We start from the raw sequence: 57,671 nt of genomic DNA, 5'->3' as shown, positions 1-57,671 counted from the left end.
GATCCAAGGGATGGTGGCGGGCTTGGACTTGGCGACCAGGGTGTTGACCACCTGGTCGGTGGCTCCGGTGTCCATGAGGACCTTGCCGATCATGGCTCCCAGGCCGATCAGAATGCCCACGGAGCCCATGGTGGAGCCGAACTCGCCGGTGAAGCTGGTCAGGGTGGCCACGGGACCATAGCCGGAACCGATGCCGACCACCAGGGCGGCACCCAGCAGGGAGACAAAGGGATGAAGCTTAACGACGGTGACCAGGAAAATGAGCACCGCCAGGCTGAGCACCAGACTGATGCCCAATTGGGTGGTGTTCAGGGAAACGGCCTGACTCGCCGCCAGGGTCAGGTACCCGCCGGCTGTCGGCTGCGACGCTAAAAGCATGGCTGCCTCTTCTCTGAGGATGCGAACCGTTCGGCCTGAGCAGCTTTCCGGCCCTTATTTTTGCATTACGTAATATCGACAGCGTGATATTACGTATGCCTTAACAGACCATATCATACACGCACCTGGGACGGTTTGGAAGTTGAGATGCCAAGAGTTGGATTCAATTTCGGCTGGCTCGCTCATCCTTCTGAACCGTTTGAAAATGAGCCCGGTTGCTAGAGTGGCGTTTGTGGAAAGATCAAGGACACCTGATGACGGAACGGCTGCAGAAGGCACCCTGCATGACCGGCTCCTGGACCAGTGGGGGGCGGCCATCGTCGATGGCGCCATCGCTCCGGGCGACCGATTGCCTGCCCCTAATCTGGATAGCCAGAGGCCTTCGCGCACGGTGACCAGGGAGGTCACCAGGGTTCTTGAAGCCATGGGTCTGGTCACCGTCAAACGCAAGGTCGGTGCCACGGTCAACCCCCGTCGGCTCTGGAATATCTATGATCCGCGGGTGATCGAGTGGAGGCTGCGCGGACCTGGCCGGGGGCGGACCCTGCATGAGCTGTCCGAGCTCAGGGCATGCGTGGAGCCCATGGCTGCCCAGCTGGCGGCCAGCCACGCTGATCAGGATCACTGGGCGAAGCTGACGCGGGCCGCCATTGACATGGTGGCCAACGCTGACCGGGCCGACGGGCCGGACTATCTTCGGGCTGACGAAACCTTCCATCGAACCCTGCTTGAGGCATCGGGCAACGCTATGTTCGCGGCCCTGGGCGATGTGATTGCTTCAGTGCTGTCTGGGCGGACCCGGCATGAGCTTATGCCCAGGAAGGCTGATGAGAAGGCGCTGCGGCTGCACGGGGACGTGGCTGCGCTGATACGGCGGGGCGATGCAGAGGGTGCCCGCCACGCCATGGATTGGATCGTCGACGAATCCGATCGGGCTATCGAACAAATGACTAGAAAAGACTCCGAAAGCTCCGTCCCTGCTGCGGATGAGGAGTCTTCGGAGTCCTGAAATCTGGAGAGGCTCTTGTTGCTGAAGGCTCAGCGCAGTTTCGAGGCGGCATCAGCGTCCAGGAGCCAGAGGGTCTCCAGGGTGCCCCTGGCATACGAGGAGGGGACATGGGGGTCGTCTGTGGTTCCCAGGGCTGCAGCCACGGCCGAAGCCTTTTCAGCGGTTGAGGTGAAGAGCCAGACCTTGGGGGTCCGGCGGATGAATGGCGTGGTCATGGTGACCCTGAGCGGCGGCAGCTTGGGGGAGTTGCTGACGCCCGTCACCAGCAAATCATCATCCTGTAGCTTGACCTCGGAGCGGTCGGGGAAGAGGGAGGCATAGTGGCCGTCGGGGCCCACGCCGAAGACGGCTAGATCCATGTGTCCATCAGGGCCGAGCTGGTCGATGATCTCCTGCTGATAGGTGGCTGCCGCCTGGGTCAGAGCCCGTTCGTTCTCCTCCTGGTCGGCGGCTTCAACTTGAGCTGGGCTGCGGGTGTCCACGGGCATGGGATGCACGTTGGCCTGGGGCAGCAGCCCCTGGTCGATCAGCGAGCCATACCAGGCCCGCCGTGCCTGTTCGTCGTTGCGGTCCGGGTCTTCCAGTCCCACGAACCGCTCATCACTCCACCAGAGGTGGACCCGGCTCCAGTCCACGCTCTGGCTCAGGGGATCAGCGCCCATCAGGGCATAGACATCCGCCGCGTCCCGGCCGCCGGTCAGCGCCAGGTCGGCCCGATCCTGACGGGCCAGGAGGTCACCCAGCTCCAGCAGGATCCGGGCTGCGGTGGCTTGATTGAGCAGCTTGGTTGTGGCATAAGTCACGACACGACGATCGGTCATCTGATCCTCCTTGCATGCAGGTGAAGCTGGCCTCAGCCTACACCCAGACGTTTGCATATGAATTGAGTCACTGCAGAGGTCTACTGGTGGTCAACCATTCCCCAGCCGGTGTGGATGACATCCTGATAGACCTCGTCAGGATCCAACCGACCCAGTTCCTCGCTCATGCAGTCCACGGCAGAGCGCAGGGGCATGGAGATGGTCTGCGAGGCCTGACCGGGCTGGTTGATCCGGGCCTGGTCGTCATGGTGGCGCTCCATGCTCATGACCCCGTCCGGACGTTCGAAATAGACGCCGGTGACCGCCTGAGCCTGCGGGTCGCGTTCGACTGTGACCGGCACCTTTAGCTTCAGGGCCAGCCAGGAGGCCAGCAGCTCCAACGGCAGGTAGTGGGCTTGGCCGGTTACCCTGACCGAACGGATGGGCAGGTGGGGCGGCTGTTGCACCATGGAGGTCAGCAGCGCTCGCCAGATGGTGATCCTGGTCCAGGACAGGTCCACGTCCTCAGCGTGCGAATGGGCCAGCAGTCCGGCGAAGGTGGCCTGGCGATCGTCGGCCTCCATGGCATCGGTGATTCTGCTGGCGGCCATGGTCCCGATGGGATCCTGCGAGGGATCCAGGGGCGGATTGGTGGGCCACCAGACTACCAGAGGCGCATCCGGCACCAGGAGGGGAATGACCAGAGCGTCGGAATGGTCCAGCAGGGCTGCCACTGGTCGCAGGACCACCACTTCGCCGGCACCAGCATCCGAGCCGAAGCGTATTTCGGCATCCAGCGTGCGATCCCCGTTGTGGTCGGTGTTCTTGTAGGAGACGCAGTCATCAGAGGTCTGTGCTGCAGCAATCCTCTGGTCCGCATCCTGCCCGGCCTGATGGTCTTCGGCATCGGTCACTATGGCGATGACCCGGCAGGGATGTTCGCGGCTTGCGGCGTTTATGGTCTCCAGGGCTGTCTCCAGATGGGCCTGCTCGGTGATGATGACCAGGGTCAGCACCCGTCCCTGGGCGGCCTCCCCGCGTTCAACGTGGAGTTCGTCGATCTCCCGGGCGATGGCGGAGGTAGTGGTGTTGTTCAGTCTGACGATCATGGCATCCTCCAGTGGTATCCGTCGCGGGCCAGCATCAGATCAGCCTCCCGCGGACCCCAGGTGCCGGCGCGGTAGGGCTGGGGCTGGCCCTGTCCGGCCCAGAACTCCTCGATGGGGTCCAGGATCTTCCAGGAGAGATTGACCTCCTCGGTGGTGGGGAAGAGGGGCGGGTCTCCCAGGAGCACGTCCAGGATCAGCCGCTCGTAGGCCTCGGGGGAGGCCTCGGTGAAGGAACGCCCGTAGGAGAAGTCCATGTTGACGTCGCGCACCTCCATGGCCGAGCCAGGGGTCTTGGCCCCGAAACGCATGGTCACGCCCTCGTCGGGCTGTACGCGGATGACTACGGCGTTGGCGCCCAGTTCCCGGGTGGCTGTGGCCTCGAAGGGCAGGTGGGGGGCACGCTTGAAGACGATGGCGATCTCGCTGACCCGCTTGCCCAGGCGCTTGCCCGTGCGCAGGTAGAAGGGGACGCCGGCCCAGCGGCGGGTGTCCACATCCAGCCTGATGGCCGCATAGGTTTCAGTGGTGGAGGAGGGGTCGATCCCGTCCTCATCCAGGTAGCCGACCACGTGCTGGGACCCCTGCCAGCCGGCCGTGTACTGGCCTCGAGCAGTGTGGGCAGCCAGGTCCTTGGGAAGACGGACAGCAGAAAGGATCTTGGTCTTCTCAGCCGTCAGATCCGACGCCGAGAAGGAGACCGGCTCCTCCATGGCCGTCAGGGCCATCAGCTGCAGGAGGTGGTTCTGGATGACGTCCCGGGCTGCTCCGATTCCGTCGTAGTAGCCGGCCCTGCCGCCGATGCCCATGTCCTCGGCCATGGTGATCTGCACGTGTGAGACGTAGTTGGAGTTCCAGACCGGCTCGAACATCATGTTGGCGAAGCGCAGGGCCAGGATGTTCTGCACGGTCTCCTTGCCCAGGTAGTGGTCGATGCGGAAGACCGAATCCGGCTCAAAGACCTCGGAGACCACCCGGTCAAGCTCCTTGGCCGAGGCCAGGTCGTGGCCGAAGGGCTTCTCGATGATGACGCGGCGCCAGGCCCCTTCCTTGGAGTGGGAAAGCCCCGACTCGGCCAGCTGGCGGGCCACCTGGGGGAAGGCCTTGGGCGGCACCGACATGTAGAAGGCATGGTTGCCGCGTGTGCCCCGGACCCGATCCAGCTCCGAAACGGTGGCCGACAGGCGGCGGAAGGCCTCGGCATCGTCGAAGCTGCCCTTGACGAAGCGCATGCCCTGGCTCAGATGTCGCCAGGTGGATTCGTTGAAGGGGGTGCGGCAGTGGGCGCGGACGTTCTCCTCCGCAAAGGCGACGAACTGCTGGTCGCTCCAGTCGCGCCGTCCGAAGCCGATCAGCCCGAAGCTGGCTGGAAGCAGCCCCCGGTTGGCCAGGTCATAAACAGCCGGCAAGAGCTTTTTCTTGGCCAGATCTCCGGTGACGCCGAAAATGACCAATGAGCTGGGGCCCGCGATGCGCGGCATGCGCAGATCGCGCGGGTCCAGCAGGGGGTTGTGCCAGGGCGCCTGTCGGCCGCCGTCCTCGTCTGGAGGAGCGGGCTGGTCGGCGGAGCGCACAAGTGGTGAAGTGTCCATAGTGCTCCTCGTGAAATACTGTGGCTCCTAGTGTACTGTCGGCGGCAGAAGGGCAGGGCCGATTATCCGCTGAAGTGTGCATAAGCGTCGCAAAGGTCACATTTGCGGCAGGAATCCCTAGAATGGTCGGTATGATTCCCAATGTTCCCATGGCCGAGGCCCTGCACCGTCAGTATGCGCCCTCCCAAGCCGCCTATGAACTGATACACACCCACTGCCAGATCATTGCCGCCCTCGCGGTGCGTATGGCCGACCAGGTCAACGAACGCCTGCTGCGTGATGATGATCCTGACGGGGTTCTGCCCGAGCGGCCTCTGGACCGTGACCTGGTCCGCACGGGCGCCTTGCTGCACGACATCGGTACCTACCGGATCCTCAAGGACGATGGTTCCCAGGGCCGCCCCCTGACCTTCCAGGGCGAGCGGTACATCGAACATGGGCTGGAGGGTTACCACTTGCTGCTGGACGCTGGGGTGGACGAGTCGGTGGCCCAGTTCGCCCGCAACCATACCGGGGTGGGGCTGACCCGCCGCCAGGTTGAGGAGGAGCATCTGAACCTGCCGCCTGACGACTACCTGCCGGTCAACCCTGAGCAGGAGGTGGTCATGTATGCGGACAAGTTCCACAGCAAGCACCAGCCGCCCATCTTCGTCTCCGAGCCCACTGCCGCCAAGCGCACAGCCAAGTATGGTCCTGACAACCTGGCCCGCTGGAGGCAGCTGGTGGCCCGGTATGGGGTGCCGGATCTGCAGCCCCTGGCCAAGCACTACGGCATGACCATCGTCTGATCCGGCCGGCCCGGCCCCCAGGAGCTGCGGAAGCGGCCGCCGAATTCGCGCAGCATCCACGGGTCTGGTTGATAGGGATCGACTGGATCGGTCCGGCAGGTCGCTACGGCTTTCAAGAACGAGACCATGCCCTGCGGCCCGTAAGCGTAAGGGGCCGCGCACCAGACCGGGTTTCCCTCCAGGACGAGAGGCCGATCCGATCCACGGAGGAAGGCCAGATCCACGCTGATCGGAGCAGGAGATCGACCTTTGGCTGCCTGGAGGGCGCAGTTCTCGGCGATCGTTCGATGCCTGGGATCGAAGATGGCGCCGTCGAAGACCGTGGTAATGGCTCGAGAGCCCTCGTCCTCATGCAGGCAGTATCCGCTGGAGGCCGCGATTCGATCCCTGTCGAGGATGACCCGCCACTCCTCATGGATATTGGGCAGGTGGGTCTGGATTCGAATCAGCGATTGCGCAGGGGCTGTCCGCAGATCGCTCTGCAGGCCTTCAAGGGTCCGTCGGGCCGCAGGCAGGCCCGATACCCGGCCGGCGGCCAGCTGCGACCAGGGACGTTGTCCCAACCCCGATGGCAGCCGACGCCAGGTCAGGATGGTTTCTGCCGTCACAGTCAGAATCCTGCGTTCGGTCAGGGACTGGTCCAGTTCATCCAGCCACAAAGTCGGTGGGGCTGACAGGGCCCATGAGGGACGGCCTTGGGATGCCAGCCAGGCGTTCTGAGCGATCAGCAGCCCTGGGGTAATCCATATGGCTTCCTTGACGCCGACCTCCCGAACGGGTCCGAATCCATGGTGATGGTGCAGGATGACCCTCCCTTGCCGGCGTGGGTCATTGTTGCATGAACCGATTTGTTCGGTCATGACCCGGGGTATCCACTCCTCATGGGTGATGACCGAACAAATCAGTGCAGTGCTGTCCGTCCCCGGCCGGGAAGGCTGGGGCTCAATCGACGATGAATCGGTCGTCGTAAGTGCCCTCGTCCACGGTGTCAGAACCGCTGGAGGTCAGGATGATCACTGCGCAGTCATGACGGCGGGAGACCCGCTTCAGGGTGGCCAGCAGGGTGTCCCAGTCGCTCGGCTCCAGCCCCTCGGTGGGTTCGTCGGCGATGAGCGCGTCGCACTCGCAGCACAGGGCACGGGCCACGGAGGCCAAGCGGAAGTCCAAGTGGCCCAGATCAGCCGTCAGCTTGTCCTGCAGGCGCTCCGGGAAGCCCACCTCGTCCAGCAGCTGACGGGCCAGATTGTCCTTGGGGCCCAGGAAGGTGCGTCCGCTGGCCTCCATGGTGTAGACAAGATTCTGTACGGCGGTCAGATCGCGCCTCAGGGCATCGGTGCCGAAGATGGCTCCGATCTGATGGCCGCGATAGTCGGAAGCCAGCAATTGGCGCAGGTCCGTGCCCCGGAAGAGCACGCTGCCCTGGGTAGGAGCGCGCAGACCGGTCATCAGGGCCATCAGAGCGGCCCGTCCGGAAGGCGTAGTGGTCTCCACCGAATAGATGCGGCGGCGCTGGAATTCCAGATCGACATCGTCCAGGATCTGTTCGGGGCGACCCTGGACCTTGCGCGTGTAATCCACATGCTTCAGGGAGAGCACCGGGTAGCCGCCAGGAACCAGAATCCGCTGTTCATCGGTCTCCAGCAGCGGGTCCTCCTCCCGATCGCCGTCGGGATCTTCGGCATTTTCCTGCTCGATGACCACCTTGAAGGCAGCCATCGACACGTCCTCTTCAGAGGAATCATCCTCCTCGGACTTTTCGCCCGTCTGAGTGGCTGCTTCTTCCCCGGATTCGGGCAGCGGTTCGGTGCTGGTGTTCTCGTCGGCTTTTTGCTCGGCATCAGCCCTTGCTTGAGCGGCTTGCTTCTGATCGGCGGCCTTGGTCTCGGCCTTTTCCTGGGAGTTTTCGTCCGGCTGCTGGTCCGATGTCTTTTTGCTCATGCCTCGTCCTCCAGGTCGTTGGTGTATAGCTGGGCGGTTCTGAAGGCCGCTACCCTGGCGGCTGCTGCCAGAGCGAGGATCAGGCAGACGGCCAGGCCAATCAGGATCATCTTCCAGATAAGACCAGCATGCGGCATGCTGGCCAGGCTCCCCAGCCGGAAGAGCGACCGGCCCAGGGGCCGACTGATCGCGGTGCCCAGAGCCAGGCCCAGCACCAGTCCGGGCAGGGTGAGCAAGAGGGTCTCCAGGGCGAACTGCCAACCCAGTCGAGCCTTGTGGACCCCGATGGTGATGGCCATGCCGATTTCGTTGGCACGGCCGCGCAGCATGAGAAACAGGCAGCCCAGCAGAACCAGCCCGCCCAGCAGGCAGACCAGGATAATGGCGGTTTGCGCCTGGTCGGCGGCCCGGTGAACAGGCTCCATCCGCCGTTGGTAGTCATTCAGGCTGGGGGAGTCGATGTCATATTGCGAGGCCTTGAGTCCGTCCTTGCGCAGCTCCTTGATGAACTTTTGGTAGGTGCTTGGCGAATCCAGGACGAAGGCCACGAGCAGTTCATGGCCGGGGTCTCCAGGCTTGCTGGCTGCATCTAGCCCCAGCATGGCAAAAGTGGGATAGGCCGTGTAAATGGCCCGGTTGGCTGTCTGATCGGCAGCCTTGCGGTAGTGGTAGGTGCCGGAGATGGTCAGCTTGACCTGCTGATCCTGCTGGCGGGGATCCTTGATGGTCAGGGTGTCACCCACCTTGAGCTTGTTGGCCTGCGCCATTTGCTTGGAGATCAGCACGGTCTGGGTGCCGGAGGCATTCTGGGAGGCGTAGTCCAGCCCCTTGCCCTGATCCACCGCGAAGGGGCCGTGAGGCAGGGTGGGTTCGGCCTCCTTGTCGGAGACGCCCACCAGGGAGTAGGTGCCTGATTGGGGCAGTCCCTCCGGGCTGATGTCGGCGGTCTCATGGAAGTAGGCCTTGTACTGCATGCCATCCATCTGCAGGCGCTGGGCGTACTTGGAATACTCGTTCCAGCCCAGGGGAGAGGCCTTGGTTCCCTTGCGCGGGCTGATGACGGCATCCACCTGTTGGGATTCGTAGTCTGTGGTGCGTGCCTTGGTGTCAGCCTGGAGCACGGTAGCCGCCGTCGTGGCCAGCGCCGCCACGACCAGGCAGGCCAGGACCATGGCCAGGCTCCGCGCCGCATGCCGCCTGATGGTGAACCAGGCGTTCTTGAGAACGAACATGACACCCTTCCTGATAGCGTTCCAGGGATGACCGGGCGGCCCACGATGGCGGGCCTTAAGTCCGGTCGCCGTCCTCCAGTCTAGCCAGGGACGCTCCCAAGCTAGCGGTGCGAACTTGGAGCTTGCTGAATGTCCCGTTCGGCCTCTGGCTGCTCGGCGTGGGAGAAGTTGCGCACCTTCAGGGAGACGGCCAGAGCGGCCAGGATCAGCACCAGGGTGAAGATCAATCCGTAGTGGGTGCCCCTGGTGAAGGCCTGGGCTTTGTCAACTCCGGCTGCCTGCCCCTCGCCCATAGCCAGCAGGGAGGTGGTGACGGCCGTGGCCACGGCTCCCACAATCTGCTGCATGGTGTTGATGATGGTGCTTCCGTCGCCGGACTGTGGGCCGCTCAGAGAGTTGAGCGCGTAGGTCTGGGCCGGTGACATGGCCAGTGGGCAGCCGATCATCAAAATGATGTGGGCCGCCACCACCAGGGCCACAGGGGTGTGCGGGCCGGTGAACAGGAGGATGACCGTGCCGAGCAGGGCGACAAGGAAGCCGCAGCGGACGGGCATACGAGCCCCGAAGCCGTCGTAGAGCCGGCCGGCGAAGGCCGAGACCAGGGCGTTGATGGCCCCGCCGGGCAGCATGAGGATGCCGGTCATGGCCACGGGCAGGAGCAGCCCACGCTGCAGGAACTGGGGCAGCAGATACATGGAGGAGAGGATGACTGCGAAGTCCAGCATGACCAGGGTGGCGCCGTAGCGGAAGGCCGGGATGGAGAAGATGCGCAGGTTGAGCACCGGGTGTTCCAAGCCCAGCTGGCGACGAATATAGAGGACCAGGGCTGCTAGGGCCACGACCAGGATGATCAGGGTGACGGGGGAGAGCCATCCGTACCGGCTGGCCAGGCTGACACCTGCTACCAGTCCGCCGAAGCCGACAATGGATTCCAGAATGGAGGCCAGGTCGGGCCGCTGGTGGGTGATGGTCCCCACATTCTTCAGGAAGCAGACGGCGAAGACCAGAGCCACAACCAGGAAGGGGGTGAAGAACCAGAAGATCCAGTGCCAGGTCAGCTTGCCCAGGATGATCCCGGTCAGGGTCGGGCCGATGGCGGGAGCGAACATGATGACCAGGGCGCACATGCCCATGACCGTGCCCAGACGGGCTGGCGGGAAGATCAGCATGGCCACGGTGAACATGAGCGGCAGGATCAGGCCGGTGCCGATGCCCTGGATCAGCCGTCCCGTCAGAAGGACGGGGAAGGTGGGGGCCATGGCCGAGACCACCGATCCTGCCAGGAAGGCGACCAGGCCGAAGATCACGGTCTGCCTGGTGGTGAACCACTTGGAGATCAGGCTGGAGAAGGGCAGGACGATGCCGATGACCAGCATGTACCCCGTGACCAGCCATTGCACGGTGGCAGCGGGGATCTGGAAGCTCTCCATCAGGTTGGGCAGGGCGATATTGAGCGAGGTCTCGCTCAGCATGCCCACGAAAGCCCCGATCATCAGCGCGGCGATGGCCGGCCAGGGATGGGGGACGGCCGGTCGTGACCGGTGAACAGAGGCAGAGGTGGACGTGTTTTGCACGATGATGATCTCCTTCTTCAGACAAACAGCACGCCATCTTAGGGAGGCGGTCATTTTTTCGTAAGTCGGCATGTCTACTCGCTTCGCCGAAGGCGTGCCGCATTGGAACGGAAAAGGTTATGCTCGGGAATGGTCGTCAGAGACCATAAGGAGGGTGCGTGTGGATTGGCATGCAGCGGTCTACGGGTCAAGAGCCGTTGGTTCAGGAGGCCATGGCTTCTACGATCCGGGCGACGATGAGGAGGGGCGGACCTTCGGCGATCCAGACACCATCTCTGACGCCGCTTTGCGCCGATTGGGCGGCAAGGCCTACTTCCGCGCCCATCAACTGCTGGATGACCGCCGCTTTACAGACCTGCGCCTGCGGCACCTGGGGGCTCTGACCGTTCTCAAGGGGCGTGTGCCCGCCACCTATCAGCCGGATGGCGACTGCATGGTCCAGGTTCGGCTGGACGAGCAGGCCCATCGGGTCATCGACTCCTCCTGCACCTGCCGGGCCTTTGGGCGCCAGGGTCCTGCCTGCAAGCATGTCGTCGCCCTGATCATGGCCTACAACGAGTCCAGCCAGGCCTTTGCAGGATCGGGTGACTGGGACGGCGACCATGGTCGTTCCAGTTCCGCCCGGTCGACCTCGGGACCCCTGGCAGCCTACATGCACCGGCAGGAGGTTCGGCGGCGGCAGGCCTTTCGTGACCGCCAGCTGAGCCTGCTCAAGCAGGAGAGCGGACCGGTTGGCGGCCGTCACCTGCCCATCGGTTCGGTCGGGCTTATCCCCGATCTGACCAGTGAGCGCGGCGGCTGGCTGGTCCGTCTGCACATCACCCTGTCCTCCCACGGGGTCGCCTACCTGGTCAAGGACCTTCCGGCCCTGCTGCGTGCCGTGGACCATGGCGAATTCATGTCTTACGGGCGGCGGCTGGCCTTCATTCATTCTCGTGACACCTTTGATGAACGGGCCCAGGCTCTGCTGACCATTCTGGAAAGGGCCGGTGCCATCCGCCGCAGCCTGGCCGAACAGGAGGGGGGCATGCGCCGCCGCCTTGCACGCGCAGGATTGGCGGGGATCCGGCTCAGCGACGACGAAGTGGCGCAGATTCTCGACCTGTTCGTAGACTCCGGGCTCACCCTGGACTACACGCCTCCCGAGGACTCCTTCCTGCAGACCATGCCTGCCCCCGTCCTCGACGGAGATCCGGACCCTGGCATCGCGGTCAGCAAGGAGGCGGATGGCTACCGGATCACCCATGCCCTGGCCGTGGAGCGCTTCATCGTCGGTCAGGCCTCCTCCTTCGTTATCGTGCGCCCTTCGCAACCCGGCTTAGGGCTGGATCCGGGGCCGGTCATCCACCGCTGCAGCGCGCGTTTCATGCGTCATCGGGATCTGCTGGAGACCCTCTGCCGTCCTGGCGAGGATCGGGATCTGCATCTGGATGCCGACGACCTGGATCTGTTCGCCCGGACCGTCCTGCCTGACCTGGATCAGGGCGCCCAGGAAGGATCCGGGCTCTCTGCCAGTCTGCCCGAGGAGCTGGATGCCCGGCGGCGGCCGCCCTGCAGGATCGAGCTTTACCTGGACAGGGATCGGCAGGGGGTCAGCTGTGACCTCAAGGCCCGCTACGGGGACCGTCTTCTGTCCGTCGGCGCTGATCCTGCCTCGGAGGATGAACCCGGCAGAGATCGGGAGAGCGAGTCTTTGGCCCGGCAGACGGTTCGCCGCTATTTCCCCTTGATGGAGGAGGGGCTGGCCCGTATCCCCGAGGAGAACGAGGAGGCCATCCACACCCTGTTGACCCGGGGCCTGCCTGTGCTCAAGGGTCTGGGACAGGTCTTCTCCACCCCGGCCTTCGACGGGCTGAGCGTCGTCTCTCATCCGCAGATCCGCGTGGGTGTGCGGGTGCGCTCCGGTCTGGTCGAGATCTCGCCCATTGCCGATGAGGTACGGCCCGAGGAGGCTGCTGCCATTCTGGCCGACCATCGCCGTCGTCGCCGCTTCCATCGGCTGCGCAACGGAGCTTTCGTCGAATTGGATGATCTGAATACCGAGGCTGTGGACACCCTGGCCCAAGATCTGGGCATCGACCCTGCTGATCTGGCCAAGGGGCCGGTCCATGTGCCTGAATTCCAGCTCGGCTACCTGGATGCCCTGGTGCCCGAGCAGGATCGCGATCCCAGCTTTCGCGACTACCTGAAGGAGCGCAAGCCCGACCCGCAGGGGGTCAGGGTCCCCGATGGGCTGCGCGGACAGCTCAGGCCCTACCAGGTCGAGGGGCTGCGTTGGCTATGCACCCTGAGCGACCGCGGATTCGGCGGCATCCTGGCCGACGAGATGGGTCTGGGCAAGACCATACAGATGCTGGCCTACCTGCTCTCCCGTCGGGATCAGGCCAGGGGTCGGGGTCCCTCGTTGATCGTCTGTCCGGCCTCCTTGGTCTACAACTGGCAGGCCGAGTGCCGCCGTTTTACGCCGGATCTGCGGGTGGGGGTCCTGGCCGGAGGGCGCGGTCAGCGTCAGGCGCTGCTGGATCAGGCCAGGTCCTACGATCTGCTGATCACTTCATATGATCTGCTCAGGCGGGACCTGGACCGGTATCGGAGTCTGCCCTGGTATGCCCTGGTTCTGGATGAGGCCCAGTACATCAAGAACCATGCCACCAAGGCCGCGCGGGCCGTACGAGCTCTGGACAGCCTGCACCGGTTCGCTCTGACCGGCACGCCCATCGAGAACCGGCTGTCCGAGCTTTGGAGCATCTTCGACTTCCTGATGCCCGGGATGCTGGGTCCCTACTCCCGGTTCCGGGACCGCTTCGAGATGCCCATACTCAGCGGCGACCAGGATGCCCAGTCCCGGCTCCAGGCCCTGGTGGGGCCTTTCATTCTGCGCCGGCTCAAGTCACAGGTGCTGACGGATCTGCCCGAGAAGATCGAAAACGTGATCAGCGTGCCTCTGCAGGGTCGTCAGCGCAAGCTCTACGCGGCCCTGGAGCAGGAGCTGAGGGCTACGCTCAACAAGGAAAGGGACCAGGAGTACGAGGTCGGCAAGATTCAGGTCCTGGCCCAGCTGACCAGGCTGCGGGAGGTCTGCTGCGATCCGCGTCTGGTCTATCAGGATCAGAGCCGGGGCCGGCGCGGCGATTCGGCCAAGCTGGATGCCATCGAGGATCTGGTGGCCTCCTGCCAGGATGCCGGGCGCAAGATGCTGATCTTCTCCCAGTTCACCTCCTACCTGGACCTGATAGCCCAGCGGCTCCGTCGGCTGGACGTGTCCTATGATCTGATCACCGGCGCCACCTCCAAGAAGCGGCGGCTGGAGCTGGTGGAACAGTTCAATAGGGATGCCACGCCGGTTTTCCTGATCTCCCTGAAGGCCGGCAACACCGGGCTCAACCTGACCGGGGCCTGTGTGGTGGTTCATGCGGACCCCTGGTGGAACGCCGCAGCCCAGGAGCAGGCCAACGACCGCGCCCACCGGATCGGCCAGACCCAGGACGTCAACGTCTACCAGATCGTAGCCAAGGACACCATCGAGGAGCGCATCCTCAACCTGCAGCACAGCAAGAGCGACCTGGCATCGCGCTTTGTCGATTCGGCTGCCTCCACCGGTGCTGCCAGCGTGGCCAGGCTGAGCAGAAAGGACCTCCTGGCCCTTCTGAGCTGATCCCGAACAGAAGCTGATCTATTGGTCAGTGGTCATGAATGCAGCATCACCGATGGGCGAGGCCCTTGTGTCATGGGTTCGGTTATTCTTGATGTATTAGTCAAATCGAAAGACTATATGTGTGAGCAGATTGATCGTTGCTCTACCGGTGGATTTGTCGGTTTGGCAGCAGTCGACTATTCGGGTTATGGGAGTCTGGTCACCTTCAGCTCCTTTGATGGCAGGAAGCTTGGAGAGCAATCATGATCAGCGGCGTGCAGATGTTCTGCTCAGAGTTTATGGGCACGGCCCTTATGATGGCCATTGCGGTCATGGTCGCAGCCAGCAGGTCGCTCCCCAGGACAGGGGCCTATCGAGCCGACTGGATCAACGCTTCGGTGGGCTGGGGTCTTGCTGTATATATAGGCGTATATGCGGGGTGGAGAACGGGCGGCCATCTCAATCCGGCCGTGACCCTGGCCAGGGTGGTCGGTCACTGGATTGATCCGCAGGCGACCTTGAACGGTCTGGCCATGGGCAAGGGCGGCATTCCGGTCACCTTGGCCAATGTGGCCATCTTTATTTCCGCCCAGTTCCTAGGGGCCTTCTTTGGTTCCTGCCTGGGCTACCTGGGCACTCGCAAGCATTTCGAACTTCCCACCGATTCAGATACCAAACTCATGGTTTTCTGCACCAAGCCGGCCATACGTTCGAATTTCTGGAATTTGATGTCGGAGGCCATCGGCACGGCCATCCTGGTTACCTGGGTGTTCCTTAATGGGGGGACGCCTACCCAGGTCGGGCCCCTGGGCGTGGCTCTGGTCATCACGGTTCTGGTCATGGCCCTGGGCGGGGTTTCCGGTGCGGCCATGAATCCTGCACGTGACTTTTCCGCTCGATTGGCTTACTGCCTGCTGCCCATGTCCGGCAAGAAGGATGCGGACTGGAGCTACGCCTGGATACCCTTTGCCGGGCCGATCATCGGAGCCTGCATCGGTGTGCTAGCTCCTGCTTGGATGGGGCTGCTGCCTTGATTGTCGGCATGAAAAAGCCCTCGGCTCTGTCAGGGGGTTATTACGACAGGACCGGGGGTCGAGTTGGTTAAGGTAGCTCAGGCTCAGTAGCTGGCTGAGGTGGGCTCCTGGAAGCGGACTGTCAGCCCGCGGCCGTGGTGAAGGAACATCTCTGCACCGTGGCGGTCGACGTCGCGATGAGTGAAGAGCATGCGGATGGCGAAGGCCGTCTGGACATCATCAGGCAGGTCCAGGAAGGCCTTGTGGGCATCCCATCCATCGGCTGCGACAGCCTTGTTGGGCACGTAGGCGTATCCATAGCCGTCTTCGTCCACGTAGCCCAGGAACGGCAGATCCCATGCCTGGTGGTAGCTCAACTGATCCTTGTAATCCTCGACCTTCTTGAGGGCCTCGTCGCTGATGCCGTACTTGCGTGCGACCTCGTTGGCTTTGGCGGTTTTCGCGTCGGCATCTTTTTCGAACATGGAAGTATCAACAACAATGACTGTATCGTCTGCCATGACTGACCTTTCTGTGTGACGGCCTGCACGTGTGACAATCGACATCATGACCGTGCAGGGCCATGACCGTTCAGGTGACCGTCCATCGTCGACGGTGACCTCTGGATGCAAGATTCCTTCCACTTGCAAGAATAGCAAATTTCGCCTGCAGATAGGGGCAGGGAACCGTGAGGTTCGCCATAGGTGGCTGTCACTAGTGAGAAAGAGATCCAGCCGTGTTCTCCTCATGCAGGAAACTATCAGCCCATGTCGGCCTCTCGATCTCTGCGATGCCGAAGCAGGCGCATCAGTGTCAGGCCGAGGACGGCAGTGCCGACAGTCAGTACTACAGGCATGACTATGTCTGAGCCTGAGGCGACTAGGGCTTGAGAATCTGCAGATGGCTTTGCTTGGTCATCAGAAGATTGGTTTCCTGGCACCGGTTTTTGGCTGTTGGAACTGGTTTGATCTGGTTTGTTGGATGCATGATTGGACTCGCTCGGTTTGCTCGGTTCTACCGGTGGATTCGGCTTGTCATGTCCTCCGGAGTTGTCAGGGTTGTCTGGCTTGGCCGGCTTGGCCTGGTAGGTGTTGGTGAAGGTGGTGTCCTTGCTGGTGATGGTGGCTTGGAGCTGGCCGTTGAGGTCGTCGGTGACGTGGACGTCGACCGTGGCCGCGTGCCGGTCGTAGGTGATGCCGGGCAGGCTGCCCTGGTCCTCGCGGATGGTGTAGTGGTAGTCGCCGGGCTGGTCCAGGGTCAGGTCGTTGAAGGCGATCCTGCCCTGGGCGTCGTTGGATGCCGAGCCCGCTTCATGGCCGGTCTCCCCGTCGTACAGGTGGAAGGTGAACTCGTTGGATTTCAGGTCCCGGCCCTGCAGGTGCTTGGTGGCGGTGATGACGGGCTTGGCCGGCTTGGCCTGGTAATGGTTGGTGAAGCTGGGGTTGTTGCCGTCGATGGTGGCTTGGAGCTGGCCTTGCTGGTCGTCGGTGACGTGGACGGTGATCCGGTGCGTCTTCTGGTCGTAGGTGATGCCGGGCAGGCTGCCCTGGGCCTCGCTCACGGAGTACGTGTAGTCGCCGGCCTCGGTCAGGGTCTGGTCGGGGAAAGCGACGGCCCCGTCGGCCTTGTTGGATGCCTGGGCCGGCTTCCCGCCCTTGGTGTTCTGCAGGAGGAAGTCGAACTCCCCGGCTTTCAGGCCCCGGCCTTCCAGGTGCTTGGAGGCGGTGAGCCTGACCGTGGCCGGCTTGGCCTGGTAGGTGTTGGTGAAGGTGGCCGTGTCTATCTTCTTGCCCTTGCTGTCAGTCCACTGCGCCTTGGCGGTACGGTGTAACTGAGCTGCATCGGTTGTCAAAGTGATGGTCAGGATTGCAGTGCTCTGATCATACGTCAGGCCAGGAATGGAGCCGGTTTCCTGGTGTATACGATACTCGTAGCTGCCATCGTCGGGCAGAGCAGACACGTTGACGGGCACCTGAATATTTTGGTTGTCGGCGTCTATGGTGATTTGGCTGGGCAACGCTGCGGACGGTGCGTTATCCAGGGGCTCGACAGCCAGTGTGAAGGAGTCTGAGTTGAGCCAGTTCCTGCCTTGGATCTGTACTTTGACTCCTGCAGACACTTCATTGGTGTCCATTGGTCCTGTCAGGCCACAGTTGTTGAAATCCAGGGATTGGCTGGCCGCGTCCACCATATCCTCGGCCTTCTGGAACTTAATATCCTTGATGACGGCGCCTTTCAAGGTTCCGTCCTCCAGTATGTCGCTGGCTGAGGAGTTTTCGCTCGGGCTGGCTCCGCTGGCCTTTTGGATTGTCGTAGACAGGTGGGTCCAGTTCGTACTCGGAGCGGGGTCGAACCGCAGGTGGAATTGCCCTGCCGGTATATTGGTCAGTTCGTACTTGCCCTGGGAATCAGATTTTGTGCTCAGATCATCATATGGGGTGACGACCGACTTGGCGGGCTTGTCGTCAGAATCGTTGAGCAGGGTCACTTTGATATCTTTAAGCAGAATATCTTCCGAAGAGCGGGTGCCGTCCCCATTGACGTCGTACCATACGATGCCACTGATGGAACGTTGAACAACCATGGCCTGGGCAGGCATTTGGTTCAGTGCATTGCCCCAGCGATTCCGATAGAGGTCGCCGGAGGAGTTGTTTCCGGGGTTTATATGGAAAGTAATGTCATAGCGGAATTGGTTGGGCTGCCCATCGATGATGAAGGCCCAGGCCACCACGTTTGCAGGCATTTTCACTTCGCCACTTGTTGTGTCCAAGTCAGCCTCGTCCCAAGAGAGGTATTCCTGGAATTGTATGGAACTCGTGTCATTCACTCGCCATCGAGAATCTGTGGTGTAGCGGATGGTGATTCGGCTCAGACTAGCCCCCGCCGAAGCTTTTATGTTCATATCGGCAAAAGTGGGTTCCCCGTGGAAGTCGGGTTTGCCGCTTGTCTGTTTGTACGGCATGATGTCGATGGCATAGTGATGCTGCTTGCCACTGCCTGAGGTGCTGCTCAGCATGTTGGTGAAGCCAATTGGTGTACCAGCTTCATTAGTGTCCTGTACGGCCGAGGTGGAAAGGCTGGTTGTGTTGGTCCGCCAAGCGTGGATGGTGAAGGAATCGGCAGTCTTCAAGTATGTGTTGGGCTGGGACATATTCTGTTTTGACTGAACTGTGGCAGAGGTCGTCAGGTCTTCGTTGGAGCCGATGTCTTTGTTAGGGTCAGTCAGGTCACCCAGGGAGGTGGAGAAGTGGATGACGCGGTTGTTGCCGTCCACAGGGATGTCGGTCAGTGTCCAGGACAGAGTGGTGATTCCGGTTCCGGGGTCCGTGCTCACTGATGGCTCACAGGCGGTTCCGCCCTCTATGTGGCCCATTTCAGGCGTGGCTTCCGTATATGTGCCACCCAATCGGGCGCTGCCGGGGATGTAGTGGAGCTTTGCCGGAAGTTTGTCGGTGATGTAGAGTTCGGTTTTGGCGCCCTTGTTGGCTTGGGAAGCTGATGTGCCGGTGTTGATGGTTAGTCGCCAGTCAACGAACCGTTGATCGCTGTCTATGTCAAAGTATTCTTTGGGTTTGGAATTGGTGTTTGTTTGTGCTACGGCGTTGGAGATGGTGTTGGTTTCGCCGGCTACATAGAGGCTGTCCCCGTGTTCATTGCCGCCGGTGTCTCCGCCCAGGTAACCGTTTATTTGGTCATAGTTGGCCTTGGTATAGCCTCCGACTGACGTGGCTAAGACGGGAGATTTGATTTTGGCCAGATCGTAGGGGTTCTGTTTCTTGGCCCACTCCTCCCATTCCTGATCGCTGGAGTTCTCGGGGCTTAGCCCGGCCATAGCTGCTAATTGGCTGCGGGTGAAAGTGCGTGAAACTGATGTCAGTTGGGCTACCGAACTTACTTTGGCATCGGGGAGGACGTTGATCACAAATCCGCCGAAGCCGAATCGGGAATTCTCTTCGGCAAACCTGGAGGGCGCGGCGGTGCGCCCGCCCAGCAGCATGCCTACAACCGTGCCATGCTTCTTTGCATCCTCCTGCGTGCTATAAAAGTTCAGATCCTCTATGTCGGCATTGGCTTGCTCAGTGTCGTTTTTCCAGTCTTTCCCGTCGGGTTTGGTGGCGTACATGACCAGATCCAGCAACGGGTTTTTATCGCTCGTTGGATCATTGTATTTGCCGTTCTGCCAGATGCCGTTGCCCCAGGGAAGACCCAGACCGTCGGAGTTTGGCAGTCCAACTACCTTTGGGTCGATCTTGACCAAGGACATTCCCAGCAGAGGCAGATCAGCCTTGCTGGTTTTGAAGTTGAAACCGGCCGTTACCCGCACTTTGGTCCCTGCGACTGCTGAGTCGGTCCCCCGTAGATTGTCAGGAGCAGTCCACCACCCGCAGTCCACGCCGTCATCAAAATAGTTAGGAGCCGTCATGCAACTGTACTGAATGATGTTGCTGATGCCTGCCTTTATTGTGTTGGAGCCTAGCGTGAAGATGACGTTGTGCCACATGTCATCGGACTGGTCGGGTTGGTTTGACGTGTCCGTGGGGCCAGAGGCATGGGGTAAAGACTGGTTTGATAGCGATTTCGCACTCAGGTTGCCGTCGTCGACCTTGCTCTGCAAGCTGAGACCGGTCTGTCCATAGTAGTTGGCCACGTCCTTGCCGTCGACAGTGGAGGGGTTGAAGACATATAGGTAACCAGTGGAGATTTCGGCCACTTCTTGTCGCGTGCAGTCAGTCGAGGCCAGGGCAGGCGTGCACTTGGCGTCTGGTGCATAGGTGTGTCCCAGGTAGGGGAAGGGGTCGTTGGTTTTATAGTCCTTCAAAGTCAGGTCCAGCCTGAGGCCCTGGCTGTTGCGCTGTTCAGCCACGGTGTATTGACCATTGCCTTGGACTTGGTCCTTTCCAGCCGTGCCACCCGTGGATCGGGCATAGCCATAGTTGCTGAGAGTGGGTCTCCAGCCCTGATCGCCGGTGTTGCGTCCGCTGTTGTTGAAGTCGCCGTCGATGGTGCCGATGTCCCAGAAGTAGGGTTGCAGATCCGCTATCTTCGGGTAGGCATCTCCGCCAGCGGTCTGCCACAAATTGCTCAGTGACAGGGAAAAGGTAATGGGGCCAGTGGGAACCTCCAGACCCTTGAGGCCCTTGGTTCGATCGGGCCAACGCATGTCAACGGCCCAGTTGAACTTGCTGATTATCCCCTTGCGCTTACCCAGCTCATGGTTGGGATAATTGCTGGCGGCTGGGGTGTTGAAGTCGAATGTTTGGTTGCCGGAGCCTTCATTGGTTCCGCCAGTGATTCGCAGGTTCAGATTAAGCTTGGCCGACACGGTGACCTGATCGGATGTGGCTGAAGCAGGATCGGTCTTGGTGGTGGTATTCGGAGCGCCCCAGGCTTGGACCTCGGGGGCGAATTTGCTGCCATTGGGCATGCTTCGGACCCGAAGGACCAGAGTGACGCTGGAGGATCCCGGAATAACGGTAGGCAAATTCTGTGGGGCGGTGAGTAGCCTGTAAACGGTAAGCACCTGTGTCGGATGACCGTCGATAGTCTCTGTAGTTTGCTTTGGCTGGTATTCCGGCGTAGTGTCCACCCAGCCCATGGAATTCACATCAAAGGTGACCTGGTCCTCAGGCTGGCTCAGTCTGAATTGGAAGCCTATTCGGCCTCGGCGATAGCTGGTTGTCTCGCTGCGGGTATTTACGGCAAAAGAGTAGGTGTAGGACACCTTATCGAAAGTGCGCACTATGTCATTGTCTGCATCGTGGTCGTCGCCGGGGTTGTTATCGTTGTCGAAAGGAGCCGTGCCAGTGGAGCGGGATGCTTGGGACAGTGTGGTGACCACGGCGTCGTCGGTGTCCAGCATGTCCTTGATTGCCGATTTGGCGGTTGGCCCTGTGCTGGGTTGTATGGGCGCGGCCTGGCTCGAGGAGGTTGACTCCGACTTCTGAGCGGTTTGGGCTGCCTCGGACGCGGCGGTGTTTAACTGTGGAGTCGAGGTTTGGGCCGACGTGGACGATGCCTGGTTTGTGTCAGTCGCTTGCTGTGCATGTGCCGTTGGAGATGTCGACGTGGAGCCCGTGGTCTGGGCATCCGCTGTTTGCCCGCCATCAGCCAAGGCCATGGTGGGTATCAACATGGCCATAGCCATCAGGCCGGCCAGGACTTTTCCGCTCAAATTACCCTTTGCCACGTTTCTCCTTTTGAGCGCCGACGACCGCCTGGGGCGTCGGGCCGGGCATCCCTTTCAGGTCATCCGGTCGACTGTCTACGATGGTTATTGAGTCATCCGATAATAATGCTATAGAGCAGTATACAAAATCACTGGCTATGATCCCGCTATTGATATGCGACTCCGAAGAAAAGAGTCAATTATGGACAGAACAAGGAGACCCGCATGAGTGAACGGGATCATCGTGAGCCTTCGGCGGTCGGTCCTCCAGGTCACGGAATGTGCGAGCGGTCGGCCGTTTACGGGTTTTTCATCATCATGGGCATCGGTACTTCGGCCTGGATTTCTCGACTGCCAACAGTCAAAGCCACTCTCGGTCTGCAGCCTTCGGGCCTGGCTCTGATGACCATCCTGGGCGGATGCGGCGCTCTGATCGGCATGCTGGTCTCGGGAGTGCTGACCGATCGGCTGGGTGTGCGCCGGGCCATGCTGCTGGCAGCTTCCACCTGGTGCCTGGGGATGGTGATCGCGGCTTTGGCCGTCACTCTGCGTTCGGTGCCAGGGGTGGTTTTGGGCCTGCTCTTCAATTCGGCGGGGATCAGCCTTTGGGGAACGGTCAACACTGTTGAGGCCGGCGCGGTGGAGCGCTTCTCCTCTCGGTCCATAATGCCGCGCTTCCATGCCTCATATAGCCTGGGCATGTTTCTTGCTCTGGGACTGGGCTCGCTCCTATCTCACCTGGGTGTAGCCATAGGTGCGCACCTGGCGGTCAATGCGCTGGTCAGCCTGGCTCTGGTGGTCGCCTGCGTCCTGCTCTGCCCGGCTCAGCCTCTAGGGGATTACAAGGGCGGCGCTGACGACCAACGTTCGGATCAGCAGGCGGGTTCAGGGCAATCGTCCGCCTTCGGCAAGCAGTTGGCGGCCTGGGGCGATGCCTTGGTTCTCATTCTTGCTTTGATCAACGTGGCCCTGGAGGCCAGCGAGGGTGCCGTCAACGACTGGAGCGGGATCGGCCTGGTCGATGCCTTCGGCGTCCCCGAGTCTCAAGCCGGTCTTGCTCCCACGATTTTCGCTGCAGCCATGATCGTTTCAAGGCTGTTGGGGACACATCTGATCGAGCGGTTGGGGAACATGCGCTCGCTGGTCCTGACCCTCCTGGTCTCGGCTCTGGGCATCCTGGTCTATGCTCTTTCGCCCTCTTTTGTGTTGAGCCTTGTGGGCACTGGAATTTGGGGTGTCGGAGCAGCTCTGGGCGTACCTATCGTCACCACGCTGGCAACCAAGGATCCGGCCGTGGCAGCCCAGCGCGCTTCGGTCATCTCCACCGCCTACTACGGGGTCTCCTGGATCATTCCCCCGGCCATCGGGTTTTTGGCCGACCATACCGGTGTCAGGCCGGCGCTGCTGCCCTTGGCGCTCTTGCTGGCGGCGGTCACCCTCCTGGTGCCCCCGGTGTCCAGGATCACTCGGGAATGATGCCCTTCGGTTGGCAAAACTCCGCCAACCGGTTGTCGGGCGAATACAAGAGATGGAGACCGGCAGCACGGTCTTTGGGCAGATACTCTGATTCAAACAGCCGTTCCCAAATATTGCCGTACACGTCAGTGAATTTTATGGCCACAGCAGCCAGTCGGCACCGGCCCTGAGGATCGCCTTTGTCTAAAAAGCGGGGGGATTCGAAGATGTCCTTAGGGCAGATGGTAGGCAGGCTCCAGACAAATCGTTTGTCAGGATCCATAGATATACCCAGTCAGCCGTTGGCAGTGTGCGCCAGGCGTGATGATGGCCGAATCCAGGCACCCGGTAATAGTCGGCTTTGTTGTGCTGGAGGTTGATGTTTGTAAACGGAAATGCTTCAATTGATTCCGATGACCAAGATTGAGGCCCGGCGAATGATGCCTTCGCTGTGGTTGATGATGATTGGGTATTCATCGGCCACACGCTCCTGAATCTCGTTCCGAGCAGTCTTGTACCCCCCCAAACATCTACTCGTGAAGCTTGTTTGAGCAGGATCTGGTAGAAGTCATAGCTGCACCGTTTATTGTTCTTTGCGAAGGCCATATTCATCTGTCGGACGGAGTACACGATGGTCACAAGAATGGCCTCGACTGTGGCTAAGGACCTGATGGAATTAATAATGTATTTTTACACTTTAGTATGTCCTCAGCTAACAATTTGTGGTGACCTCTTACAAGGGGCTATCGTCAGTATTGGAAAGCTTCATAGCCCTCCTTTAGCTCTTTCTTGGTCATAGACGGATAACGGTCAAAAAGAAACCTGTCCATTTGCTTGATCATTTTCTTAGCAGCACGTTTGTTCATGAATACCGCGTTACGACATGCTATCTGCCAAGGAAGCTTGGGTTCCACCCCATCGATGAGCCACTGAATAAGGTTCGGACGTATGAAGTTCACATAACCACCGACACCTGGTAGACAACCTAATTCGTATCCTCTGCCATAGGTCTCAGAAGCAATAAGCAGATGAAGTATCCCGTGCTCGATGAGATTGCAGTATACGAGCCGGTTTTTGCGCTGGTAATCAAAGGGAATGTCCATATACCTGATAAATTCCGGCGAGGCCATCATAATCATCTTGTCTTCGTCGATGTGATGACAATACAGACCCTCAGAAGTGCGGGAAATTTTTCTCTTGGTAGGTGCTTTAATTTCCCCGGCTTTGAATCGTGCATAAGACTTCTCAGAAAAGTAATCGTCTACCGCCCCTCCGTATTTGTTCAAAAAAACATTCACGGCCTCTTGATAGGTACCCTGTAAAAGTTCAAGTCCGTACACTCAGATCCTCCTAGTTATATAGCTTGAGACTGATTCATAGATACAACGCCCAACGCCACTGTCGTGCATCTTAAAGCTATCTCATCGAGGATAAGACATGCTACTTGGCTAAAAGTGGAGCAGCTGATTTTGCATTTTGGAAAATTGTCATCAGTAAACTTGCTGGGGATATTTTAGCCGACGATACTATGCCACAGCGATGTACTCGATACCGACCGATGCTCTGGTTGTTCCTCAGATCGCACCTCGATGAGTTTTATCGTGGTATGCTCGTCGGCTATCTACGACTGAAATGATGCGATGATCTGATCCTGCAGGTGAGTACAGTCACGCAGACGTTCCAATTCCAATCAGTCATCTTGGGTCAATCGCATCATGCATTGGCAAGTTATCGGCGTAGGTGTTCGCTGCGGCTGGTCTCCCGCGCCGACATCATCGAAAAATAAGGGAATATTTGGCTCATCTAAATCTAACGTGAGGGCATAAGGCGTGTATGCATGTTCCAGGTCGCGCTCGACTCTAGAATATTCGATCGGTTTATAAGCCCGAAACGATCAGTGCTACCAAACTCATTCAATATTTCAAGCCTGTCAGTCATCACCCAAAGGATCTGCCAGTATCTCAATAATAATACTTTGGGACATCTATATGTCTCACTCAGCGTCGAAAAATTAGTATCTTGGGAGATGATGGGATTCAAAGATTCCGGACGGGTGCAAAGCAGCATAGAAAACACAAGGAGAAAGCACAGTGCCAAACGTGCCAGTAATATATGCCTGTTTCACTCTGTAGGAATCCGTATCAGAAAGACCATCACCAAGCAAGTTGTTCAAAGGTACCTTCCCATTTACGGGGCTATTTTATCTATGAGATTGATAACGTCGATGATGTGCATGGGCATTACCCTAAATATCTGCAAAATAGCCCTGAGCATGTCGAACACTTTTGTTATAAGCGAACCCCCTCTGTCTAGAGGGCGACCGTCAGAGAAGAAGATGGATGCCCTTCCCTGCCAGATTCTCCAGGCACTCCTGCAGATAGGCTGCATCGTGCTCGGGATAGATGGGATCCGTCAACGGCACTGCAGTTAAATCCTTGTATGGCGGGCAATGCCTGCCGCGGTAGAGCGGGTCATACCAGGCGGGATCAGGATGGTAGCCGCGCTCGCGCATCGTTGCCATGACTAATAGATGAAATTGAAAGAGCTTGTATGGAGAGTGGAGAAAGACATAGTCAACGGTGGCATGCCGTCGACCCCAGCCCAGTCCACGCAGGGCAGTGATCTCCCGATGCTGACCCAGCAGCTGCTGTCTGGGAAGCAGCCGGATCAAATCCTGATGCCATAGTCGCATGACGCCCCCTCGTCGGGGACACAAGTGAACCCCTCCTCCAGCCTAGACGCTTGCCATGCTGTGGGGCGGACTGGCAGAAGGAGGGGTTGTGGCAATTCCTTACTGGAACTCCTTACTGGGCGATGAATCCGCCGTCCACAACGAATTCGGCACCCAGCGCGAACTTGGATTCGTCGCTGGCCAGGTAGACGCAGATCTCGCCGATGTCCTGGGGCTCGCCGATATGGCCCAGGGGCGTCAGCTTGCTCATCCTGTCCTCAAGGCTCTGGCTGATCAGAGGAGTCTTGATGAATCCGGGATGGACCGAGTTAACGCGAACGCCGTAGTTGTTGTTGGCGGAATCCAGAGCGGCGGACTTGGTCAGCAGCCTGGTACCGCCCTTGCTGGCGTTGTAGGCTCCGGCCCGGCTCAGGCCCACGAAGCCCTCGATGGAGGAGATGTTGATAATGGATCCGCCGCGGCCTTTCATGACCCGCATGCCATGCTTGGTGCCCAGGAAGGTTCCGTTCAGGTTGATAGCGATGATCTTCTTCCAGTCATCGTAGCTTTCCTCGTCCATGGTGACGCCCTTGTCGCCGATGCCGGCGTTGTTGACCACGGTGGTGAGCTGGCCCAGCTCCTTTTCAACGGTGTCGATGGTGGAGACCCACTGGTCCTCGTCCGTCACGTCCAGGGTGTGGAAGACGACCTGCCCGGGATGCTCCTGCATGAAGCTGCGGGAGGCATCGCTCTCCTTGATGTCGGTAAGGGCCACCTTGGCCCCCTCGCGGACGAAGCATTCGGCGATGCCCACGCCCATGCCGCCGGTTCCTCCGGTAATGATGGCTACCTTACCTTGTAGTCGATCAGTCATATCCACTCCTTTATAGAGATGTGCTGTCGTATTTCATCGTATGCTATGGCATGCCCACGCTGGTGACTGAACGTATGGATGACCCTCGTCCCACTGACGCTCCTAGGTTATCCATCAGGCGCCAACAGTTCTGCAGAGGCCACACTATTTTCCTCACTGAAGCAGTGTGCCTCTTCTGCTGACTGGGCTGCGCTTAGATATCGAGCAGATGGCGATAGAGTTGATGATCCACAGGTCGGTCAAGACTGAGGTCGGTGATGGTGACAGGCACCCGGCCCTTGCCGTCTGGCCCTGGCCGCGGCACGAGTTCTATATCGGTGACATGGACCAGGTAGTAGTAGCTACTTCTGCCGCCTCCTGTCGGCGCGTGACGAAAAATGGAATGTTGCGGAGGCTACTAGTTGCAGGGTTCGATCAACTGGTTTGAGTAGCCGACTTGCGCGCACCCTTCAAAGGAATAATGCCCAGGAACAAGGCCGCAACCATAATCAGGATGCTCAGGCCGAACATAATGATGTAGCCGTGGCGCTGGTCAGCGATGGCGCCCCAGAAGAGAGCGGCGAAGGCCGAGGCCAGGGAGCCCACCATCTGAATACGTGCATAGATGTTGGTGTAGTCACGCGAGCCGAAAACCGCTGTAACCAGAATGGGCGTCTGCACCGTAGTGCAGGCGTAGACCAGGCCGAAGGCAAAGGCTCCTAGCAGCAGTAACGCAGGCAATCCGGGGAAAGCGACCATGAGGCAGACACCGAGGATGCCGCCGCCGATGCCCAGGCAGAGCCCGCCCACGATGCTGCCGTCGTTGACCATGCCCAGTATGACCTTGCCGATAGCTTGGCCGGCCATACAGGAGGAGGCAATTAGTCCCGTGTAGGCCGCCATGGATGGCAGGGATGCCGCATAGGAGGGCAGGAACTGATAGATGGTCTGATTCATGGTGATCAGACCGCAGAAGAGCGCCAGTGCCCAGAAAGCAGGGGAGCGCAAGGCCTGGGAAGCAGTCATGCCCACGGTCGACGCGGCAGGCTCTGGACTCTTTTTATCTTTGTCCCCGGCGTCTGCGCTATTGTTGGCCGCTTCAACTTCCGTGGACTGCTGGTCGGCGGCGCCGTAGGGATGCAGATCCATCTGCTCGGGCGTGCCGCGAATGATGAAGATGGTGAAGGGCAGGGTAACCACCAGAATGAGAATAGCGAAGACCAGGTATCCCCGCCGCCATCCGTCAGGGGCGGATCTGATGATCATGGTGCCTATCTGATTGAAGATCGCTCCGCCTATGCCGGTGAAGGCCATGCATAGGCCGATAAAGAACCCGACCCGTTTGCGGAACCAGGCGTTGATGAGCGTGGGCACTGACAGATAGAGGATGGCCGGCATGCCGATTCCCAGAACTACTCCGCATAGATAGAACTGCCACATGGCGGATGATCGGGACATACCAAGGCAACCGAGTCCGGCAAGGATGGCGCTTGCCGTCAGGACGATGCGCAGATCGTAGCGGTGCATCAGCCATCCGGCCACTGGCAGGAAGATGACCATGGTGATGCTGAATATACTGAAATACCCAGTGAATGCGGCCTTGGGAACATGGAAGTAGTTGCTGACAGGAGTGAAGAAGATGCCTGCGCAACTGCATACCAGCGATACGGGGATGGCCGTGAAGACGATGCCCGACAGCACGATCAGGTACGGATAAACAGCCTGTTTTCGGGATGAAGACTGTATCGGTGTGGTCGACATAGCTGCGACCTTTCTCTCGCCGAATCGGGACAAACTAACTGCTGTTTGAATGTTATGATCCCATTGATTCGCGGTTTGTCTGCTCTGAATGTCCACTACAGGGAATTTAAGAACTAATTGTAGTTCAATATTTGACCCTCACCTATCGTTACAATGCAGACTATGAGGTTTTTTGTCGTCGCTGTTGTTGTCTCCTACAACCGCTCCAAACTCCTTCAGGAGTGTCTGGATGGCATAAGTGGCCAGTCCCGCAAGCCAGATCGAGTCCTTGTCGTAGATAACGCAAGTGTGGATGGATCGGTGGATGTGGTCTTGTCGCACCCCCTGAAGCCTGACTTGATCCGTTTGCATCACAATATGGGCGGTGCAGGAGGATTCGTGGCTGGCATGGCAGCGGCCTTGGCGAAGATTCCTCCTCAGTGTGAAGCCTACCTGTGGCTGATGGATGACGATGTGGTGCCCCAGCTCAATGCCCTATCCGCTTTGCTGGATGCTGCCTCCGAGGCTCGAGCCGATAATGGCTCCTGGCCCGCCGTTTTGGGTTCTGAGGCTGTGTGGGTTGACGGCAGGGTGCATGGGATGAACAAGCCCCGTCGGCGTCTGCCGATCAGAAGAGGCAGACCGCAGTTGCAGGCCAGCGCCCATGCCTATCAGGTCCGCTCCTTGTCTTTTGTCTCCTGCTTGGTGAACGTCAAGGCCGTCCGAGCTACAAGAACCCTGCCACGTGCCGCCTTCTTCCTTTGGAATGACGACTTTGAATACACTTCCAGACTGCTGAAAACAGGCATAGGCTATTACGTTCCTGCCAGTCGGGTATGGCATAAAACCAAGGTTTTTGGCTCCAGCGATGCCGACCCGGGTTCTCGTTTCTTTTACGAGGTGCGTAACAAGATATGGATGTTCCGATTCAGCAGGGGCAATTTCACAACGATTGAATTTCTGGCGTTGCTACTCGCTACCGGCAGACGGTGGCTTCTTACCCTTGTCAGGGCGCATGATCGGCAACTGATCTTGCATTGCTTGTCTCGAGGATTAAAAGTCGGGTTGACTACACGCCCTAGCAGCAACCATGATCTGTTTGCCCAGGAACCCGAGGCTCAGGCACTGATCGACCGTGCCGATTAGGGACGGCAGGCGGTAATCCGGTAGAGCTTCGCCCGACCCTGGCTGTCGACCAATTGAAGGGCTTGCGGAACGGGTTGGAGGCCATTGAAGATCTGATGCTGGGGGTCGTTGGCAACGTATGGTCCACCCATATCCGCATACCAGTCAATGTGATGATCGGTCAGGATCCTGCATACCTGTGGGTCGGAGCCTATGTGCTCAAAGTTTGTGGCCAGGTAGGCATGATCCTGATCCCAGTTCATATTGAGATGAGCGTAGAAAGGTGTGGCGCCACCAACAGCCAGCATGTATCCGCTGCCGTTCCATGGATCGGACAGGACTTGCTCGCTGACCGATACATGGCGGCCCATTCTCTTCATCAGCAGGAATTCGTCAGTTGACAGCATCGGGGCATCGGCGTTGTTGGCTGCGAAGGCATATGTTGAGCCTAAAGTCTTCACCATGGAGTCCGACTGCGGATTCACGGCGCAAATCAGTACGGCTAGCGTGGCTGTCAACATCATAATTGGCATTGATATCATCTTCTCAGCCTGCGGCGTAAGCCTTTTTAAGGCCTCGATGCCATGCTCCAATGCCATACCCATGACGGGTATGGCTACTACAGGCCAAGCACAAAACAGGCGGCGTTGATCTTTGTACCACAAGGCTGTAAGGATCTTGGCCCAATCGGCATGGGTGCCCGCACAGGCGACGAAGACCAGACCCAGCAGCAGGAAGGAGGATACTAGGAGCATGTCCTTTCTGCTGTGGTGCAGACAGAGGACAATAAGAGCCAGGATCAGGGCCAGAGCCAGGGGCCAGTAGATCGGCAGCCGACGGTTGCCTGAATCGATGGGCTGACCCAGCAAAAAGCGCATCATGGCTGATGGCAGGTCTTCCGTAGGTTGTGCCGGTCCGCCGTTGAGATGATCTGATATTTTTCGTGCAGGACCACGCAGGTACAGATTGTGGAAGATCTTGAGGCCTATAGCCATCAGGACTAAGAAGCCTGCAGTCAATACACCGGCGGCTAGGTGGAAACGATGCTTATTGGTTTGGGCCAGTTGCCTTCCTGCCATGACCAGCCAAGACAAAACCACTGGCAGTACAAGAAGAGCACCGGTCATCATGACCCTGAAATGGCAGAAGGAGACGGCGACGACGCTGAGAAGAATCCAAGCAAAGCCGACTATGGATCGGCGACTTTCCCGCCACTCGTGTGTACACCAAGCCCAGGTAAGCGCAACGAAGACTGGCAGTATGACCTGACCAGCGAACATGGAATATAAGGTGCCCCAATCCAGCAAGAGGAAGGGGAAACCGGCGCAGCATGAGGCGAGTACCGGTGCGAGGAGATCGCTCCAGGTATGTCTGCCCAGCAGGGTTCTGGTCAGGAAAAGCATGGAGACCGGCCATATCAGAGCAGCAAAGACCAGCCAGGTGCAGGTGACAGCGCTGACTGCCGTCGCTGGGTTGTAGGCCAGCGCTCCCAGGGCAGCGAACTGCTGAAATGCGATTGGGTATATTTCCCTGATGGGCGGAAGAGCATGCAGGGATGAAGCCTGGCCGGTGAGCATAATTCGTGCCACTACGTTGTAGTGGAAGACCGAGTCGTAATTTTGAGTTACCTGGTCAGGCGAAGGCGCAGCGTGCATCAGTCTGATGCTGATGTTGCAAGCAGCCAGTGCTGTGCCGATGATTGCCGGAAGGAAGTGCCTCAATCGAGGTTTGGGTTTTCCGACATTAGTAGTCAGCGCCAAGGATTTTCGGTCGACTCCATCTGCATTACGAAAATGATTGAAAAGTTGACGCGTCAGAAGAATGATGACAATGAGTATCACTGCTGAAAGTCCGTAGGAGCACCAGTTCCAGGATATGCCGAGCGGCTGGAAGAGCACGCCATCAATGCCGGCCAGTGCGATGGAGGTCACAGGGCCAAGCGCCGCTAAGAAGATGGGTTTGCGGCTACCCAGTGCTGCCACCAACAGGCAGCCGGGCAGATACAGGGCTGCGATGATGAACAGTAGCAGTGGCCAGGATTGTTGCCAAATCATCAGGGTTGATTGCATGATTCACTTCTTTCGGCTGTCATTCACCGACTTCCCATGGAACCTGTTGAGCAGGGTGGTCATGATGGCATATAGACAGCTGCGTACTTGGTCGGGCAACAGACGGTAGCAGGCGCGGATGAGGATGTTTCTGACGAATTGTATGGGGCTGATGAAGCCATCATGCAGAAATTCGTTTTGCAAGCGCAGCTCGTCACGAAACATGCGCATGCCGCCTCTGCGGTGATACATAGACCTATCGGATCGATAGAGGACCAGAGGTTCCTCGATGTTGCCGATATGCTCGCCGACCACCAGCATGGTTTCCCAAAGACGGTAATCTTCAAAGCGCCCGGTGTTCTCCGGGTAACCGCCCACCTTGCATACGCTGGTCTTGCGAAAGGCCACACTGGGGTGGTGCAGCGGGGAATGCAGAGTGGCGTATGTCCGAAGTTCGGATCCTCCGCTTGGCAGATAGCGGATCCGGCCGGGAGTATATTCGTCATCCGAAAACTCTTGGATGGCGCTGCCCAGGGCATCTAAACCCGATGCGGCCAGCAGGGGGATGAGAATGCTGAATCTCGATGGGCGGGAGATGTCGTCGCTATCCGCCCTGGCCACTAGTTCGTGCTTGCAGGACTTCAACCCGAGATTCAGCGCGTGGGCGAGTCCTCTGTTGATCGGCAGACGCACGATCGTAAACTCGGGCATTTCCTCGGCCCTGTCGACCTGGAGCAACTGTCTCTTCAGCTCAGCCGGATACTGATCAACCAGTTGGTCCAGTTCTTTACCTAATGGACCGTCGCACACAATGACAACCTGATTGGGCATGAGGGTTTGTTCAATGGTGTCGGATTTCAATGCACGGGCAACGAAGGAGGGTGTGTCCCCGGCATAGACCGCCATCAGGAGGGAAAACGGAGTGCGACTCTGGTTCCTTGTGCTCATGGCAGTGCAGCCGCCTTTCTTCGTGGATTACTGCGTCGATTCTACATGTGACTGGCCAGCGCAGTCCTGACTGACCTGCCCTTCTCAAAAGGTTCAGCCCTGTCACACATTTGGTCATGGTTGTCGATGCGGACCTGGTCGTAGTCAAGACTTGCACTTCCAGCGACTCGAGGTTGTACCATCAGGCCGATTGAAGATCAAGGAAAGGTGGGACTGCTATGACAGTTGCAGATAAGACAGTGTTGATTACCGGAGCTTCGTCCGGTATCGGGGAGGCAACAGCGAGGCTGTTGGCACAGCGAGGTGCCAAGGTGGTGCTGGGCGCTCGCCGCAAGGATCGGCTGGATACAATCGTGAACGACATCGTTCAGGGTGGTGGCCAGGCGGCCTCTATGGCTCTGGATGTGACCGATCGGCAGGCCAATGAGGATTTTGTGGCTTTTGCCAAGAAGCAGTTTGGCGGAGTGGACGTGGTATTCCTCAACGCTGGACTCATGCCTAACTCGCCCTTGTCGGCCCTGCATGTGGACGAGTGGGACCGCACCATTGACGTCAACCTGAAAGGCGCATTGTATGGCATTGCTGCGGCCCTGCCGGAGTTCACTGGGCAGCGCCACGGGCAGTTCATCGCCACCTCTTCAGTTGCTGGGCTCAAAGCCTATACTGGCGGAGCGGTCTACGGGGCAACCAAGTGGGGCCTGCGTGATCTGATGGAGGTGCTCAGGATGGAGTCCGCCCAGGAGGGGACACATATCCGCACCTCTACCATTTACCCGGCGGCCATTAAGACTGAACTGCTGGGCACTATCACGGACAAGCAGACGCTGGCTGATATGAACAAGACCTACGACAGCTACCAGATTGATCCCGAACGGGTGGCCCAAGTGGTGGCCTTTGCCATTGATCAGCCTGAGGATACCAATGTATCGGAGTTCACCGTAGGCCCCACCATCCAGCCCTGGTGAATTCCTCTGCCTCTGCCTTCAGTTGCCGCTGGAGGAAAGCAGACGAATGCCGGCTTGGGCCATGGCCTTTCGAGCCTCAACGCCCTGATCCTCGCTGACCGGGACAGTCAGATCCTCGAAGACCGTGACCTGGTAGCCCAGCTTCGCGGCATCCAGGGCCGTTTCCTTGACGCAGTGGGATTCGGCGATGCCGACTACATCCACTTGGTTGACCCCAGCATGTGCCAGGGCGTCGGTCAAGGTGATGCCTGATGACTTGGCCGAGGCGAACTCTTCCCTGCTCTGGATCCGATCGGTGTTGTCTTCGATGCCTTCGAACCCGGAGTAGGCGGCTGAATACTGACCCTTTTTGAAGTGATGGGCGATGCCCAGCTGCCGAATCCTAGGATGCAGCTCCGCCCCGGGTGAGCCGGCTACCCCATGTTTGGGCCAGGTGTCCACGAAATCCGGGTGATCGGACCAGTGAGATCCAGGCTCGATGTGCCAATCCTGGGTGGTGGCCATGTAAGCGTAGTCCCCGGCATGGCTGTGGACGTAGTCGGCGATTTTGCCGGCTGTGGCGTTGCCGCCCTCGACTCCCAGCTCACCTCCTTCACAGAAGGTCGGCTGAACATCCACGACGATCAAAGCCTTGGACATGGTGATCACTCCCTTGGTCGATGCTGACGGTAGGCAGAGGGAATACCGGATGGAGCTCCTCGATCATTTCCTCGTGCGTATCAGTCTAATTCTCGCAGATGCGTCGGTCCTCCAGCTTGAATGCATGTGGACAAATATGGCGGCGAATCAGCATTTTGTGCACGAGATGATAAGGAGGTAGCAAGGGTGATCATACGTGGTTGCGTGAGGCGGATCCATACGGACTTTTTGGGTGTTTGCTTGGTAGCCTAAGTGCCAGGATTGTACGGAGTTATAGCTGATGCTTTTGGGGCCACCTCTTCCGTACGATGACGGAGCGGGCATCGTTCCAAGGGAGGAGATGCGGGTATGAGGACCAATGAGTTTGGTCAACCTATTGGGGATGCGATTTCGTTTGCCGGGGCCATGATGCCGGAGCCTGTCAACTTGACTGGCAGGACCGTTCTGGTAGTGCCCTTGGACGAAAACCAAGGTGATGCCTTCTATGAGCGGATTTTCAGTCCGGAATGCGACGAATCCATCATGACCTATAGCACCCACGATCTCTACCCCGATAGACCAGCATTCGACTCAGGCTTTGCATCCATGATTGCAAGCCGGGATCCTCTCTTCTTTGCCATTCTGCGTAAGCCCTCCACATCCGATCTTGGTATTGGACGGCTTGCGGGCGGGGAGGATACGGATTTACGGGAGCTGGTGAAGCTTGATCATTCGTCGGATCTGTTGGGCATGTATGCCTTGATGCGGATTCGGGCGGATATGGGAAGCGTCGAGATGGGCCATGTCATCTATACCAGGGAGTTGCAGAGAAGCAGACAGGCAACTGAAGCCCAGTATCTGATGGCTCGGCATGTCTTCGAGGACTTGGGCTATCGCCGATACGAGTGGAAGTGCGACAGCCTCAACGCGCCCTCCCGGGCGGCTGCGCTGAGGCTGGGATTCAAGGCTGAAGGCCGTTTCAGAAACGACATGGTCTACAAGGGCCGAACTCGGGATACGGATTGGTTTTCCATAACTGAGAGTGAATGGCCGGCCGTAAAAGAGCGGTTGGAGACCTGGCTGGATGATGACAATTTCGATCAGGATGGCAGGCAGAAGCGCCGCCTGCAGGACTGCTGAACTCTTGTTGATCTGAATGCAGCTGCTTATGGTTGCACTGCTGCATCCTTGATAAAGCCGAAATAGGCATTCATGGCTCGGGCTGTGGGAGTGTCATTGCGGCGCATCAGTGCAAGAGGAGCCCCTTCAAACAGCACCTTGCCGCCCGCGCTCCCGGCTCCTGGGCCCATGTCGATCACCCAGTCAGCCTGACCTATGAAGCGAAGGTTGTGTTCTATGGCGATGATAGTGAGTCCTTTGCTTGCGATGAGTTTGCGCAAGAGCGCAATCTGCTGCAGGATATTGGATTCGTGCAGGCCACTGGTGGGCTCATCCAAAATCAAGGTCTCACGAATTCCGTCTTTGAGCAGCTTGGCCAGTTTGAGGCGTTGCAACTCACCGCCTGAGAGCGTATCGAGAGCTTGCCCAATGGATAGGTAAGTCAGCCCGACGTCCTCCAGTGCCTTCATGGCTGGCCCCAGCACTTCACGATATTGGTGCATAGCTTCGCTGGCAGTCAGTTTCAGCGCCTGAGCAATGCTGAAACCGCGATATCTGGCAGACAGAGCCTGCGTTGAATACCTGGTTCCATGGCAGCTTTCGCAGACAGTGCTGGTATCACCCATGTAAGCAATATCCAGGGTGACGACTCCCTTGCCCTTGCAAACCGGACAGGCTCCAGCAGCGTTGAATGAAAAGAGCGAAAGGGATTCGCCTGTGGCCTTGGCGAAGGTCTTACGCAGCGGGTCGAAGACACCCAAGTAGGTCAACAGGTTGGAGCGTCCACTGGCCTTGATCGGCTTCTGATCCAGGAGTATGGCATCGTGCTGAGCCATGAAGCCTTCCCTGATCAGCGTGCTCTTACCTGAGCCGGCCACTCCGGTCACCACAGTCAGCATATGCCTGGGTATTTTGGCGCGGGCTTCTCTGACGTTATGGGCAGTGACCTTGTCTATTGCATAGAATCCTTGTGCAGGCGCTGCCGGTTCGTTTACTATGCCTGGATCTGACAGGGCTCTGCCCGTGGCTGTGCCGCTTTCCAACAGAGACTGGTGGTCTCCCTCGAAGATGATCTGTCCGCCTTCCGTGCCTGCTCCTGGCACCATGTCGACGATATGGCCAGCGATGGCGATGAGCTCGGGGTCATGGTCCACGATCACCACCGTATTGCCCTTGTTCCGCAAGCCCTTGAAGATTTTCTTGATCCCAGTCAGGTCATGGGGATGCAAGCCAACGCTCGGTTCGTCAAAGATGTAGAGAACATCATTCAAAGGGCTGTTCAGGCAGTTGGCGATTTTCAGACGCTGTCCCTCTCCTCCGGAAAGCGTAGAGGTGCCACGCCCCAAACTCAAGTAGCCCAGACCAACCGTTATCAGGTTGACTATCTTGCGCTTCAGGTCCTGCAGAATGGTGTCAGCCTGATCGTCATGAATTTTTCCCAGACAGTCCTGCAGGTCAGCCACGCTCATGGCAGAACAGTCAGCTATGTTCAGTCCGCCGATCTTGGCTGAGCGGACCTTGGCGTTGACCCTGGCCCCTTGGCAGTCAGGACACTGGGCGATTCGTGTAACCTGCTCGAGCTCATGCTGGTATTTGTCGGCGTTTTGGTTGATAAAGGTCTTGGTGATTCGGGGCACCAATCCCTCAAACATGGCCGTCTTGTGCCAGTTGGGACTAGGGTGTGCCGGTTTTTGCTTTTTGCCATAGAGCAGAAAGCTAAGGTCGCCGCTGGTCCACTCCCATAGGGGCAGGTTGTTGTCAAAATAGCCTGAATCTGTATACCTGGTCAGTCTCCAGCCGCCCGGCTGGAAGGTGGAAAAGTTGATGGCGCCCTGATTCAGTGAGAGATCCACGTTGAGCAGGCGATCAAGCACTAGGCTGCGTATAGTTCCCAGGCCCTGGCAGGTCGGGCACATTCCCGCAGGATTGTTGAAGGAGTATGTCATGGAGTACCCGATGAATGGCTGGGCCATGCGGGAGAATAGCAGGCGCAGGGCAGTGTAGATATCAGTGTAGGTGCCTACGGTTGAGCGAGCATTGCCCGAGAGCTGCTTTTGGGTTGCGACAATGGAGAAGGGCAGGTTGTCGATTCGGGCGACTTCCGCAGGCTCATACTTGGGCAGGAGCTGCTGAATGTAGGAGCTGTAGCTGCGATTGATCATGCGCTGTGATTCGGCTGCCAGCGTGGAAAACACAAGAGACGACTTTCCTGAACCCGACAGGCCGGTGACCACGGTGATGGCCCTCTTGGGTATGGCCAGCGAGACTTGCTTGAGGTTGTGCGTGGAGGCCTGATCAATAAGAATGCACTCGGTCCTCATCGGGCGACTCGCTCCTGGCGTAGCTTGTTGATAAGCCTGTTGGCAAGAGTAGCGAACTCTTCCTGTTCGTCTTTGGACCAGACCTGTCGGGCATCTTCCTCAAGGGTTTTATGCTGTTGATCGATGATGTCAAGCATGTCCCGGCCATCCTGGGTCAGATTGGTCTCCAGCTCTCGCCGGTCGTGGGCGTCAGGCACCTGCCTGATGTATCCGAGATCGCGCAGCGTGCTGAGGTTCTTGGAGACCTTGGATCGTCTCATGCCGAGCCGTTGGCCAATCTGTGAGGGCATGAACGCTCCCGTGCGCAGAACGGTGAGAATGTCGAACTGCTGCCAGGTGATATTTCCCGGGTTGACCCTGTTGCGCTCTGCTACGAATTCGCACTGCAGATACATGAGAGCATCGTAGAGGGAGGACGGATTATTTGATTTCATTATAGAAACTATATCATATCGGAAACTATCTATTGCCCGGATAGCTTGCCTTTCTCTGAATTTGTTCTTGTCTGACTGTATCGACTGATGAAGCCACGTCTCAGGAGGTTCAATATTGGCCTTGTGTTGTTGAAAGAGCTTCTTGCATGAGAGTAGGCGTGTGTCTGCCTGGTGGATCTCTTGATGCGGTTTAGCAATTTTCTCTGTTGGTCGCTCCAAGGTAAAGGAGGTCTATTGGACTAAAGGCTCGTGATTTGTTGACAGCGGCGGTGGGATGGAGTGTCAACTTATCATCCTATCAGTATTGCTTAGCCAATCGGCTATGCAGAACGACGATACTGAGGCCTAAATGCTAGGTAAACCAGCATGCCCACCGGTCGGAGAGGCTGAGCCAAGGCTCTTCTTTTGCTCGAGCCTCCAGTATTAAGAACGTTGATGAATAGGTTCTTGTATTTCCTCGATTTGACAGCTAGGCTTTCTTTGTCAAGAATGTAGCATGCTACATTTTGGAGAGGTGGTATCTTTTGGAGCTCTCGGAGAAGCGGCCGGAGGGACTGGTCAAAATAGCCAACACCCTGCTGGAGAAGCATATGAACGAGTGTGTGCGGAGCATCTTTCCCAATCTGACTGGTCCTCAGTTTGTCATGGTCTATTACCTGTATGAGCAGGAGGGCCTGGAGGTGACGCAGAAGACGGTTGCCGACAGGTTCCGTTTGAGTCATCCTACGGTTCGGGGGGTTGTCAAACGGCTGGTCAAGGCAGGATGGTTGACGGCAAAGCCGCAGGCTGATGACCGACGTCAAATGGTTCTTGAGCTCACCGGGCAGGCGCGCAAGGAGCTGAACGCCCACCAGGTGGAGATCCGGCATGCATTGGAGGCCACGGGCAAACTTGCCCTGTCTGGGCTCGATGAGCAGGAGAGCAGACGGCTGGTCGGCTACCTGGAACGGATCATTAGAAACATGGAATCCTGATCTGCTTCTAGTTGGATCATGCAGGCTTCGGACTGAGTCGGTGAAAGACGGGGAGGATGCGGTATGAATAAGGATGGCGGCAGGGAGGAAGGCAGCCAGGGCGGGGCTGAGGGAAATCGCACTGCCATGATGGGCACGCTTTTAGCAGGGGCTTTCCTGGCCTTGATGGCGGAGACTTTCCTTAACAATGCTCTGCCCACCATCATGTCGGAGTTCCGTGTGCCCCAATCCACTGCTCAATGGCTGAGCACCTCCTATCTGCTGGTCGTGGGGCTGATGATACCTGTATCGGCTTGGGTGTTTTCCAACTTCCGGTCCAAGCACACCTTCATGGCCATGATGGCTATTTTTTTGACTGGCTCCCTGGTCTGTATCTTCTCCGAAGGGCATTTCCCGCTGCTGTTGGTGGGCAGAATCATCCAGGCTGTGGCCGCTGGATCGCTGATGCCTTTCATTCAGAATGTGGTACTGCTGCTTTTCCCGCCTGACAGGCGCGGTGTGGCCCTTGGCGTGGTGGGCCTGGTGGTGGCCTTGGGTCCTACGGTTGGCCCTACGCTCTCAGGGCTTGTTTTGGAGCACTGGTCCTGGAGGGCCTTGTTTGTGCTGCTTGCTGCCTTGAGCGCCGCGATCCTGGTGGCGTCGTTTTTCCTGGTCTACACGGTCAACCACCAGGTGAGAACCCGGCTGGACGTGTCTTCCGTGGTATATTCCTGCCTGGGTTTCGGGCTCATTCTGTACGCCCTGTCCGCCATAGGGGACGCGGGTGGTGCGTCAGTGCTTGACTTGGGATTGCTGCTTGCTGGCGTGCTGGTAGTAATCCTGTTCTGCCGGCGCCAGCTGCGTCTGGAGTCGCCACTGGTGAATTTGCGTGTTTTCACGAACGCTACTTTCAACCTGACCAGTCTGCTCAGCACCTTGAGCAACATTGCCATGGTAGGGGTGGAGCTGGTGCTTCCCCTGTACCTCCAGAATACGCGCGGGTCAAGCGCGCTCACCTCTGGTCTGGTCATGCTGCCGGGAGCCATTGTCATGGGCATATTCAACCCTCTCTCTGGTCTGATCTATCAAAGAATCGGAGCGAGGAAGATTTCCCTTTTGGGGTACACGGTGCTGCTGGCCGGAACCTTGCCGATGATATGGTTTGGCACCACTACCAGTCTTATTGTGATCGCTTCCTCTTATGCTCTGCGCCTGGCAGGAGTGGCACTGGTCATGATGACCACTTTCACCGAGGGCATCAACGCACTGCCCGCAGAACTCACAGCCCACGGCAACGCTGCTGCTTCGACTGTCCGCCAGGTGGGAGGCTCGCTGGGTACAGCTGCAGCCATGATGATCGTCACCATCGGCGCTCAGCACGGCAGTCTCAGCGGAGCCACTCCAGCCCAAGCTCTCGACCAGGGCTACCAGTGGGCCTTCATCTTCCTTATGCTCGTAGCCCTAATCGGCCTGTGTGCCTCACTTTTCCTTAAGCGGCATAAAACTGAGAATGAGTAAGAAAGATATCTTTTCGCTTTCAAAGCAGGGGCCATTGCTGACAGCGATTGGCTCATAATGCCAACGAGCAGGGATACATACATCGGTCATAATTTGATACTTAAAACTCTTGGAAACGCCAACTGCATAATTGCCTAATGCGAACAGGATTCTGGATCGGCGAAGAGAACCTTTGTTGCCGGAGAATACAAGAATTAAGAGATTCATTGCAGATCCCCAGACACGTATACATAAGAGACGACGAAAATAAGGGAATTAACTTATCCATCGTCTTTTGTAGCATTTGGCAGCCCTTTTCGGACCCAGACTGCTTCTCGGGCACAGACCAGCAACATCCTGAATAACTCAAGCCCGAAGAGATACCAGAATCCGTCAAGCAGGGAAATGCTGAGGACGTAGAAAACGACTATTGTGCAGGGCAAGGCCAGGAATTCGACAAGGAAGAGAAAAGCGTTATCCAATACGGGGCGAAGGAAGCCCTCGGTAATCGAATCAGTTATGCTCTTGCAGGCGATATATCCCAAAAAGGGCAGAACGATTACATGCACCTGCGACCACACCCTTGTGCTGATGCCTGGTTGCATCAAAGGTATGACGCTTATATAGATGTACGAAATGCAAACTGATAAGACGCCGATCACCACATTTGCAGATCGCATAACTTGCAGTCTACTGTGGACGTACTCAGGGCTTAGCCCAGAAGAGGCACCTATCAGCCGGGCCACCAGAACTGCCAGTGATTTTGTATATGCCTCAGTGGGAATAAGGATGATGTACACGGCATTGTTCAATAACGCATATGCAGTATACGCGGCAATATCGAGTCTGCCGAAGCTCGAAGAGATGATGATGGTGGATATGTTCCACAGCAATACTGAAAGGCCAAGCGGCACGCACTGCTTCGTATAGGATTGCCACGAGTATTCATAGGCATGTCCCCTGGCGGAGGCCAATCCACGCATCTTACGAAAGAGCGTGAAAAGCAACATCACGACTCTTGCCACTTTTGATAGCAGCATTCCCGAGATGATGGCAAAAATGCCGAGATGCATATAGAAAAGGAAGAAGACCGAAGCTGACAGTTTAATCGCGAATTCGCAGATGTAGATAGATAATACTTTCCTCTGCTCTCTCATATTCTGAAGGGCATATTCTGCGACCGTGCCCAAGGTGCTTAAGGCAAATGCGACAGTGGCCCACCTGACATAGATGGTCATCATGTCTGCGGCATCCGGATTATGAATCATTGCAAAAGAAACGGTTTGTGATGTTATGAAGAGTCCCGAACCCACGATCAAAACAAGAGCACCGGTAAAGGCGAAACATCTCGATATAGCAGTGCGTATCTCTGATCTTCGGCCTGCTCCTTCAAGTCTGCCGACTATAGTCCCGCAGACGTAGGCTGGACATGTTATCAGGGCTTCATACAACCAGATGACTTGAGAGCCTGCCGAGACTGCTGACACCTCGTGCTCGCCGACAAAGCCGAGCAGGAAGGAGTCGCAATAGAACATGACGTTAAAAAGAATGCTCTGAAATAATAGGGGGACTCCAATGGCCGCATTGCGTAGGCATGTTTTGATGGTGTCGCTCATGCGTCAAGTCCCCGCTCTGCCCCGGTCTCGAACCTCACGGGGAAGCGACAGGTGGTTCGCTTGAGTAAGCCCACCTGTTGCAAAGATGCACGGGTGCCAACTTGTAACTGGTGACGGGCCTGAGTGTATCCTCGCCTGCATTTGCAGTAAGTCTTCAAAGATATGGCCCTGAACTTTCTTTGTCTCGCCCATGCTCGCAGCGTCTGGTCGCCTCCGGACATCACTGTCTTGCGAGGCACTTAGGTGATGAGGCCTCTTCTGGCAACAAGACCGCCTAGCTTACTATATTAAACGAACGGATAAGATCAAACAAAGTGGAAGATCAAGAGGATCGACAGCGCAAAGAATGGCAATGTCGATATTGTGCGTACAAAAAGAGTCCTGGGCCACTGTCCAAGACTCCTCTGGCGGAGGATACGAGATTCGAACTCGTGAGGGCGTGAACCCAACACGCTTTCCAAGCGTGCGCCATAGACCACTAGGCGAATCCTCCAAGGCTGCAATGAACGGGGTCGTAGCCTACGTGACCCTTATCAAGGCAACTAGGAAATAGTAACACAGGGCGGGGATTGCAGGCCAGTTCAGACGTGTCGCCGGCAGTTCCCGCCCTGTTGCTGTATTACTTGATCTGATCCATGGAAAGGCCAAGAGCCTCAGCCACGCGCTGGCCGTAATCCGGGTCGGCCTGGTAGAACTGCCTGGTCTCGAGAACCTGGATCTCCTGGTCATCGACAGAGCCCAGAGTGTTCTTGATGGTCTGGATCAGGCGGTCCTTCTCTTCCGGGCTCATCAGCCTGTAGAGACGGCCGGCTGCAGAGTAATAGTCCTTGTCGTAGGGACGGGAGTACTCGGTTTGCCCTTGGACAGCATCGCCATGCATCCGGGCATCGTTGTCCTCTACGGGGCCGCCCTTGCTGTTGGGCTCGTAGTTGACCGATCCATCCTGGCCTTGGGACATGAACCCATCGCGCTCGTAGTTGTGGACCTCGTTGACCGGGCGGTTGATGGGCAGCTGTTCGTAGTTGGCACCCAGACGGTAACGCTCGGCGTCCTTGTATCCGAATAGCCGGCCCTGCAGGAGCTTGTCGGGCGACGGCTCGATGCCGGGGACGAAGTTGGCGGGGGAGAAGGCCGCCTCTTCTACATCATCGAAATAGTTGGTCGGGTTGGTGTCCAGCACGAACTCGCCTATCTCAATGCGCGGATAGTCCTTCTTGGAGACCACCTTGGTCACGTCGAAGATATCGTCCTTGTAGTCCAGGCCCTCCTGGTAGGGCAGGATCTGCACGCAGACCTTCCACTTGGGGTAGTCGCCCCGGTCGATGGCATCGTAAAGATCGTGCAGGAGGAAGTCCGTGTCCTCGGAGGCAACCTTGGCGGCGGTCTCATCGGTCATGTTCTTCACGCCCTGCTCGCTCAGGAAGTGGTACTTGACCCAGAACTGCTCGCCCTTCGCATTGACCCACTTGAAGGTGTGGCTTCCATAGCCGTTCATGTTCCGGTAGCTGGCAGGGTTGCCCCTGTCGCCCATCAGATAGGTGACCTGGTGGACAGACTCGGGGGAGTGCGACCAGAAGTCCCACTGCATCTCCTGGCTGCGCAGGTGGGTGGCCGGGTCGCGCTTCTGCGAGTGGATGAAGTCGGGGAACTTCAGGGGGTCGTTGACGAAGAATATGGGCGTGTTGTTGCCCACCACGTCGTAGTTGCCCTCCTGCGTGTAGAAGCGCAGGGCGAAACCGCGCACGTCACGCAGGGTGTCGGGATAGCCGGATTCGCCGGCCACCTGGGAGAAGCGCAGCAGAATGGGCGTGGTCTTGCCGGCTCCGTTGAATACGTCGGCCTTGGTGTAGGCGCTCATGTCCTTGGTCAAGGTGAAGGTTCCCTTGGCCCCAGCCCCCTTGGCGTGGACTACGCGCTCTGGTATGCGCTCGCGGTTGAAGTGGGCCAGCTTTTCGAGGAGCTGGTAGTCCTGCATGAGGATGGGCCCGCGGGTGCCCGCCGTCTGGCTATGGTTGTTGTCTGCCCAGGGCTGCCCTTCGTTGGTAGTAAGTTTGTCGTTCATGTCTGCTCGATTCCTCTGACCTCTATGAGTTTTGCGATTGACAGTCCCAAGCTGGCCAGGTCTGCGACCCAGCTCCTGGTTGACCACTCGATCGCTGATGACAGGACTCTTGATAAAATCCTGCTATTCTCCACCGTATCTGACTGGGGATGGAGTTGGTGGATATGCGCGCTGAGCGAGAGTCAGATATGTCACTAATCGAGCAAGATGCTCATGACGACAAAGAGTGATGTGTCTGGTGCGGGCGGAATTGCAAGAGAGCCGCCGACGATGCCTCATTCAATCGGCAAACGGCGACGGCTCTCATCAGAGCACTGGTGCTCAGAGCATCTGTATCAATTCGCCCACATCCTGGATGACCAGCTGGAGGTTGAGCCCGGTCAGGACAGCCACGACAATCCAGGCCAGGAAGGCCATCCATCGAGGGTTGGCATACTTGCCCATGATCTTCTTGGAGGAGGTGAACCAGACCAAGGGGATCATGGATATGGGCAGGGCCACGCACAGGAAGACCTGGGAGTAGACCAGCAGATTATCCAGGGCGGACTCCTTGCCGCCGAAGGCGATGGTGCAGATCAGCACGGGGATGATGGAGATCACACGGGTGACCAGCCTGCGCAGCCAGAGAGGAATCCTCATGCGGATGAAGCCCTCCATGACGATCTGTCCGGTCAGAGTGCCGGTGATGGTCGAGTTCTGACCGGAGGCCAGCAGGGCCACAGCGAAGAGGGTGGAGAGCAGACCGGAGGCGACCGGCCCGGCGATGGTCTTGTCGCCCAGTGCGTTGTACAGGGCGGTGAAGGTATCCAGCCCCTCGCCGTGTCCGAAGAACATGGCTGCACCCAGCACCAGCAGCAGGCAGTTGACCACGAAGGCGGCGGACAGCTGGATGTTGGAGTCCCAGGTGGCGAAACGGACCGCGTTGGCAACCTGACGGTCGTCGCTCCGGTCGAAGTCGCGGGTCTGGACGATGGATGAGTGCAGGTAGAGGTTGTGAGGCATGACCGTGGCGCCCACGATGCCCAGAGCCATGGTCAACTGGCCGTTGCCCAGGATGGCCTTGTCGGGGATGAACCCACGGAAGACCGCGGGCATGTCAGGCTTGGCCAGGAAGACCTCGTAGAGGAAGACCACCATGATGACCATGATCAGCGTAGCCACGATGGCCTCAATGCGCCGGAAGCCGATCTTGGTCAGCAGCAGGAGGATGAGCACATCCAGCACGGTCAGCGTCACGCCCAGGATCAGCGGAATGCCGAAGAGCAGTTTCAGGGCGATGGCTCCGCCGATCACCTCGGCGATGTCGGTGGCCATCACAGCCAGCTCCGTGCAGATCCAAAGGACGAAGCTGAGCCGGCGACTGGTGTGCTGGCGGGTGGCCTGGGCCAGGTCCAGACCAGTCACGATTCCCAGCTTGGCCGACATGTACTGCAGCATCATGGCGATCAGGCTGGAGATGAGGATGACGCTCATGAGCAGGTAGCCATACTGGGCGCCGCCGCCGATGGAGGTGATCCAGTTGCCTGGATCCATGTAGCCGACTGCCACCAGAGCGCCCGGGCCGGAGAAGGCTGCCAGATTCTTCCAGAAGGAGGAGGTTGAGTTGGGCACGGAGATTGTGGCGTTGATCTCTTCCAGGGAGCGCCCGTTGGCCGTCTCGATAATGGGATGGGATTGGTGCTGCCGACTGGACGGCGGAGTCCTGACTTCGGATCCGGCTGGGCTGGCGGACCCTGAGGCGGGTCGGGTCTGAGTGTTCGGCATGTCACCTTCCTTGATTCTGGACCATGGCGGTCGCGCGGCTGTCTATAGACTTCGACCCTTCGAAGTCTAATGGCGCTTGATGAAGAATACCAGAGGTGATCTGTGACAATCTCAAAATATGCCTGCAGGGTTTGCTCGCGGGTCGCGCCATGGATCTGTGCTATAGACTGTGGAACATGGGAATTGCCGAACTGTCTTCCAGCGCCCAGGATTATCTCAAGGTCATCTGGGACCTTCAGGAATGGGACAAGGGCCCTGTCCAGCCCACTGCGGTGGCCGAAAGGACGGGCATGAAACAGTCGACGGTCTCGGGTGCGCTGGGGCGTCTGGTCGATGCCGGTCTGGTCACTCACAGGCCTTACGGCAAGGTGGAGCTGACTGAGACCGGTCGTCGCTATGCGGTCATTATGGTTCGACGCCACAGGCTGCTGGAGACCTTCCTGGTGCAGGTCCTCGGTTACGGATGGGATGAGGTGCATGAGGAGGCGGACAGCCTTGAGCACGCCGTCTCTGACAAGATGGTGGACCGCATCGACGAATATCTGGGACACCCCACTGCGGATCCACACGGTGATCTTATACCTTCGGCAGAGGGGGATCTCCCCCTTTTGCCTACAACCACAAGGCCTCTTTCAGAAGTAGCTGCTGGTTTGACTGTACGTGTGCAACGAGTCAGCGATGAGGATCCACGAATGCTGCGCACACTCAGCAATTACCATATAGGACCTGGTTGTCTGGTGCAGGTGAAAAGTCGGCAGGCTGGTGATGAACTAGCCGTAAGTCTGTCGGATACGCAATCCAGATCCGGCTCTGCCCCGGGCGATCTTCTTGTGCTGTCCCAAGAACAGGCAGCATTGATTCAGGTCAGCCCTATCTGATTAAAAACCATTAGGCGATTTGTCGTATTGACCAGTGTCACTGCTCGTTGTGGCTAGCCTTGCGCTTTTGCTGATGACGGTGAAGATATGCGAATAAGTTTGAAGTATGAATATAGGCTCTTCTGTCGTTTTTTGCTAAAATGTCGAGGATAATGCCGGCGATGATGGATAACAAACCGACCAGGATTAACAGCACTGATCCTATGAGGGTAGGAATACGCGGAACCGATCCTGTGTGCCAGAATTCAAGCATAACCGACAAGAGAAAACCGAAACCGACCAAGTCTATCAGCAAACCGCAGCCTCCAAAGAAGGGAAGAGGCTTGTACTCCCTGATCATTCTGAAAATGGTGGAAAGTACGCGGACCCCATCGCCTACAGTGTTGAGTTTGCTGTGGGAGCCTTTAGGACGGTCACGGTACTGAACGGGCATTTCATACAGCCGTAGATTCCTATCTAGACTGTGTATGGTCATTTCCGTTTCCACTTCGAATCCATGAGACAGAATCGGGTAGCACTTAACATAGGTGAACGAAAAAGCTCGGTATCCCGTCATAATATCCTTGACGCGCGCATGGAATATGCCGTTGATTGCCGAACGGACTAATCTGTTGCCGACGTTGTGGAAGGGTCTTTTGTTCTCCTGGAAGTAGGTTGAGCTCAACCTGTCGCCTATCACCATGTCATAGCCCTCGAGGATTTTATCGACCATGGCGGGAGCACTTTCTGCAGGATAGGTGTCGTCGCCATCGGCCATGACATACACGTCGGCATCGATATCTTCAAACATGGCCCGTATGACATTGCCTTTACCTTGGCGCGGTTCCGGTCGGACTACTGCGCCCTTGGATTGCGCTATGGAAGCTGTCTTGTCTGTAGAGTTGTTGTCATAGACGTAAATGGTCGCCGTTGGAAGTGCTTTGTGGAAGTCGTCGACGACTTTTCCTATTGTCTGTTCCTCGTTGTAGCAGGGTAAGAGAACGGCAATGGTGACTTCTTCCAAGGCAGGCTTCATGATTAATACTATACATATAGGGATTCTCAGATTGAGGTGGATATGGGATTATGAAATTTGTGGGCAATAGCAGAGGTACGCTCAATCCGCGTACCGCGCTCAGGTTAGCATAGACCACATGCAGCAGCTATTTGAAACTGGATCTGATGCCTGGAAGCAACTTGATGGCTTGAGCAAACGGCAACGTCGATTGGTTATTTCAGCAGTCAACTATCATTCGTTGATGCAGCCTGGTCGAGAACTGCTCTATAAGATCTATATGGGTGAAGACTGGCAGTATCCCCGCTTGACTGACGCGTCGACTTTGAGCGGTTCTCTAACTAAAGGAGCCGGACTTAAACCTGTAGTCGAATTCAAAGCCAGGTCAACATCTAAGCCTAAGACAGCCTTTGCTCCTCACTATTTTGACCAGCACCACCAATTGGTTGACTGGAATGAACGGTACGTGTTGCTTACCCCGGACGATGCTACTGATATGACAGTCAAGGCCCGGAATCTATCCTCTCGGCTGCCTATGCGCAACCAGATCTACAACTACTGCGAGCTGCATTTTCCTCTTCTATTTGATCAAGTTCGCGAATTGCTCCGGCGTAGTCGTGAGAAAGCTGGATACCAGGCTATTGAGATTTATCGTCCCGATTCAACCAGCGACCTGTTCGCTCATGGGGCTGTGCATCATCCCGGCAGTCCCATCGAACCTGGACAACCGGACTCTTCGGATCCGAAAGCTGTCATTATTGCTATGCATTGGCTGCAGCCTGGGGGAGCCGAGCGTTGGGCCATGGAAACAGTAGCTCTGGCTCGTAAAGCGGGACTATTGCCTATCGTCATCACCAACAATGACAGTCATCAGCCATGGATTGTCGACGAGGATTTGGATGATGCCCTCGTCATCAATCTGACTTTTCCTGCGCAGGAAGGCATCGGCGACGTGCCGCTGCTCAGGGCTCTGTTTGAGCAGTACAATATCCGGGGCGTTATGATTCATCACAATCAGTGGATGTATGACCGGCTCTGGTGGATCAAGCGGTACTATCCGCATACGTTCATTGTCGATTCCTTACATATTCTTGAATACCACGACCGGGGTGGCTATCCCAACCAGAGCGTGAGCCGCGACCCTTATATTGATCTGCACCATGTTATTTCGCCTCAACTGCAGGATTGGTTGGTAAATCATCATGGCATAGCGGCGAAAAAGGTGGTCATGGCGCCCTTGGTTGGTCTGACTGCCGATCAGATGCATCCAAGGTACAAGGACCGCGTGCAACAGGGCGTCTTCCATGTCGCTTTTGTGGGAAGAATGACCAGGCAGAAGCGCCCGGAGGCATTTATCAATGTCGCTAAGGAAATGGAACGTCGTTTCCCAGGTCGTTTTCGGTTCATCATGCATGGTAGCGGCGATATGGACTTGGAGGTACGTAAACTCCTGGAGAAATATGGCCTGAGCCATGTAGTGGAACGTCGTGATGTCTCTCAGCCGGTTTCGGCGACATATGATTGGGCAGATGCTTTGGTGATCACCTCAATCAATGAGGGTATTACTCTTACAACCATTGAGGCAATCAGTCGGGGCATGCCGGTGTTGAGCGCTGATGTCGGTTCTCAATCGACGCTGGTTCCTGTCCAGGGGCTGTTGCCTCGGCAATCACTGGGGCTGGTCCGTCAATCGGTCCGTTCCTTGCTGAGAATGGATGATCATGAGCAGGATCGCAGACGGTTGTGGACGGTGGAGCTGGAACGTCTTCAGGAGTTTTCAAGGAAGGAGTCGGCTGACTCCTTCTTCACCCGGATGTTGGGAGAATGGGCGCAGTGATGAATGTTGTAGATAACCGGAAGAATGTGGCCGCTGTCGTCGTCACTTTCAACCGTCTGGAAAAGCTGAAGAAGGTTCTGGCCTCTCTGGAGTCCCAGACCTTTCTGCCCAGGTTCCTGATTATCGTCGACAATGCTTCGACGGATGGGACTGCGGATTACCTGCATGAATATCAGGACGCGTTCCCCTTGGAAGGGAAGGTGGAGCTTCGCATTGTCACTTTGCCCAAGAACGTCGGCGGGGCAGGCGGCTTCTCTGCTGGCATGCGCGAGGGCTACCGGATGGGTCTCGACTACGTGTGGATCTTCGATGATGACGGATATCCTGAGCCGGATGCCTTGGAGAAGTTGCTCGGAGGCTATGAACAAGCCACCAAGGCTTTAAGCCCGGATATTCCCTTTGCCTGCTCCCTGATCAAATACATCGACGGAACCATTTCAGAAATGAACAATCCTGTGCCTACCTGGGACTGGGGTCGGTTGCGTGCCATGGGGCTCAGGGATCTGGTGCTGATCAATCAGGCGTCCTTCGTGTCCGTGCTCATCCCACGTTGGGTCATGGAAGCCTACGGTCTGCCATACAAGGAGTACTTCATCTGGTTTGACGATGCCGAGTACACTCTGCGTATCACCAGAGACTGCCCTGGTGTTCAGGTTCTCGATAGCGTAGTGGTGCACGATATGGGTGAGAACAAGGGGGTCAATTTCTCTATGATCAACGAGAAGAACGCCTGGAAGTTCGCCTATGGTATCCGCAATCAAGGGTCCTACAGACTGCATCACAAGAGCCTGGTCCATTATCTGCTCTTTTGCGCCCAGGTTTGGTATTCCATGCGGTCCGGGGGAGTGGATAAGAAACTGCGCCGTCAGATGTACTGCAAGATGATTGAAGCTATAAGGTTCAACCCATCAATTGATTATCCGCAGTTGTAAGTAATTCGGAGAGACTAATGACCAGCAAAGCAAACAGGCCATGCGTGCAGAAGTTGCGCTGTCTTTTATCTGTGGCCGTAGGGATCCTTTGTGCCCAGTCTTTGGCGTTTAGGAACGTGGATTCGGCGGCGTTCGATAGCTTTGCCAATTTAACAGCCAAAGGTTTGGATTCAATTGCACAGTTTGGCCCAGCTGGTTCTATCGCCCTTGCTGCATGTCTCGGTGCCTTATTTTATCGGATTTATCCAAACTTTAAACGTGTAGGAAAGAGAAACCAGCTGATTTCTGTGATTCTTTCTTTCTTCTTGGCTCTTTCAATTGTTGTGCCGCGTCTGATGAAACTGCCTAATGTATCTTTCAACAGTTTTCCGAATTATGTGGGTGGTGTGCCAAAGTGGCACAAGCCGATCTTTTGGATGGTCGCCAGTATCCAATTGTTGACAATTGGCTTTACTCTTGCTGTTATTATTTGTTGGCTAATGCGTAAAGCAGCTGACTTAGTTGAGTGTAGAAACACAGGCGAAGTTTCAACCGCTATCCCTCCTACCAACCTCAGTATCTGGGAAAGGGGAGTTCGTTTCTTTGACGGCAAACCTATGCACATGACCGTGGCTACCTTGGCTATGGTTCTTTGCTGGTTACCCATGCTCGTAATTCAGGGTCCGGCGATTATAGGTGTGGATTCCATGGTGCAGCTAGTTCAGTTTCGCACCGGGCATGTTTGGGATCCCATGACGATGGCTGAACTACCGGGATATGTGGGACAGGATCATCACCCTTTTTTTGATACTTATCTATATGGATTATTTGATGAACTTGGGCTATGGCTTGGTCAAGAAGTTCTGGGTTTTCGTATTCTTATAGTGTTGCAAAGTATAGTAGCGGCCCTTGCGATAGTTGTATCGCTGATATGGATTAAAAAACGAACGAATCTTCCAGATTCCTGCATTTGTGCCTGTTGGTGTCTGGCAGCAATATTGCCAGCCTTTCCTATGTATATGAGTATTGTGCTCAAGGATTCAACCTGGGTTTCCATCTTTCTCCTATGGATGGTGGCTTTCTTTGAAGTGATTTATCGGTGTAACAATAACCATGCTATTGGATGGAGGCTAGTGCTGTGCCTTGTTGTGCTCGGCTTATTCTCAGGTCTAACAAAAAAGCTGGGAATTTATGTTACTACAGTGTCACTTCTATTAGCGATTATTGTTATTAGGAAGCAGTTCGCCGCTTTCTTGATTTCTATGCTCGTGCCCGCTGCACTAGTGATTGGTTTTGTTCCCATGGTGGTGCTTCCCGCGTTGGATATAGCACCTGGAGGCCCCCAGGAGACCATCTCCGTCCCTATTCAACAGCTATCGAAAGTAGCGATACTTCATCAAGATGAGTTATCAAAATCCGATCGACAGGCGATTGACAGAGTCCTCGACATTGATCATTTAAAACCATATTGGCAAGCTGATTCGGCTGATTACGCCAAGCACTATGGATATAGGCTGAACGCTAGTTCGTCGGACAGGAAAAACTTTATTCTAACTTGGATACGTCTGTTTTTCCGCTACCCGAAAGATTATATTGCTGCAGTGCCTTATCTAATAAATCCATTTGTATATGGAGAGACCTATTACTATAGCGGACCCGTTCGCTGTGGTTGGTGGGAAGCAGGTGGGTCGCGGATTCTTACTGAGTATCCTGAATGCGGACTAAGTTATACACAAGGGAAGATTGCGATTCCGTTAACGAATGCATTGAATAAAACCCCGCCGTTTTCTTTTATAGGCAGCGAAGCTTTATACACTGTATGGCTACCTATGCTGGCATTAGGACTTACTATATCAATAAGGCGCTATAGGAACCTTTGTTATCTGATTCCTACTGTAGTATCCTGGTGTAGTTTATTTTTGTTACCAGCTCATCAGGTTAGGTACACACTTAGCTTTCTGTTCGTTTTCGCGCTAACGATTGCATTGCCGTTTGCCGAAGTACTCACCAAGGAACGCAATATCAGCAATTAAGATCAGCTTAAGAGATGCTCAATCAACCCTTATATATGGTCATTTGGTTCCCTTTGTTTTGTTAATGATGAATTTGCGAAGGGGATGGGTAAGCAATCTATCGATCAGCATAGCGATAATGTCAAGAACTATGAAGGTTAGCAAACCTGTAACTAGACACGTCAAAATAAAATCAGACTTGCTGGATATGTTTGGTAGGTATGCTGCAACAGCTCCCCAGACAAATCGGAAACCGAATGTGTTCTCGTGCAGGAGGTAGACACCGAAGGTCCCTGCTGATACCTGCAGTAGGAAAGTACTCCATACGTGTGGAAGGCGAAGCTGCGGAAGCCGACAAGTTGCCACAAAAAAACAAAAGGCGATGCAGATAGGCAGTATTTGCAGACCCTGATGGATTTGTCCAGTCCATGTCAGTCTTTGCGCCCAGCGGGATCCTGACAAAACAAAATGATTAAATCCCAGCATGAGTGCTGTACATAAGATTGTACAAATAGCCAGTGCACTATTTGATATGGCGCGCAATGAATCTCGGTAGGTCTGGATATAAGCGCCGATGGCATATCCCAGAACGGCATAGACTACATTGTTCCAGTAATTAACTCTACTGAAAAACAAGGGCCATGTACCAATGAACATGAGAAGTGCGATCAGCGCAAGAACCTGCTTCTGGGACATGTGAGCATATGTAGCATTGATAAATGGGCTAAGAAAAAGCATGAGAATATACGCATCTATGAACCAGTAGCTATTGTACAAAAATGGGCATAAGCTCCATAGAACTGTATCCAAGGACTGGGAACCAGACAGCAGCTCATTCGTGCCAAAGGGCAGAGTGAGAAATTGCTTGGCAACGAATGCAATTACTAGACATAAAACTGCGTAGAGAAACATCTGGAACCAGGTCGAGAAAATTCGCCTCCACGAAAAGTGTTTCTTAACGAGGAAGTATCCTGAGATCATAAAGAAGATTGAAACACCAACCTGGCCGTACTGTACGATAGTGAAACTGATCGCAGATTTCCAGCCTGGGTACATGGGCAATACAATGCGCGAGATCCCGTTAGTAAAATCAACGTGGATGATCATATGGCAATAGACAACCAGTAGCATTGCCAATATGCGTAGGAGTTCAATATTGAGGCTGCGAGCTGATCGGCTTGTTACCTTCTCCGGTTGAGACATCACTCTGATCTCCCATCGAGATGACATGAATACGTCACAGGATAATGCCTGGTGCCTACCTGAGGCAGTGGCTGTGAAGTATCAACAACCCGTTGTTATTTGTGAGAATGCAGAGATAGAAGGATATCTTTCACGGCTGTTTGGTAGTCTGTACGCTTGTGAGAAGCATCATAGATAGATTACGCCAGCGATACCACTATTCATTGGTTATCCTGCGTGAGCTTGTCAAGACCGATTTCAAGCTCAGGTATCAGGGATCCTTCCTTGGGGTTGCCTGGTCGGTTCTGCAGCCACTGATGCTCTTTGTGGTTATGTATCTGGTCTTCGCCAAATTCCTCAGGATGACCGATGGCACGCCGACCTATCCTGTCGTGCTGCTTCTGGGTATAAGCTCCTGGCAGTTCTTCAACGAGTCAACTTCCATAGGCCTGCGTTCCATTGTGGATCGTGGCGACCTCCTGCGTAAGGTGCATTTCCCCAATTACATCGTGGTTGTATCTGCTACCATGGGGGCGCTGATCAGCTACGGTATCAACCTGATCGTGGTTCTCATCTTTGCCATCTTCTGTCGGGTGCATTTCACTTGGAGGGTGCTGCTTCTGCCCGTCAGTGTATTCCAGCTGTATATTTTGGCCCTGGGATTCACGCTGATCATGTCTACTATGTATGTCTACTTCCGCGATGTGTCGCATATCTGGGACGTGCTGCAACAGGTAATCTTCTATTCCATCCCTGTCATCTATCCGCTGACGGCGGTGTCGGGAATCCACCATTGGTGGGGTCCTGTCGTAGCCAAGCTGCTTTTGCTCAACCCTATTGCGCAATCCATCCAGGATATCCGGCACTCATTCATCGCTCCGGAAACCACTCCTACTGTATGGAACCAGATCAGCAATCCCTTTGTGACCATGATCCCCATCCTGCTCACTGTGATCATGGTAGTCCTGGGTGTAAGCGTATTCCGCAAGTACAATCGCAAATTCGCCGAGGTGATGTGATGAGCAAGGCTGGGGAACCAATCCGTCAGAAAAAAGACGATCGGCCCGTGGTCCTGTCTGTGGAACATGTGGACAAGGTCTTTCGGTTGCCTACCGAACAAGCCACAGGACTCAAGCAGGCCTTTATCAACTGGACCCGAGGGATCAAGGGATACAAGGAGCAGCAGGTGCTGCAGGATGTGTCCTTCCAGGTGCATCGGGGTGACTTTTTTGGCATTGTCGGGCGCAATGGCAGTGGCAAGTCGACCCTGCTCAAGCTGATTTCGGGCATCTACTATCCTGAACGTGGTCGCATCTCCTATACGGGCAAGCTGGTGCCTTTTATCGAATTGGGCGTCGGCTTCAACCCGGAGCTGACAGGCCGCGAGAACGTCTATCTGAACGGAGCTCTGCTTGGATTTACTCGCAGCGAGGTTGATGCCATGTACGATGACATCGTGGACTTCGCTGAACTGGGCGAGTTCATGGATCAGAAGCTGAAGAATTATTCCAGCGGCATGCAAGTGCGCTTGGCGTTTTCCGTGGCCATCAAGGCCCAAGGTGACATACTGATCCTGGACGAGGTTCTGGCCGTCGGCGATGAGGCTTTCCAACGTAAATGCGATGATTACTTCACCGAGGTCAAAAAGGATCCCAATAAGACGGTCATCCTGGTCACTCATGACATGGGCGCTGTGAAGAAGTACTGCGACCGGGCGATCCTGATCAAGGACGGCCATGTGGTGATCAATGGCGACAAGGATGATGTCGCCAACCGCTACACCTTGGAGAATCTCAAGGCTCCTGACAAGCAATCCGATGGCAAGAAGCAAGGGGACGAATATCCAACCGGTCTCAGCGCTCAGGTGCCCCTCCTGCGCGCCTATCCGGTAACTTCCTCGGTCTGCAAGAGCTCGGATACCTTCCGCTTTGACGTGGAATACGACTGCGCTGAGTACGACAATCTCTACATGGCCATTGCCATGCACGACACCCGGCGTGGAGGCATAGCCTATGACACGGGTTCCGATGTCATTCGTCTAAAAGCCTGTGGGCATCAGGTGGTGCATTGTTCGGTTCCCCTGAACATTTTCAACAATGGTGAATTTCGTCTTGTCGTATCCCTGCGTGTGCGAGATGCCGAGCAAACGGACAAAAATGCCCCCACAAAAATGGTTGCCTTCACTAATGACGAGAACTCCTGTGTCTTTGCCATCAGAGACAAGCGAAACAGGGAATACGCATTATTGAGTGACCGTGGGCTGCAGATCAGTCTCTTGGGCGAGGAATCACTCTAACCTGTCAGTCCTTGTAGCCGTTTCGATAGAATTAGAGCATGAGTCATGAGAGCCAGGGAAAGAAGAGCATGGATTCCCCAGATGAGTCCACCGTTAGGGTCGTCGCCCTGGTATTGGCTGGCGGGGTTGGCGCCCGTATGCGTGGGCCGGTGCCCAAGCAGTTTTTGGTAGTTCGGAACAAGCCGGTACTGGTCTATACCTTGGAAGCTTTCCAACGAGCAGTGGCCGTCGAGGACATCATTGTCGTATCCCTGCCCGAGTGGACAGGAATCGTTGAACAATACGTCAAAGATTGCGGGCTGACCAAGGTCCGATCCGTCATACCTGGAGGTGTCAGCGGCTTCGAATCCATTCGCTGCGGCCTGCATTATCTGGAGGAGCAGTATTCGCCTGAGGACATCATTTTGATCCATGACGGAGTTCGCCCCTTGTTGACTGAAGAGGTGATCAACGCCAACATAGCCGGCGTGGAGAAATACGGCAATGCCATCACCGTAGTGCCGGCAACTGAGGCCTTGCTCCATACCGATGACGGCGAGTCAAGTAACAGAGTGGTTGAGCGCTCTCACATCATGCGAACCCAGACCCCGCAGAGCTTGCGTCTGCGCGATCTTTCACTAATCCATCGCCAGGCTGATGAGATGGGCATTCATGATTCAGTCGCTACCTGCACGTTGCTTATCGAAACTGGTCATGTGGTTCATGCGGTAGCTGGTGACAATTCCAACTTCAAGCTCACCAGTCCCGAGGATGTGGCGCTCTTCGAGGCCTATCTCGATGCGAAGGGAATGGCCTGATGACCGGAGGAGGAAGGGTAGATGCAGACATTCTGAAGCAGGATGTGAATGATCTGGCCGATGCCCATTCGGATCTGTGGCGGGAGCTGGACGGCTGCAGAATACTGATTACCGGCGGGACAGGGTTCGTAGGTGCCTTCATTCTGCATCTGATAGCTGCTTTGCGTCGTCGCCATGCCTTACATATTGATGCTCTTGCACTGGTCCGGAGTCGGAAACGTCTGCGAGATGTTTTGGGCGACGATTGGGAGGGCTCATGGCTGCATGTTGTGGAGCAGGATCTTCGGGTCCCTTTCTCTCTGAAAAACGAAGAGCCGGTGGAGTATTGCATCCATGCCGCCAGCAATGCCGACCCTGTGGCCTATCAATCCGATCCCTTGGGAACCATGATGACCAATGTGGTTGGGACTGACCAGATTCTGCAATATCTGGCAGGCCTGGATACTAAGCCCCGCCGAATGGTCTATCTGTCCAGCGTTGAAGCCTATGCGGGTCATAGCCAGGAGGGGACCCTCAAAGAGGAGGATACGGGCAACTTTGATCCGTCGGTGGTTCGCAACTGCTATCCAATCAGCAAGTTAGCCGCTGAAAACCTTTGCGCAGGGGCACGTCTACAGCTTGGTCTTCCTGTGACTGTGGCACGTATGGCCTATCTCTATGGCCCAGGTGATCGTCTCGACGATCCCAAGATCGTCACGCTTTTCCTGCGAATGCTTCAAGAGGGCAGAGACATCGAAATGCACAGTCCAGGTCTGCAGCGACGCAGCTACTGCTATATCAAAGATGCGGTCTATGGCATCATGCTGCTTCTATTGCGTGGACAGAACTCAACTTACAACATTGCCAATAGCGGGGAGAAAGTCACCATAGCCGGGGTGGCTCGGAAATTGACCCAGCTTTTTGGACGCCCGGGCGGTCTGGTGCGGTATGAACAGCCTAATCAAGATGAGCTTGCGCGCTTCTCCCCTCCGGAGGACAATATTCTTGATACTTCCAGAATACGGGCTCTGGGTTTTGAGGCGGAGGTCGGACTGGCGCAGGGACTGGAACGCACCGGTCAGTATTTTGGTATGCGGCCGTCTACATGGCAGACCGGCAATCTTGTAGGGAAAGGCATAGACAATGAATAGCCGTCTGATCGCCGGTATTAAAAGGCGCCTGCCCATCTCCTCCCGGTCTTTCCGGGACTTCCGGGCGCAGGATGACGCCAGATACGCTCGACTCCTTCACGTGATTGATGATCAGCGGAAGGCCCTGGATAAGGCTCAGGAGAGTCTTGATCGCTTGGAGAAGCAATGCCTTGCACTGAATGAGACCTTGGAATACGTCCATGATTCGAATAGCG

General features: G+C 56.7%; 44 protein-coding genes and 1 tRNA gene (2 of these 45 only partly in view). 19 read left to right on the top strand and 26 right to left on the bottom strand.

The window, feature by feature from the left end; all coding sequences use genetic code 11:
* Positions 1-378, bottom strand: the 5' end (the start) of a protein-coding gene (locus tag QRX41_RS04510; RefSeq protein WP_313838993.1) for a GntP family permease. It extends 1,068 nt beyond the left edge of the window; 378 of the gene's 1,446 nt are visible here — the first part of the coding sequence; it begins with the start codon at positions 376-378; its stop codon lies off the left edge, out of view.
* 232 nt (positions 379-610) lie between these two features.
* On the opposite strand from QRX41_RS04510, the gene QRX41_RS04505 reads away from it, so the two are divergent.
* Positions 611-1,387 (top strand): FadR/GntR family transcriptional regulator, encoded by a 777-nt coding sequence (locus QRX41_RS04505; RefSeq protein ID WP_313838991.1) that lies wholly within the window; start codon positions 611-613, stop codon positions 1,385-1,387.
* A gap of 29 nt (positions 1,388-1,416) precedes the next feature.
* Here QRX41_RS04505 and pgl read toward each other — a convergent pair whose 3' ends face one another.
* The 3 genes from pgl to zwf form a co-directional block, all read right to left on the bottom strand.
* Positions 1,417-2,208 (bottom strand): 6-phosphogluconolactonase, encoded by a 792-nt coding sequence (gene pgl / locus QRX41_RS04500; protein WP_313838989.1) that lies wholly within the window; start codon positions 2,206-2,208, stop codon positions 1,417-1,419.
* Positions 2,209-2,288: 80 nt separating this feature from the next.
* Positions 2,289-3,296 carry a glucose-6-phosphate dehydrogenase assembly protein OpcA gene (locus tag QRX41_RS04495; RefSeq protein ID WP_313838988.1) on the bottom strand — a complete coding sequence of 336 codons (1,008 nt, stop codon included), beginning with the start codon at positions 3,294-3,296 and terminating at the stop codon, positions 2,289-2,291.
* The gene (zwf, locus tag QRX41_RS04490; protein ID WP_231575765.1) at positions 3,293-4,774 is read right to left on the bottom strand and encodes a glucose-6-phosphate dehydrogenase; all 1,482 of its coding nucleotides are present in this window, start codon (positions 4,772-4,774) and stop codon (positions 3,293-3,295) included. Before zwf ends, QRX41_RS04495 begins: the two co-directional genes overlap by 4 nt.
* A 233-nt stretch (positions 4,775-5,007) precedes the next feature.
* On the opposite strand from zwf, the gene QRX41_RS04485 reads away from it, so the two are divergent.
* On the top strand, positions 5,008-5,673 hold the full coding sequence (locus QRX41_RS04485; RefSeq protein ID WP_045923884.1) for an HD domain-containing protein: 666 nt from the start codon (positions 5,008-5,010) through the stop codon (positions 5,671-5,673).
* On the opposite strand, the gene QRX41_RS04480 is transcribed toward QRX41_RS04485, so the two are convergent.
* From QRX41_RS04480 to QRX41_RS04465, 4 genes are all read right to left on the bottom strand, one after another.
* The gene (locus QRX41_RS04480) at positions 5,652-6,533 is read right to left on the bottom strand and encodes a hypothetical protein (RefSeq protein WP_045923885.1); all 882 of its coding nucleotides are present in this window, start codon (positions 6,531-6,533) and stop codon (positions 5,652-5,654) included. The genes QRX41_RS04485 and QRX41_RS04480 overlap by 22 nt on opposite strands.
* An 82-nt stretch (positions 6,534-6,615) precedes the next feature.
* Positions 6,616-7,611, bottom strand: a complete 996-nt coding sequence (locus QRX41_RS04475) for an ATP-binding cassette domain-containing protein (RefSeq protein WP_052692690.1) — start codon at positions 7,609-7,611, stop codon at positions 6,616-6,618.
* Positions 7,608-8,843 (bottom strand): FtsX-like permease family protein, encoded by a 1,236-nt coding sequence (locus QRX41_RS04470; protein ID WP_313838985.1) that lies wholly within the window; start codon positions 8,841-8,843, stop codon positions 7,608-7,610. Before QRX41_RS04470 ends, QRX41_RS04475 begins: the two co-directional genes overlap by 4 nt.
* Before the next feature lie 101 nt (positions 8,844-8,944).
* Positions 8,945-10,489 carry a DHA2 family efflux MFS transporter permease subunit gene (locus tag QRX41_RS04465; protein WP_313838983.1) on the bottom strand — a complete coding sequence of 515 codons (1,545 nt, stop codon included), beginning with the start codon at positions 10,487-10,489 and terminating at the stop codon, positions 8,945-8,947.
* Between the two features lie 88 nt (positions 10,490-10,577).
* Between QRX41_RS04465 and QRX41_RS04460 the strand changes: the two genes are divergently transcribed.
* Together QRX41_RS04460 and QRX41_RS04455 are read left to right on the top strand one after the other, a co-directional pair.
* Positions 10,578-14,072 carry an SNF2-related protein gene (locus QRX41_RS04460; RefSeq protein ID WP_313838981.1) on the top strand — a complete coding sequence of 1,165 codons (3,495 nt, stop codon included), beginning with the start codon at positions 10,578-10,580 and terminating at the stop codon, positions 14,070-14,072.
* Positions 14,073-14,314: 242 nt separating this feature from the next.
* Positions 14,315-15,085 (top strand): MIP/aquaporin family protein, encoded by a 771-nt coding sequence (locus tag QRX41_RS04455; RefSeq protein ID WP_313838979.1) that lies wholly within the window; start codon positions 14,315-14,317, stop codon positions 15,083-15,085.
* Positions 15,086-15,168: 83 nt separating this feature from the next.
* Here QRX41_RS04455 and QRX41_RS04450 read toward each other — a convergent pair whose 3' ends face one another.
* Together QRX41_RS04450 and QRX41_RS04445 are read right to left on the bottom strand one after the other, a co-directional pair.
* Complete coding sequence (locus tag QRX41_RS04450; RefSeq protein ID WP_045924232.1) at positions 15,169-15,585, bottom strand: hypothetical protein; 417 nt, start codon at positions 15,583-15,585, stop codon at positions 15,169-15,171.
* A gap of 239 nt (positions 15,586-15,824) precedes the next feature.
* Positions 15,825-21,251: a Spy0128 family protein gene (locus QRX41_RS04445; protein WP_313838977.1), complete on the bottom strand. Its 5,427-nt coding sequence runs from the start codon at positions 21,249-21,251 to the stop codon at positions 15,825-15,827.
* 204 nt (positions 21,252-21,455) lie between these two features.
* Here QRX41_RS04445 and QRX41_RS04440 point away from each other — a divergent pair, with 204 nt between their 5' ends.
* Complete coding sequence (locus QRX41_RS04440; RefSeq protein ID WP_313838976.1) at positions 21,456-22,706, top strand: MFS transporter; 1,251 nt, start codon at positions 21,456-21,458, stop codon at positions 22,704-22,706.
* Here the strand turns inward: QRX41_RS04440 and QRX41_RS04435 are convergent.
* From QRX41_RS04435 to QRX41_RS04415, 5 genes are all read right to left on the bottom strand, one after another.
* On the bottom strand, positions 22,693-22,968 hold the full coding sequence (locus tag QRX41_RS04435; RefSeq protein ID WP_313838974.1) for a hypothetical protein: 276 nt from the start codon (positions 22,966-22,968) through the stop codon (positions 22,693-22,695). The genes QRX41_RS04440 and QRX41_RS04435 overlap by 14 nt on opposite strands.
* A 466-nt stretch (positions 22,969-23,434) precedes the next feature.
* A complete protein-coding gene (locus QRX41_RS04430; RefSeq protein WP_313838972.1) occupies positions 23,435-24,025 on the bottom strand; it encodes a hypothetical protein in 591 nt (196 codons plus the stop codon).
* Positions 24,026-25,008: 983 nt separating this feature from the next.
* Positions 25,009-25,377, bottom strand: a complete 369-nt coding sequence (locus QRX41_RS04425) for a TIGR02328 family protein (protein WP_313838970.1) — start codon at positions 25,375-25,377, stop codon at positions 25,009-25,011.
* Positions 25,378-25,489: 112 nt separating this feature from the next.
* The gene (locus QRX41_RS04420) at positions 25,490-26,230 is read right to left on the bottom strand and encodes an SDR family oxidoreductase (protein ID WP_313838967.1); all 741 of its coding nucleotides are present in this window, start codon (positions 26,228-26,230) and stop codon (positions 25,490-25,492) included.
* Between the two features lie 414 nt (positions 26,231-26,644).
* Entirely contained in the window at positions 26,645-27,970 is a 1,326-nt protein-coding gene (locus QRX41_RS04415) for an MFS transporter (RefSeq protein WP_313838965.1), read from the bottom strand.
* A 162-nt stretch (positions 27,971-28,132) separates the two neighbouring features.
* Here QRX41_RS04415 and QRX41_RS04410 point away from each other — a divergent pair, with 162 nt between their 5' ends.
* Positions 28,133-29,095 carry a glycosyltransferase gene (locus QRX41_RS04410; RefSeq protein WP_313838963.1) on the top strand — a complete coding sequence of 321 codons (963 nt, stop codon included), beginning with the start codon at positions 28,133-28,135 and terminating at the stop codon, positions 29,093-29,095.
* Here the strand turns inward: QRX41_RS04410 and QRX41_RS04405 are convergent.
* A complete protein-coding gene (locus QRX41_RS04405; RefSeq protein ID WP_313838961.1) occupies positions 29,092-31,128 on the bottom strand; it encodes a DUF6541 family protein in 2,037 nt (678 codons plus the stop codon). The two genes, QRX41_RS04410 and QRX41_RS04405, sit on opposite strands and share 4 nt — an antisense overlap.
* An 18-nt stretch (positions 31,129-31,146) precedes the next feature.
* Positions 31,147-32,028 carry a glycosyltransferase gene (locus QRX41_RS04400; protein ID WP_313838959.1) on the bottom strand — a complete coding sequence of 294 codons (882 nt, stop codon included), beginning with the start codon at positions 32,026-32,028 and terminating at the stop codon, positions 31,147-31,149.
* 260 nt (positions 32,029-32,288) lie between these two features.
* Here QRX41_RS04400 and QRX41_RS04395 point away from each other — a divergent pair, with 260 nt between their 5' ends.
* Positions 32,289-33,035 (top strand): SDR family oxidoreductase, encoded by a 747-nt coding sequence (locus QRX41_RS04395; RefSeq protein WP_313838957.1) that lies wholly within the window; start codon positions 32,289-32,291, stop codon positions 33,033-33,035.
* Between the two features lie 18 nt (positions 33,036-33,053).
* On the opposite strand, the gene QRX41_RS04390 is transcribed toward QRX41_RS04395, so the two are convergent.
* Complete coding sequence (locus QRX41_RS04390) at positions 33,054-33,674, bottom strand: isochorismatase family protein (protein ID WP_313838956.1); 621 nt, start codon at positions 33,672-33,674, stop codon at positions 33,054-33,056.
* A 348-nt stretch (positions 33,675-34,022) separates the two neighbouring features.
* Here QRX41_RS04390 and QRX41_RS04385 point away from each other — a divergent pair, with 348 nt between their 5' ends.
* Complete coding sequence (locus QRX41_RS04385) at positions 34,023-34,793, top strand: GNAT family N-acetyltransferase (protein ID WP_313838954.1); 771 nt, start codon at positions 34,023-34,025, stop codon at positions 34,791-34,793.
* A gap of 26 nt (positions 34,794-34,819) precedes the next feature.
* Here QRX41_RS04385 and QRX41_RS04380 read toward each other — a convergent pair whose 3' ends face one another.
* The gene (locus tag QRX41_RS04380) at positions 34,820-37,093 is read right to left on the bottom strand and encodes an ATP-binding cassette domain-containing protein (RefSeq protein WP_313838952.1); all 2,274 of its coding nucleotides are present in this window, start codon (positions 37,091-37,093) and stop codon (positions 34,820-34,822) included.
* Positions 37,090-37,527 carry a MarR family winged helix-turn-helix transcriptional regulator gene (locus tag QRX41_RS04375; RefSeq protein WP_313838951.1) on the bottom strand — a complete coding sequence of 146 codons (438 nt, stop codon included), beginning with the start codon at positions 37,525-37,527 and terminating at the stop codon, positions 37,090-37,092. Before QRX41_RS04375 ends, QRX41_RS04380 begins: the two co-directional genes overlap by 4 nt.
* 524 nt (positions 37,528-38,051) lie before the next feature.
* Between QRX41_RS04375 and QRX41_RS04370 the strand changes: the two genes are divergently transcribed.
* On the top strand, positions 38,052-38,501 hold the full coding sequence (locus QRX41_RS04370) for a MarR family winged helix-turn-helix transcriptional regulator (protein WP_313838950.1): 450 nt from the start codon (positions 38,052-38,054) through the stop codon (positions 38,499-38,501).
* 63 nt (positions 38,502-38,564) lie between these two features.
* Positions 38,565-39,998, top strand: a complete 1,434-nt coding sequence (locus tag QRX41_RS04365) for an MDR family MFS transporter (protein ID WP_313838949.1) — start codon at positions 38,565-38,567, stop codon at positions 39,996-39,998.
* 260 nt (positions 39,999-40,258) lie between these two features.
* Here QRX41_RS04365 and QRX41_RS04360 read toward each other — a convergent pair whose 3' ends face one another.
* The 4 genes from QRX41_RS04360 to QRX41_RS04345 form a co-directional block, all read right to left on the bottom strand.
* Positions 40,259-41,593: an MATE family efflux transporter gene (locus QRX41_RS04360; RefSeq protein ID WP_313838947.1), complete on the bottom strand. Its 1,335-nt coding sequence runs from the start codon at positions 41,591-41,593 to the stop codon at positions 40,259-40,261.
* Between the two features lie 405 nt (positions 41,594-41,998).
* A tRNA-Ser gene (locus tag QRX41_RS04355) sits at positions 41,999-42,086 on the bottom strand.
* A gap of 126 nt (positions 42,087-42,212) precedes the next feature.
* On the bottom strand, positions 42,213-43,655 hold the full coding sequence (locus tag QRX41_RS04350) for a catalase (RefSeq protein WP_024627759.1): 1,443 nt from the start codon (positions 43,653-43,655) through the stop codon (positions 42,213-42,215).
* Between the two features lie 321 nt (positions 43,656-43,976).
* Entirely contained in the window at positions 43,977-45,419 is a 1,443-nt protein-coding gene (locus QRX41_RS04345; protein ID WP_313838945.1) for an Nramp family divalent metal transporter, read from the bottom strand.
* A gap of 176 nt (positions 45,420-45,595) precedes the next feature.
* Here QRX41_RS04345 and QRX41_RS04340 point away from each other — a divergent pair, with 176 nt between their 5' ends.
* Positions 45,596-46,297 (top strand): metal-dependent transcriptional regulator, encoded by a 702-nt coding sequence (locus QRX41_RS04340; RefSeq protein ID WP_313838944.1) that lies wholly within the window; start codon positions 45,596-45,598, stop codon positions 46,295-46,297.
* A 37-nt stretch (positions 46,298-46,334) separates the two neighbouring features.
* On the opposite strand, the gene QRX41_RS04335 is transcribed toward QRX41_RS04340, so the two are convergent.
* Positions 46,335-47,312: a glycosyltransferase family 2 protein gene (locus QRX41_RS04335; RefSeq protein WP_313838942.1), complete on the bottom strand. Its 978-nt coding sequence runs from the start codon at positions 47,310-47,312 to the stop codon at positions 46,335-46,337.
* A 118-nt stretch (positions 47,313-47,430) separates the two neighbouring features.
* On the opposite strand from QRX41_RS04335, the gene QRX41_RS04330 reads away from it, so the two are divergent.
* Genes QRX41_RS04330 through QRX41_RS04320 form a run of 3 tightly spaced genes read left to right on the top strand, consistent with a single transcriptional unit; the run spans position 47,431 to position 52,072 of the window.
* On the top strand, positions 47,431-49,128 hold the full coding sequence (locus QRX41_RS04330) for a glycosyltransferase (RefSeq protein ID WP_313838940.1): 1,698 nt from the start codon (positions 47,431-47,433) through the stop codon (positions 49,126-49,128).
* Entirely contained in the window at positions 49,128-50,060 is a 933-nt protein-coding gene (locus QRX41_RS04325; RefSeq protein ID WP_313838938.1) for a glycosyltransferase family 2 protein, read from the top strand. Before QRX41_RS04330 ends, QRX41_RS04325 begins: the two co-directional genes overlap by 1 nt.
* A 17-nt stretch (positions 50,061-50,077) precedes the next feature.
* On the top strand, positions 50,078-52,072 hold the full coding sequence (locus tag QRX41_RS04320) for a DUF6020 family protein (RefSeq protein ID WP_313838936.1): 1,995 nt from the start codon (positions 50,078-50,080) through the stop codon (positions 52,070-52,072).
* A 39-nt stretch (positions 52,073-52,111) separates the two neighbouring features.
* On the opposite strand, the gene QRX41_RS04315 is transcribed toward QRX41_RS04320, so the two are convergent.
* Positions 52,112-53,254 (bottom strand): acyltransferase, encoded by a 1,143-nt coding sequence (locus QRX41_RS04315; RefSeq protein WP_313838934.1) that lies wholly within the window; start codon positions 53,252-53,254, stop codon positions 52,112-52,114.
* 158 nt (positions 53,255-53,412) lie between these two features.
* On the opposite strand from QRX41_RS04315, the gene QRX41_RS04310 reads away from it, so the two are divergent.
* The 5 genes in view from QRX41_RS04310 to QRX41_RS04290 are tightly spaced (at most 38 nt apart) and all read left to right on the top strand, a layout consistent with a single transcriptional unit that may run on beyond the window.
* Positions 53,413-54,252, top strand: a complete 840-nt coding sequence (locus QRX41_RS04310; RefSeq protein ID WP_313838932.1) for an ABC transporter permease — start codon at positions 53,413-53,415, stop codon at positions 54,250-54,252.
* Positions 54,252-55,529: an ABC transporter ATP-binding protein gene (locus tag QRX41_RS04305; protein WP_313838930.1), complete on the top strand. Its 1,278-nt coding sequence runs from the start codon at positions 54,252-54,254 to the stop codon at positions 55,527-55,529. Before QRX41_RS04310 ends, QRX41_RS04305 begins: the two co-directional genes overlap by 1 nt.
* A 38-nt stretch (positions 55,530-55,567) precedes the next feature.
* Complete coding sequence (locus QRX41_RS04300; protein ID WP_313838928.1) at positions 55,568-56,326, top strand: IspD/TarI family cytidylyltransferase; 759 nt, start codon at positions 55,568-55,570, stop codon at positions 56,324-56,326.
* Positions 56,326-57,456 carry an NAD-dependent epimerase/dehydratase family protein gene (locus tag QRX41_RS04295; RefSeq protein ID WP_313838926.1) on the top strand — a complete coding sequence of 377 codons (1,131 nt, stop codon included), beginning with the start codon at positions 56,326-56,328 and terminating at the stop codon, positions 57,454-57,456. The genes QRX41_RS04300 and QRX41_RS04295 overlap by 1 nt, the downstream gene beginning before the upstream one ends.
* A protein-coding gene (locus QRX41_RS04290; RefSeq protein WP_313838925.1) for a LicD family protein crosses the window boundary here: on the top strand, positions 57,449-57,671 show its 5' portion. 926 nt of this gene lie beyond the right edge of the window; the window shows 223 of its 1,149 coding nt (coding positions 1-223); its start codon is at positions 57,449-57,451; the stop codon falls past the right edge of the window. Before QRX41_RS04295 ends, QRX41_RS04290 begins: the two co-directional genes overlap by 8 nt.

This window comes from Bifidobacterium kimbladii (genome assembly GCF_032193675.1).
Taxonomy (GTDB): Bacteria; Actinomycetota; Actinomycetes; order Actinomycetales; family Bifidobacteriaceae; genus Bombiscardovia; species Bombiscardovia kimbladii.
Note: the sequence above shows the minus strand (reverse complement) of the source record. Positions and strands in the feature narration are given on the sequence as shown.

Coding starts and splice junctions, on each gene's coding strand:
- QRX41_RS04330 (WP_313838940.1), top strand. CDS start 47,431: ATGCAGCAGCTATTTGAAACTGGATCTGATGCCTGGAAGCAACTTGAT.
- QRX41_RS04335 (WP_313838942.1), bottom strand. CDS start 47,312: ATGAAGCCTGCCTTGGAAGAAGTCACCATTGCCGTTCTCTTACCCTGC.
- QRX41_RS04405 (WP_313838961.1), bottom strand. CDS start 31,128: ATGATTTGGCAACAATCCTGGCCACTGCTACTGTTCATCATCGCAGCC.
- QRX41_RS04305 (WP_313838930.1), top strand. CDS start 54,252: ATGAGCAAGGCTGGGGAACCAATCCGTCAGAAAAAAGACGATCGGCCC.
- pgl (WP_313838989.1), bottom strand. CDS start 2,208: ATGACCGATCGTCGTGTCGTGACTTATGCCACAACCAAGCTGCTCAAT.
- QRX41_RS04340 (WP_313838944.1), top strand. CDS start 45,596: ATGGGAATTGCCGAACTGTCTTCCAGCGCCCAGGATTATCTCAAGGTC.
- QRX41_RS04395 (WP_313838957.1), top strand. CDS start 32,289: ATGACAGTTGCAGATAAGACAGTGTTGATTACCGGAGCTTCGTCCGGT.
- QRX41_RS04325 (WP_313838938.1), top strand. CDS start 49,128: ATGAATGTTGTAGATAACCGGAAGAATGTGGCCGCTGTCGTCGTCACT.
- QRX41_RS04420 (WP_313838967.1), bottom strand. CDS start 26,230: ATGACTGATCGACTACAAGGTAAGGTAGCCATCATTACCGGAGGAACC.
- QRX41_RS04360 (WP_313838947.1), bottom strand. CDS start 41,593: ATGAGCGACACCATCAAAACATGCCTACGCAATGCGGCCATTGGAGTC.
- QRX41_RS04435 (WP_313838974.1), bottom strand. CDS start 22,968: ATGGATCCTGACAAACGATTTGTCTGGAGCCTGCCTACCATCTGCCCT.
- QRX41_RS04315 (WP_313838934.1), bottom strand. CDS start 53,254: ATGTCTCAACCGGAGAAGGTAACAAGCCGATCAGCTCGCAGCCTCAAT.
- QRX41_RS04425 (WP_313838970.1), bottom strand. CDS start 25,377: ATGCGACTATGGCATCAGGATTTGATCCGGCTGCTTCCCAGACAGCAG.
- QRX41_RS04475 (WP_052692690.1), bottom strand. CDS start 7,611: ATGAGCAAAAAGACATCGGACCAGCAGCCGGACGAAAACTCCCAGGAA.
- QRX41_RS04345 (WP_313838945.1), bottom strand. CDS start 45,419: ATGCCGAACACTCAGACCCGACCCGCCTCAGGGTCCGCCAGCCCAGCC.
- QRX41_RS04455 (WP_313838979.1), top strand. CDS start 14,315: ATGATCAGCGGCGTGCAGATGTTCTGCTCAGAGTTTATGGGCACGGCC.
- QRX41_RS04400 (WP_313838959.1), bottom strand. CDS start 32,028: ATGGCGGTCTATGCCGGGGACACACCCTCCTTCGTTGCCCGTGCATTG.
- QRX41_RS04385 (WP_313838954.1), top strand. CDS start 34,023: ATGAGGACCAATGAGTTTGGTCAACCTATTGGGGATGCGATTTCGTTT.
- QRX41_RS04410 (WP_313838963.1), top strand. CDS start 28,133: ATGAGGTTTTTTGTCGTCGCTGTTGTTGTCTCCTACAACCGCTCCAAA.
- QRX41_RS04390 (WP_313838956.1), bottom strand. CDS start 33,674: ATGTCCAAGGCTTTGATCGTCGTGGATGTTCAGCCGACCTTCTGTGAA.
- QRX41_RS04375 (WP_313838951.1), bottom strand. CDS start 37,527: ATGAAATCAAATAATCCGTCCTCCCTCTACGATGCTCTCATGTATCTG.
- QRX41_RS04440 (WP_313838976.1), top strand. CDS start 21,456: ATGAGTGAACGGGATCATCGTGAGCCTTCGGCGGTCGGTCCTCCAGGT.
- QRX41_RS04470 (WP_313838985.1), bottom strand. CDS start 8,843: ATGTTCGTTCTCAAGAACGCCTGGTTCACCATCAGGCGGCATGCGGCG.
- zwf (WP_231575765.1), bottom strand. CDS start 4,774: ATGCCGCGCATCGCGGGCCCCAGCTCATTGGTCATTTTCGGCGTCACC.
- QRX41_RS04485 (WP_045923884.1), top strand. CDS start 5,008: ATGGTCGGTATGATTCCCAATGTTCCCATGGCCGAGGCCCTGCACCGT.
- QRX41_RS04465 (WP_313838983.1), bottom strand. CDS start 10,489: ATGCCGACTTACGAAAAAATGACCGCCTCCCTAAGATGGCGTGCTGTT.
- QRX41_RS04295 (WP_313838926.1), top strand. CDS start 56,326: ATGACCGGAGGAGGAAGGGTAGATGCAGACATTCTGAAGCAGGATGTG.
- QRX41_RS04380 (WP_313838952.1), bottom strand. CDS start 37,093: ATGAGGACCGAGTGCATTCTTATTGATCAGGCCTCCACGCACAACCTC.
- QRX41_RS04450 (WP_045924232.1), bottom strand. CDS start 15,585: ATGGCAGACGATACAGTCATTGTTGTTGATACTTCCATGTTCGAAAAA.
- QRX41_RS04495 (WP_313838988.1), bottom strand. CDS start 3,296: ATGATCGTCAGACTGAACAACACCACTACCTCCGCCATCGCCCGGGAG.
- QRX41_RS04320 (WP_313838936.1), top strand. CDS start 50,078: ATGACCAGCAAAGCAAACAGGCCATGCGTGCAGAAGTTGCGCTGTCTT.
- QRX41_RS04415 (WP_313838965.1), bottom strand. CDS start 27,970: ATGTCGACCACACCGATACAGTCTTCATCCCGAAAACAGGCTGTTTAT.
- QRX41_RS04365 (WP_313838949.1), top strand. CDS start 38,565: ATGAATAAGGATGGCGGCAGGGAGGAAGGCAGCCAGGGCGGGGCTGAG.
- QRX41_RS04350 (WP_024627759.1), bottom strand. CDS start 43,655: ATGAACGACAAACTTACTACCAACGAAGGGCAGCCCTGGGCAGACAAC.
- QRX41_RS04480 (WP_045923885.1), bottom strand. CDS start 6,533: ATGACCGAACAAATCGGTTCATGCAACAATGACCCACGCCGGCAAGGG.
- QRX41_RS04300 (WP_313838928.1), top strand. CDS start 55,568: ATGAGTCATGAGAGCCAGGGAAAGAAGAGCATGGATTCCCCAGATGAG.